Genomic DNA, 57015 nt, shown 5'->3' with positions numbered 1-57015 from the left:
ATACCGGCACCCTACGGCGCGGAGCGGGGACGGCCGCCGCCACCGGCTTGAGGTACATCGACCCGCTAGGGGCGCGCCACCGCACATCCCCGGACACCGCTGAGCTTGAGTTTCAACCTCACGGGATCCAGGCACCTGGCATGTCGCCGTCCGACCACCGGTGGCTGCCGGAACGGGTTCGCGTGTTGTACCTGTCGGGAAGTGGCGAGTGTCGTCGACGGCCGCCGCCGCAGTCGATGAGAGGTGAGGACGCGCGGGTCTGCGTGGCCCGGCACCTATGAATCCTTCCAGTTCGGAGTCGACTCTCGGGTGAGCCTGCGGCTCATCAGGTCGATCACCGCGACGTGGATCGTGGCTTCGGAGCGGTGAGGGTGGGTTTCGTGGTCGCGGGCCGGACGGCGGTGGTGCATGAGCCGTCCGAAGGTCCGCTCAACCACCCGGTGTCGCGGATGAATTCGATCCTTCGACGCCGGGGCGCGCCACTGGTGCCGCGGAAGAAGCAGAGGATTTCAGCCGGGAGGTCGCGCTGATCACTGAACCAGAGCTTCAGGCGAAGGGAAGGACACGCAGCCGCCAGGATTCGGCCTTCCGGATGAACCACCGGGCGGCGACGTCACCGCTCTCCTCGGCCGCGAGCAGCAGCGGCCCCAGGTGCTTGACGGCCGTCTGCCCGGCCGCCTGCCGGGTGTCGCACCACAGACTGACCTGCCACCAGCGGGTACCCGTTGCGCGCCGCGACGTGCAGGGTGCGCAGGGCCAGCAGCAGGAATCCGATGTCGTCGAGGTAGACGGGGTCCGGCAGCAGGTCGACCGGTGACATCGTGTAGATCACGGCGGCCCAGAACAGCGCCTTGTTGCGGAGCGGGATACCCGCGTCGAGGAGCAGCCTCCTCGCCCGGATCACCCGTACCAGGAGAACTGCGGCGATACCCATGGTGAGCACCACGACGGCTGCGGCGAGGATGAGCCAGGATTTGGTGTCCATGCTCCATCGTGTACCCGCTCAGGGGGCGGGCCACAGGGCCGAAAGCACTCTGCCGGACGCGGGGATGCGGGATGGCGGGCATGAGGTCAGAGCGCTGAACGGCGCAGCGCGAGGAGCGCCTGATCGTCCTGGGGCCGGCCGCCCGTGTGGCGCCGTACGTCACGGATCAGCATGTCGAGGACCTGCGCCGGTGTGGGGTGCTCGCCGGACCGGGCACGGTGCCGGAGCAGAACGGGCAGGCGCGCCGCGGCGTCGTAGAAGGTGCCTTCGGCGTCCCGGGACTCGGTGATGCCGTCCGTGTAGCACAGGAGTGTCGCGCCGGGCGGGAACGAAAACGTGTCGACCGGTGCGGACCAGCTGCCCAGCATCCCCATCCCCAGCGGAGGCACTTCCTCGGACGGTTCGAGGACGGTGGTCGAGCCCTGTGTGTCGAGGAGCAGGGGCGGCGGATGCCCGCGGTTGACGATGCGTACGGTGCTGAGGTCCGCGGGAAATTCCGCGATCAGGGCGGTGGTGAATCCCTCCTCCTGTTCGATGCCGCCCCGCCGCCCGCCCTCGCGCAGCAGTGCCTGCTCCAGCGAGCGCACCAGCTGTGCGAGGTCCTCGGCCTCGTCCGCGGCGTACCTGAACGCGCCGAGATCGGCGCAGACCGCGCTCACGGCGCCCAGGCCCTTGCCCCGCACGTCACCGACGAGGACGCGTGTGCCGTACGGGGTGTCCTGTACGACGTACAGATCGCCGCCGATCATGGCCTCGTGCTCGGCGGGCACGTACCGGGCGGCGATGTGCAGGTCGCCCAGACGCGCCGGCGGTCTGGGCAGCACGGCGCGCTGGGCGACGGCCGCGACGTGCTGAGCACGCCGGGTCCGGACGTCCTGGCTCTTCAGCGTGCGGTTGATGAAGATGGCCAGCAGGGTCACGGCCAACAGGGTGAACTGGTTGGCCAGACCGCGGTGCCAGCCGAAGGTGCCGTCCACCCAGGCCAGTCCCGCATGGACGGCCATCGACGCGAGGCCCACCCAGATGATGCCGGGCAGCGTCAGGAGCGGGGCGGCGGCGACGGGCGCCGCCATGATGAGCGGGGCCGACGTCACCTCGGTCGGGGTCACCAGGTCGATCACTACGGCCAGCACGATCACGCCGGCGGGAATCCACTGGGCTTTGTTCTGCTGCACCACGCCCCCACGCTGGCGGCAGCGGGCGCGCGCCGCATCCCGGCGGGCGCGGCGGAGCACTCGTGCGACGAGAACTCAGGAGTGCGGGACGGCCGCGCGGGCGGCGTCGAGCCGATGCGCCCTCACCCCTCCTCGAAGGCGTCGGCGGCCGGTACTTCGTCGAATGCAACGAGCCCGAGGTCGTCGACCGGAGCTCCGGCACACTGCACGGCGTCGCCCGCTGTGCCCTCGACGCGGACAATGGCAGGCGCCTGTGGGACCTGTCGGAGGACCTGCTCGCCGAGGCGGGTGCTTCTGGACCAACTAGACCAACCGCACCTGCTTCTCCAGTGAGGCGGACTGGATACCGACGGACGCGTCGCATGTGCGCCGTTCGCAGTTCGCGCGCCGGGTGAGCTGCCGGTCTCCGGGCGTGAGCTCGACGACGCCCCGGCCCTTCACGGGGCCGGAGCAGTTGGCAGGGAGGGTGACTCAACGGACAGGACGTGCTCGACCAAGCAGATCAGAACCTCCTTGCCGGACTCCCGGTCGCGTACGTCGCACAGCAGCACCGGGGTGTCGGCGGTCAGGTCGAGGGCGCGCGCCACCGCTCCTCGGCTGTGGGTTCGAATGCCGTCGAAGCAGTTCACAGCGACGATGAAGGGGATGTCGCGGCTCTCGAAGTAGTCGATGGCGGGGAAGCAGTCCGCCAGGCGCCGGGTGTCGGCGAGGACGACCGCGCCCAGGCAGCCCGTGGCCAACTCGTCCCAGACGAACCAGAAGCGGTCCTGGCCCGGGGTGCCGAAGAGGTAGAGGGCCAGGGTGTCGCGCAGGGTGATCCGGCCGAAGTCCATCGCGACCGTCGTGGTGGACTTCGTGGCCACGCCCTCCAGACTGTCCACCGGGCGTGAGGCCTCGGTGAGGGGTTCCTCGGTGCGCAGCGGGCGGATCTCACTGACCGACTCCACCAGCGTGGTCTTCCCCACGCCGAAGCCGCCGGCGATCAGGAGCTTGAGAGCGGTGAAGTCGGCGGGCGCCGGGTGCGCGGCGCGGTCAGAGTGCACGAAGGCCATTGATCACTTCTCGCAGGAGGTGGGCGGAGACAGGTTCTTTCCCGGCGGCGGTGGACTCGGGCGGGGTGATGCGGATCAGCCCCTGGGCGGTGAGGTCGCCGAGCAGGACGCGTACGACGCCGAGCGGCAGGCCCGAGTCCGAAGCCAGGTCCGCAACCGGGCACGGCCCTTGGGCGCACTGGGCCAGAATGCTGCGCTGCTCGGGCGGGATCGGACCGCCGGGGGTGGCGGCCGTGGAGCGGACGATGGCCATCAGGTCGACGTGTTCCGCGCCGTTGTCCGTACGCGCGCGGCCCGCGGTCATGGCGTAGAGGCGGACCAGAGGGCCGGCGTCCTCGTCGTAGCGGTCGGTCCAGGGGTCGGGGTCCCGGTCGGCGGCGCCGGGAGGGGGCAGGCGGCCGGGTGGCAGGTCGGTCACGCCGTCCCGCCGTCCGGCGTCGGGGCTCCGTCCGTCCTCGCGGGTACGGCGAGGTGCTCGCGCACGCGCTCGACCAGCAGGGCCATCTCGTAGGCCACCAGGCCGATATCGGCGTGCCCGTCGGTGAACACCGCGATGCAGGACCCGTCGCCCGCGGCGACCACGAACAGGAATCCGCCGTGCAGCTCGACCATCGTCTGGACCACGCCGCCCGCGTCGAAGTGGCGACCCGCGCCCTTGGCGAGGGAATGGAATCCGGAGGCGATGGCGGCGAAGCGCTCGGACTCGTCACGCCCCAGGCCGCGGGAGGCGCCGACGCACAGGCCGTCGGTGGAAAGCATGACCACGTACCGGACCTCCGCGACGCGGTCGACCAGGTCGTCGAGGAGCCAGTCGACCCTGCCCGCGCCATGGTCGTCGGGGTTGTCGCCCAGGTTCGTGACGGTGAAGGTCGGGGTCATCGGTTTCGGAATCCTTCGTCGGTCACGGTGTGTGGGTGGGACGCGGTACGCGGGGTACCGGACGGGCTTTCGGGGCCCGACGGTGTGCCGCGCTCGCCCTGAGCCGCGGACGCACGGCGCCGGCCCGAGCGCAGGGACGCCATCGTGGCGCGCGCGGCCTCCGGGGACCGGACGGCTGGGGCCTGGGCGGGCCGCGAACCGGCGCCCGCGTTCTCGTCATCGCGCAGTTCGGGTGCGAGGCTGGCCTGGCGCACCCGGCGCGGCAGACCGTCCTCGGAGTCATGGCTCGAGGTGGCTTCCGCGGTGGTGGGGTCGAGTGTGGACGGGGCCGGCCTGCGGACTGCGTCGCTGTCATGAGCGGGGGCCCGGTGGAGCGCGGTGTGAGCGAGCGAGGGCTCGGGCTCATGCTCCCGTCGGGGGATCGACTCCTGTTCGGGGCGCTGCTGTGCCGGTAGGGGAACGGCGACCGGATCAGGAACCGGTGCATGTCCGGACTCCGACACCCGCGGCTCCGGCTCCGGCTCCGGCTCCGGCTGGGGCAGTGGCCGCAGGCCCGGATGCGGTGCTTCCAGGAGTTGCTGCGGCACAAAGACGACGGCGGTGACGCCGCCGTAGACCGAGCGGCGCAAGGTGACGGTCACCTGCTGGCGCTCGGCGAGGCGGTTGACCACGAACAGGCCGAGCCGGCGCGAGTCGAGGAGGTCGATGTCCGTGGCCCGGATCTTCTCGTTGGCCGCGGCGAGCGCCTCGTCGCCCATGCCGAGGCCGCGGTCCTCGATCTCCAGGACAGCACCGGCCCCGACCTCCTCGCCACGCACCACCACGGGGGTGTGTGGCGGCGAGAACGCGGCTGCGTTCTCGGCGAGTTCGGCGACCAGGTGGATCAGGTCGGCCACCGCCGTGCCGGCCAGAAGCAGATCGGGGATGGCGTGCAGTTGGACACGGTCGATGTCGGCGGTCTCCGCGATGCCCGCGCGTACGGCGTCGATCAGTGGGACCGGGTTGCGCCAGGCACGGCCGGGCGCGGAGCCGGACAGGATGAGCAGCGACTCGGCGTGGCGGCGCATCCTGGTCGTCAAGTGGTCCAGGCGGAAGAGGTCTTCCAGGTCCGTGGGGTTCTCGGTACGGCGTTCCATCGCGTCGAGGAGCTCCAGCTGACGGTGGAGCAGCACCTGGCTGCGGCGGGCCAGGCTGACATAGACGCCGGAGACTCCGGTGAGGACGGCGGCGCGGCCCGCGACGGCGCGCAGGGCGGCCCGCTGCACCGTGGTCAACGCCGCGCCGACCTGGCCGATCTCGTCCCGGATGGGGGTCCGGGCGAGCGGGGCCTCGGCGTCGAGGTCGAGGTCGTCGCCACTGTGGATGCGGCGGATCGCGGCCGGCAGCCGGGTGGCGGCGAGCTCCAGAGCGGAGTTCCGCAGTCCGGTGAGGTCGTCGACCAGGCCGCGCCCGATGCGTACGGAGAGCAACAGCGAGAGGATCACGCCGAGCAGGCCGAGGACCACAGCAAGGCCCGAGCTTCCCAGAGTCGCGAAGGAGTACGGCTGCGCGTCGGCGCCGGTGTCGACGACGCCCCGCTCCGCTGCGGCGAGCCCGGCCAGGGTGTGTCCCGCGACGGAGTGCCACTCCCCCGCCGGCACTGCGGACACGGCCCCCTTCTCGCCGGCGTCGAGGACGGCGTCCTGAGCGGTGGCGAGTTCGGTGGCGCTGCGGGACGCGAGGACGGCGCGGTAGCGGGGGGCGCCCTCGGCCCCCAGGTCGGGTACCGCGGCTCTGGTGAGTCCGCGCTGCTGGGCGACGTCGCCGACGAACGCGCGGTACTCGGCGGCGGACATCGTGCCGCTCGCCTGCGCGGCGCCGAGCACGGCGTCCTGGCGGCTCAACGCCTCGCGGGAACGGGCCAGTTCGAGGACGGTGCGAGTGTCGGAGGCTCGGTCGGGGCGGTCGGCACCCGCGAGCCCGGCGCGCACCGCGAAGGCCCGGTCGACGGCCGTGCCGTACCCGGAGAAGACCGCGGCGGAGTCGTGGGGTGTCTCGCGCAGCTCGGGGAGGGACCCTGCGCTCTTGAGCAGCGCACTGATCCGGTCGGGCAGTTGGGCGTCGAGGGCCGCGATATCGGTGCTGCTCGAGCGGATGCCCGCGCGCAGGGCCGTGACGGCCTTGTCCGTGCGCGACCGGGCGGCGTCGAGATCGCGGCGGGTGGACGGGCCGGGAGCGGCCCGGTACTTCAGGGCGGCGGCACGTTCGTCCTGGACCGTGGTGGTGAAGTCCGCGACCGGCTTCACCAGGGCCGAGTTGATCTGGCGCAGCTGCTCGGTGGACGAGACCTGCGAGGCGGTGGTGACGGCAGCGTGCCCCCACAGGGCCATCAGCGACAGGACCGGCACCGTCAGCAGGGTGACGACCTTCGCTCGGATCGACTTGGGTCGCCACCCTTCGGGCAGCGGAAAGCGTGCGGGCATGACCAGGGATCTCCTTGGCGGTGCAGGAGTGTTGAGGGCGCGCGAAGTGGGGTCGGCCCGGGGAGTGGCGGCGGCGTGCGCGCGTGGCGGGCAATACGCCGCGAAGATGACGAAGGCTGCTCAGGGAGTCCGGATCAGGCGACCGGAAGCTCGACCTCGTGCAGCGGTCGGGCCGCGGCCTCGCCCTCGGCGCGCTCCCGCGCCGTCGGGGAAAGAGCCACGAAGGCGCAGGTGAGGAAGAGGAAGGAACCGAGGACCACGGCGAGCGGCAGGATGAACGCGGTAGCGCTCGCGCCCTGCAGAGGTGCATTGCTCGCATGCACGTCCACGGTGACCGCGGCCATACCGGTGTAGTGCATGCTGCTCACCGCCAGCCCCATGACGAGGGCCGCGATGGCGGCGACGACCGGGCCCCGCACGGAGAGCGCGGCCCACAGCGCGGCGGATGCCGCAGCGATCGCGATGAAGACGGAGGCCGTGACGACAGCCGGGTCGTAGGAGATCGTGCCGTTGAGCTCTACGGCGGCCATGCTGATGTAGTGCATCGCGGCCACTCCGAGTCCGGTGCCGACGCCGCCGAACAGAATGGAGCGCACCCGGGACTTGCCGTATCCGGCGGTGAAGACTCCGGCGCCGACAACTGCGATGGCGACGAGGAGGCTGAGCAGGGTGAGCGGGATGTCGTAGCGGATCGCGGTGCCGTCGACGGTGTAGCCGAGCATCGCGATGAAGTGCATGGTCCAGATTCCGGCACCGATCGCGATCGACGCGCTGACCAGCCAGTTCCTTCTGGACCGCCCCCCGGCTGCCAAGGCGCGCACTGTGCAGCGCAGTCCCAGCGCGGATCCGACGACGGCCATCGCATACGACAGGACCGGCGTCGCCCAGCCTCCGGCCATGTGGTGCATGTGACCCACGGGTTTCCTCTCACTGTTCTGTGTCGGCCCCCCGGCGACCGGGACGCTAGCACGCAGTGGATCTCCGACCATGGGGCGGCGAAATTGGCCTGCAGGCGGGTTACTGGACGGTAAAGCCCTGGTTCAACGGGCTTTCAGGCCTCGGCTCTTCATCTCTCGCCGACACCGGTGCGACTCTTGTCACGTCGCACATCGAAGCGCATCAGACACCCTGGACGAGACGCCCAGGTCCGGACGTCAGGGACATACCCGTTCAACCGAAGACGGGGCCGGTGGCGCTGGGGTTGAGACCGGACTGCTCGGTGGCGAGCCTGAGGACCCTCGCGCCCAGCCGGCGCGGGTGCCGCACGGCAGCGCTCTGTGCGGACTGTTGTCGCGACGAGTGGCAGCGCAGACTCCATCGGGGTGCTCCGCGCGGCGGCTCCACGGCCCGTTCCGCTCGCCCGCACAGACCCGCCGGCAGAAGGCGGCGGGAGCCGGCCCTTCCACCTTGCTGCGCACGCGGAGTTCGACCACATCAGGGGGTAGCCCACGGCGTGCGGCGGCGGCCCGACCGGGTGAAGGTGGAGCCGCCGCCGCGCCGTTGGGTCCGTCAGGACGGACAGCCGGAGTCGGCGATCACGAAGGTGCCCGGCGAGGTTTCTTCCAGGGTGTGGCTGACGTAGAGGTTGTACAGGCCCATGTTCTGGTTGGAGCCGTTGGCATAGACGTACCCGAGGCTCTGGTGGGCGCGTCCGGCGGCGACCTGGTTGTAGTTGTTGTCGGTGTAGCACCGGTGGGCGGCACCGGTCGTGACCGCCTGTGCCGAGGCGGAGGACGCGCTTACGGCCCCGGAGCCGTCCACGGCGGCCACGGTGTAGCTGTACGTCGTGCCGGGGGCGAGCCCGGTGTCGGTGAACGAGGTCGACGAAGCCGAGCCGACCTGGGTGCCGCCTCGGTAGACCCGGTAGGAGGCCGCACCGTCGACGGCGGCCCAGGAGAGAGACGCCGAGGTGTCGGTGGTGGCGGTGACGGTGAGCCCGCCCGGGGCAGGCAGGGAGCCGCCGCCGTCCGTGGCGTCGAGGCCCCAGGAGTGTCCGATCCAGTACGAGGCGCAGATGTTCATGTCCGGCAGGTACTGGCTGGCCGTGCCGCACTGGGTGGCCCCGGTGCCGGGGTCGACGGCCTGGCCGTGGGACATGCCCGTGATGCTGTACGACTCGACGACGGCTCGGCCTGAAGTGTCCTGGTAGACCTTGTGCGGATAGCCCTGCACGGTGTCGCTGACGTCGGCCGTGGCGTCGGTGGCGTGGACGTTGGTCCACTGCTCCACGAGTTCGGTCATGTTCATCGGCGCGACAGTGGTGTCCTGGGAGCCCTGCCACACCGCCACCGTCGGATAGGGGCCGTTGTACCCGGGATCGGCCGCACGTACCTTGTCGCCCCACTGCTGCGGGGTGAGGTTGCTGCCGGGGTTCATGCAGGACAGACCGTCGGTGACGGTGCGGGCGCAGTCGAAGGGAAGGCCGGCGGCCACCGCCGCGCCGGAGAAGACGTCCGGGTAGGAGGCCGCCATCACCGCGGTCATCGCCCCGCCCGCGGACAGACCGGTGACGTAGACACGTGAAGGGTCGGTCCCGTAGTCGGCCGCCATCTTGTCGACCATCTGCTTGACGGACAGCGCCTCGCCCTGGCCGCGCGAGAAGTCGGACGACTGGAACCAGTTGAAGCACGCGTTGGCGTTGTTGGCGCTCTTCTGCTGCGGCAGCACCAGTGCGAAGCCCCAGGCATCGGCCCACTTGGTCCAGCCGGTCTCGCCGTCGAACGCCGAGGCCGACTGGGTACAGCCGTGCAGGGCGACCACCAGCGGGCGCCCTGACGGCAGCCCGTCGGGGACGTAGCGGAACATCTGCAGGTTGCCGGGGTTGGAGCCGAAGCTCGTCACCTCTTGCAGGGACGCGGCTTGCGCCGGTGCCGGGGACAGCAGCCCGAGGGTCAGGGCGATGACGGACAGCACCAGCGCGACGGCGGACGCGGAGCGCGGCCGCCCTCCGCGTCCCGCAGGCTGCCGCACGCCTGGGAAGCGGCGTCGCGAGGAGTGGGGGGAAGCAGGATGCATCGTGCCACCAGGTGATCGCGATGGATGGGGAGATGGAGAGGAACAACTCCAGGCCCTGGCCGCCCGGCACCGGACAGCGCTACATGTCCCAGGAGCACGGGAACGCTACGTCCGGCCGGTCTGCGACCGTAATGGTGACGCGCCCCACCTCGAAGGGGTGCGGGCTGTGGCCCGTCACCGTTGCGCCACTCGGGAAGGCCACGGCGGCGGACGATGTGCCTGACGCCGTCGCACGGGCGCCACCGGGCGCGTGAGCGTCAACCGCCCGAGCCCGAGCAGGGCCGAGCGCCACGGTCTGAAGGCGCGCCTGCTCGCGCGGCCGGACCGTCACGCAGGAACGTCCAGGTGACCGTCAGCTCGGAGGAGCCCGCGGCCACGGCCACGGCCCCGACCTGCTCCGCCTCGCCGAGGTGTTCGGACTCGACGCCACCACTCTGTTCTTTGATCAGCGGGTACGCGTCGGCGGTGTCGGGCCGGCGTCGGCGCCGGTGTTCCAGCCAGGCACCCACGGTTCGCCGTCGCGCTTCGGGCTACAGCAGGTGTGCGAGAGGCAGCGCCGCGATGTCGGCAGGGGGCCGGGAAACATATAGGTCGGCGTGGTAATAGCCGTCCGCTTCCTTGCCTGCCGCGTGCAGTCCGTTCACGGCCAGAGCGTCGAACGCCGCGTACCGTTCGGCGCTGTCGGCGAAGCGGCGCTGCCGGAAGGTGCGGGTGGACAGTTTCTCCGTCACCAGGCCCGAGCGGTCGAGCAGATCGACGATCGGCTGGTAGGGCACGGTGCGCAGCACGAACGCCGCGACCCACGGCGGGGTCGGCATGCAGTCGAGAAGTCTGGTGAAGGTTCGGGTGAAGACGTAGCCGACGCCGCCTGTGACGGTGATGAGGTCCGTGCCGGCCAGTGTGCGGCGAAGGGCGGGGCTCGGCTCGGTGACTTCGAGGTTCTCCGCGAAGGCGTGGTCGAGCAGGCCGACGGCGCGGGCGTATCCGACGGCGCGGGCTGCCGAGTCGATACCCGTCGCTGTTGCGGTTTCAGGACGGCGGCGTGCCGCGAAGAAGGTCCGGTCCTCGGCCGCGAGGCGCCGGGGCGGCAGGACGGAGAGGTCGTGGGAGGTGTACCGGGTGGACAAGTCCGCCAGAGTGACACGGTAGTTGAGGAGTGCTGTGTTGATCCCGTAGGAGCAGCACAGGTCGACCACGTTCAGTGGCGTCCGGTCGGGGTGCAGTTGGCGCAGGGCATAGGTCAGCGCCTGGAAGACGGCCTGGCCGTGGTGGGGTATCTGGTAGTCGAGGGATCGCAGGGTTGTGAAGTACAGGCGTGGGTCGGGACAGTTGTAGATGTCGTTGAAGTTTGCTTTGCCCCAGTCGGCATTCGCGGTGATGTTGCTCGCCTCTGCTGCCATAGGTGGTCTCCTGACCTGCACGGGCCGGCGGGGAGGACCCGATGGCCGCAGGGATTCGGCCAACGCCGGTCCCTCGGAATGCCGTTCGGACGGCATAGTCGGGTTGGGGCAGGGGTCGGCGGGCGGAAGTCGCCGCGTGCTTCGCCGAGGGTGGGCAAGCAGCTGGGACTTCGCGCGGCCGGACGGGGTGTCTTGCTCCCGCGATGCGCCTGTGTGGTCGGCCGAAGTCGAGCGTGCCCGGGGGGAATCGCCGGGCCCGGGGGTAGGTGGCCTTGCTCGGCGGCCTCCCAGCGTGCGATCAGCTCGTCCTTCCACCCCTTCCCCGAGGGCCAGGGGACGCCCCATTCGGCGAGCCGGGCTCGTGTCCATGTGCCCTTGGGCGTACGGGCGGCGGCGAATTCTTCAGCTGCGTCGCGCGATCGGCACGCGTTGTGCCCCGGCACTGGGGCGCTGGGGCGACCGGGGAATGCATCGCGAGGCAGGTTGGGCACAACGCGCCTCATTGCTCGCTCGGGCCCGTTTCACCGAATGTGCGAGAGGGAGGTGCCACGCCGACATGCCTGCCGGGGCTGCGGGCGATCGAGCGGAGACAGCAGTGACCGGCCGGGGGCCTCTCGCGTGCCAAAAGCCACGGAGGCCGGCCCCCGGCCGGTGTCTGTGCCAGGAACTAGCGGGACGACACCGTCGGGTCGACGTCCGACTTGCCCCTACCGCCTACGTGCTCGCTCTGCTCCTTGAGCCGGCGGGCCTTGTCCTGCAGACGCTGACGCTCCTGCGGGTCAGTGGCGCGTTCCGCGGCCTGTTCCATGTCCTGGGCCTGAGCACGCATCTGCTGGGCACGACCGGACTCGCCTGCAACGCTCATGATCACTCCTTGGGTGATGGGGAAGAGCGGGCCACATCAGAGAAACAGGCCCCGACACCCCCTGCATCTCGTGCGGTCACCCCCTGCTATCTACGCAGCTGGAAGGCCCTCGCGGAGCGAGGGGCCTCGATGAGGATCGCGACCGTCCGCTCCTCGTCCATCCCTTCTCTCGCGTGGGCGTCCCCGGCTTCGGCCGGGCCCGCGCAGCGGCGAGCGGGCCGGTACCGCGACGGGCACAACCAGCAGGAGGGTGCAACCGATCAGGGTGGGCCGTACACCGAGCCATGTCCCGAATCCGCCGACGAGTAGCGCGGCTGGTGGTCGCGCTCCGGAGGTCGGCCAGGTGCTCACCGCTTGCATGCGGGCCTGCATGGCGGACGCGGTGATGATCTGGCGGATCGACCGCTGGGTGGTGCCCGCGGCGCCGGCCGGCTGGACGAAGAGCGCGGAGCCGATCGTGAACTCCCGGCCGAGGCCTGGGGAGGCGCGCAGCAGCGGGATCTGCGTGAGTGGCGTGATCGGGAGCGACGACGCAACGCGGCCGCCGCCCGGCCTTCCCACCTCGAATGGTGCCGTGACGGTGTGCGTGTGAGCATGCCTGGGAGGAGATGTCGGCGTCGCCGGGTCGCGGGACGTCGCGCTCACCGGCCGCGTATCGCCAAGACCAGCAGGAGCGTTGCAGGATGCGCACTCCGAAGCAGTTGACTCCGCTCGGCGCGATCACGTCGGGTCTGGTCGCCGGCCTGGTCGGCACCGTGTGCATGGACACGGTTCGGTTCCTGCGGCAGCGCCGGTCCGGTGGTGAGCGCAATCCCCTGCGGTGGGAGTTCGCTCCCGTCCGCACCTGGAAGGCGGCTCCGGACCCCGGGCAGGTCGGCAAGCGCCTGATCGAGGGCTTCACCCAGCGCGAACTCCCGGATGCCGCGGCCTGGCCGGTCAGCACGTTCATGCACTGGTCGTACGGCGCGTTCTACGGGGCGCTCTACGGCGTGGTCGCCGGCTCGGTGCGCAAGCCGCCCTCTGGGGTCTACGGCGTGCCGTTCGGCGCGGTCGTCTGGATCAGTGGCTACATCGCCTTGCCGATCGCGGGGCTCTACGAGCCCATCTGGAAGTACGACAGCAAGACCCTCGCGGACGACCTCGGACCCCACCTGGTCTACGGCGCCGCGACCGGGACCGTCTTTTGGATCCTGGCCAAGGCACGCACCGTCTCCGTCCAGCCCCGTCCGAACGGGTGAACGCGCCCCGCGGGCCCGCATCCAGGCCCCGCCACCCTGTGCGTACCTCACGCCCAGAGGGCTACCGGCACCGACAACCCCGCGTCAGGCGAACCGGCCCGGCATCGCCCGATCAAGTTCAGTAGCACGATCCCCTCGCGCCGTCGACGCCGACACGTGCGGACACTCGACACAACCGCAGAGCCGACCGCGGACTGGGACACCCGGCTCACCGGAACAGTCACGGACCGCCACGACGCAGGCACCGAGGTGACCCGCGACCTGGACGCGCGCCACCCGGACGCCTTCGACGCCGCCCTACGAGCCGAGGGCATCGACGTCGTCCACAAGCGCCGCTCCCCTACGCCCTCTGCCCGAACCGATCACCGAGCCCTGTCCGCCCACTCGCCTCGAGGCCCACCGAAACGACCGCCTCACCGGCATCCTTCACGAGGACCTACATACGGCGTGACCAGCATGAACGTAGTTCTTGGCACCGACAACGCCGACCCCGCCCGCAGCACAGTGCCAGGACAATGGCCAAGGCCATGCGTCACACTGGACGTATGGCCCGCACAACGTGCTCGCGCCCGGGGTGGCGAGGACCGTGGGCGGGCGCCGAGGTCTCGCGCGGGGTGGTCAGAAGGGCCGCGGGAGAACCCGGAGGTGGCACAGCAGGCCATCAGCAGACCGCTGCGGAGGAAGGAGGCGGTAAGCCGCCCGAACAAGAACGCCGACTTCGGGGATCGGAAGCGGGTCGGCCCACTCCTGGGCCGTTTCGTGGCGGCTCGGTACACGTGGGGAGGGCACGGCACCAGTCACGCGGTGACCACACCTGGAGGAGAGGCATCGTGGCAACCCGAATCGACGACTCCCAGATCGAACAGCGAATGTCCGGCGCAGACATGGCGGACTGGCATCGAACCGGCGACGTCCTGCGCCGCACCATCGAGGTGTACGACTTCTCCAGGGCCGCCAGTGTCGTCGCAGACATCGTTTACGACGTCAAGACCCTTGATCGCCACCCTGAAGTCCATATCCGGGGCAATGAGGTGAGCTTCGTGATCCGCTCCGACGGCGGCCTCACGGATGCGGATGTGGAGCTGGCGCACCGCATCGAGAAGGCGGCGGGCTCACACGTCCGGGGCTACGCGTAGACCTCGCGGACCGGGCACGCAGGACCGCTGGTTCTCCGTGCCCGCCGACGCCGGCCTTCCGAAGCTGCCGCACAACCACTCCTGCTCCCCGACAGACGGCTTTCCCGGCTGCCGCCTCCTGGTCGCCATGCGATCGACGTGGGCCACCACCACGGTGTGGAACTTGTGGATTGCTTCATCGACGCTCCGGATGAATCCGGATTCCATGTCTCCCCGTTGCGCGCCCATGCCCTTGTACAGGGACGGCCACAACCCGGTCTCCGGCCCGACCAGGCGCCAGTTCCCCACCACTCAGGCCCGTTCACATGCTCCCATCTGTCCATGAACGGAGCGGACCGAGTTGAGTCGACTCTCAGCAGAAATGGCCGAGCTGAAGCGGTCGAATGAGATCCGCGAAGCCACCTCGGTGTTCTTCACGAAGGAACTCGACCAGCCCCGCACCGGGCTGACGCGCACGGCCACCAGCTGGACCAGGAACACGGATGCGATGCAAGACCGTGATCGGCTGTGGAGCGCGTCTCGGGCGTCGCCCCACTGTCGGGGGCTACCAGAGCCGCCAGTGGACGACGACTGCGCTGCCGTCGTGACCAGGTGAATCAAAGATCCGGTCATCTCCGAGTGGGGTCACAGGACCTCGTCGCTCCTCGAAGACAAGGGTGCCCAGGTGTACTGGACGCGCACACCGTGGTCGTGGAGCCAGGCGGTCTCGCGGTGCCGGAGTTCGTGCGCGGACTCCGGGGCGATGGCGCTGGGCCAGCGGACGAGTACCGCGGTGACGTGGCCTGTCTGTGCCAGCTGCCTCACACGCCGCCACCCTCGGCGCTGGGCCGGGTCGGGCTCACCGTACGTGTCGGTGACAACCTCGGCGATCGCCAGCCCGCGCTCCTGTGCGAACGCGCGGCCTTCTGTCTGCGCGCACTGCGTGGCTGAGCCGGGCGCGCCCCGGGCTCGGTCGGCGCATACGTACAGCACGACAGGAGGAGCGGCTTCGCTGTGGGGGGTCATGGGCGCCTTCTGTAGGTGGATCGAGGAGAACGGGTTCCTCGCCGCGTGAAGGGGACGTAGCGGGGCCGTCCCGTGCCGACTGCGGTCTCTGCCGTTGGACGGGGGTACTGGTCAGGTGCGCAGCAGCCCGGGTCTGGCCGCGCTGCATCCGGACTGTCGCTGCCGGGACGGGCGCCGCATTCGGTGACGGCCGGTGCCGATGGCGTCAGGGGTGAGCCGTCAACTCCGCCCAGACGACCTTGCCTTCGGACCGCGTCGAGCGTGCGGAGCCCCAGCGGTCCGCGAGTTGCTGGACGAGGAACAGGCCTCGCCCGCACTCCTCGCCCGGGCCGGCGCGGTGCTCGGGCGGGCTGACCGGGGTGCGGCCGTCGTCGTGGAGTTCGATACGCAGGCGCCGCTCGTCGCCGGTCAGCGTGAGGCCGCACAGGACGTGACCGCTGTCGGTGTGGAGTACAGCATTGGTGGTCAGCTCGGAGACCAGCAGCACCGCGTCGCACAAGGCGTCGCCGGGCACCTTCCAGGCACGGAGCCGGTCGCGCACGGTGTCGCGGGCGGATCTCGCGCTGGTACGCAGGGCCGGCAGGCCGAACCAGTACTCCCGACGAGGCGCGATCGTGGCTAAGGCGGGGGTCATAGCCGGGGCTGAGGGGGTGGGCAGGGTCACGGATGTCGCCTTCCAGTGCCCTCCGGGGGGCGGGCGCGGTGTGGGGATGCGGGCTGCAGCTCGAGCGGTGTGAGGCGTGTGCCGAGGCAGGCGCCCTGGGGTGGGGTGCCGACGACGGCATCAGCATCACGCCTCCCGTCCGGGCCGGATGCTGCGTCAGAGCTGTGACTTGACCGCTCACATGTCAACTATGCGCGTGATCACGCTCACGCTGCAACCGACTCGCTGATAATTTCAGCAGGGGGGTATCACCCTGGCGTCGTCATCAAGTCACTGTAAGAATGGTGCTGTTGATGAACCCTCAGGAGGTTTGGGCGTGAGCGAAGCCCGTTCCGGCACCAGCGCGCCGACGGTCCTGCGCATGATCCTCGGCCGTCGGCTGCAGGACATGCGGCTCGGCGCCGGTGCCTCGCTGGAGGACGCGGCGAGGGCTCTGCGCGTGAAGACCCTGACGATCCGCCGGCTGGAAAAGGCCGAGGTCGCGCTGAAGCCTCTCTACGTGGAGAAGCTCCTGGAGACCTACGGCGCGGACCGTCAGGAGATCGACGAGTTCGTCGACCTGGCCGAGCAGGCCAACGAACCCGGATGGTGGCACTCCTACCGCGACGCCGTCCCCAGCTGGTTCACCGCCTACGTCAGCCTGGAGACCGGCGCCAAGACCCTGCGCACCTACGAACCCCAGTACGTCACCGGCCTTCTGCAGACGCCCGACTACGCGCGCGCCGTACTGCGCGGCGGGTTGCCGAACGGCAGCGAGGAGGAGCTCGCACGCCGCGTGGAACTGCGGCTGCACCGCCAGAGCCTGCTGGAACGGGAGGACGCCCCCACGTTGTGGGTGGTCATGGAGGAAGCCGTCCTGCACCGGACGGTGGGCAGTCCTGACGTGATGCGGGAGCAGATCGAGCGACTCCTGGACGTGTCCGAGCTCGCGCACATCAGCCTCGACATCGTGCCCTTCACCGCGGGTGCGCATGTAGGGGCATGCGCGCCGTTCACGTATTTCCGGTTCGAGGAACCCGAGCTGCCCGACATCGTCTACAGCGAACTATTGTCCGCTTCCGTCTACTTGGACCAGCGCGTGGACGTCGTCGCCCATCTCGAGGCTCATTCCCGTATGGCGCTGCTGACGTCGTCCGAGGACAGCAGGGCGCTCTTGAACCGCATGCGCAAGGAGTACTCGTGACGATCACCGACGAGGGCGTATACAACGGGATGCCGGCCCGAGACCTGGGAGAACAGGGCTGGGAGCGTCCCTGGAGCGGGCCGAACGGCGGCCAGTGCGTCGAGACGAAACTACTCGCCGACGGCCGCGTGGCCATGCGGCAGTCGACCGACCCGGCCGGGCCGGCGCTGATCTACACGCCGGAGGAGATCGGCGCGTTCGTCCGCGGGGTCAAAGAGGGCCTGGCCGATCACTTGGCCGCCGGGTGAACCGGCGGGCAGTAGGAAGGACGACGACACCGGTCCCGTCCTTGGCCTGCGGGCCGACAGACACACACCTGAAGGGGAGAGCATGACCACCAGGCAGGCCGGCCGGGATCTCGACACGAGCAAGGCGCACTCGGCCCGGATGTACGACTACTTCCTCGGCGGCAAGGACCACTTCGAGATCGACAAGGAGGCGGCGCTGGTCGCCGCCCAGGCCCACCCCGGCATCTACGTGACCGCCCGCGAGAACCGGGCGTTCATGCACCGGGCCACCCGTGTGCTGGCACAGGAGCACGGCATCCGCCAGTGGCTGGACATCGGCACCGGCATCCCGACCGAGCCCAACCTGCACCAGGTCGCCCAGTCCGTCGCGGTCGACGCCCGCGTCGTGTACGCCGACAACGACCCCCTCGTCCTCAAGTACGCCGAACGCCTCATGCGCAGCACGACGCAGGGACGCACGGCCTACATCGAGGCGAACGTCACCGACCCCGATGCGCTGATGAGCGCCGTGGAGGCCTCGGAGGTCCTGGACTTCGACCAGCCCATCGCCCTCTCCCTCAACGCGCTCATGCACTTCATCACCGACCCGCACGACCCGTACGCCATCATCCGCCGGCTGCTCGACCCGCTCCCGGCGGGCAGCGCCCTCGCCATGAACCACTGCACGCCCGACTTCGACCCCGTCACCTGGAACAAGGTCGCGGAGGTGTACACCAAGTCCGGTTCTCCGGTGCAGTTCCGTTCGCACGACGACGTCCGCCGCTTCTTCGACGGGCTGGACCTGATCGAGCCCGGCATCGTCTGCTGCCACCGCTGGCGTCCCGCGGGTCCCGCCGACGGAACGGAGCCCGAGGACGCCCAGATCAGCCTGTTGGCGGGCGTGGGCATCAAGCGCTGACCGTGGTCAGGCCGACGGTCCGTTCGCCTGGGCACCTGCGTCGCAGCGCAGTTGCCCAGGCGGAGCTGCGAGAGCTGTGAGAGCTGGGGAGCTCAACGCTCCCAGGGCTGTCCTCGAGAACGGCGCACAGTTCCTCGCGCCGCTCGCTGTGCCGACTGCTCCCACACGCCTACCGCGGAAGTGCCACGATTTTTCGAGACCGCGACTCCACGGCGCGGTGCGCCGGGCCCGCGGGTCACACCTCCTGCCGCGCCGGCTCCCCCACCGTCAGGTCGGCGTCCGCGCGCCGCGGTATGAGCAGCAGCGCCACGAAGGAGAGCACACAGCAGCCCACGATGTAGACGCTGATGCCGACGCTCGACCCGGTGTCCTCAAGGATCGCCGCGGCGATCAGCGGTGCCGGTCCGCCCGCGACGACCGAGGCGAGCTGGTAACCGAGGCCGGCGCCGCTGTAGCGGACCTGTGTGCCGAAGCCCTCCGCGATGAGCGCGGCCTGAGGACCGTACTGCACATCGTGGAAGACGAGGGACAGCACGATCGCCAACAGCACCAGCCCCGACGAACCGGTGTTCAGCAGCGCGAAGTACGGGAACGCGAACGCGGCGACGCAGGCGATCCCGATCCCGTACACGAGGCGGCGCCCGATCCGGTCGGAGAGATGGCCGAAGAGCGGGATGGAGACGAGCCCGACGGCGGCCGCGACGAGCGTGTCGTCGAGCAGGTCGCTGCGGGCGAGGCCGAGGTGTTCGGTCCCGTAGGCGAGCACGAAGGTGATGAAGAGGTAGAACGGGGCCTGCTCGGAGAGGCGTACGAACGCCGCAGTGAGAACCTCACGCCACTGGTGACGCAGCACCTCCCAACCCGGCATCCGGACCACGGCCCGCGCGTTCTTGACCGCGCTGAAGTCGGGGCTCTCCACGACCCGCAGCCGTACGTACAGGCCGATCGCGATGAGGACGGCGCTGGCCAGGAAGGGGATCCGCCAGCCCCAGCTCTCGAAGTCGCCGCCGGTCGCCGAGGTCATCCAGCGGACCATGCCGGTCGAGGCGAGCAGGCCGAGCGGCACGCCCATCTGCGGCCAACTGGCCATCAGCCCACGGCGTTTCCTCGGACCCCACTCCATGGCGAGCAGCACCGAGCCGCCCCACTCGCCGCCGACGCCGATGCCCTGCACGACGCGCAGGACGACGAGCAGGATCGGCGCGGCGAGGCCGATCGAGTCGTACGTGGGCAGGCAGCCGATGAGAACGGTGCTCGCGCCCATCAGCAGGAGTGTGATGACGAGCGTGGACTTGCGGCCGACCCGGTCGCCGAAGTGTCCGAAGATCGCGGCGCCGACCGGGCGGGCGGCGAAGCCGACGAACTGCGTGGCGAAGGAGGCGAGGACGCCGGTGTAGTCGGACTGGCCCGGGAAGAACAGGTGCGGGAAGACGAGCGCCGCGGCCGTCCCGTAGAGGAAGAAGTCGTACCACTCGATGGCGGTGCCCACTGTGCTGGCGACGACGGCGCGGTTGCGGTGGCTGCGCGTGGCAGCTGTCTGTCCGGTGCTCGTGCCCACGGCAGATCCCCTGTCTTGTGCGGTCGAGCCGACTTGTGCGGGGCGGGGGGGCTTCCGCGAGAGTGCTCTTAAGTCAGGGACATGTCAAGGAACCCCCCTAGAACGGCACCGAGAGGCTTCCGTCAGACGCACGGCACCGGGGGTCCCTGAGTCACCGTCGTCGGTCGACGTACGCGAACTTCCAGTTGCCGTCGAACGACCTGTCTACGGCCGGGCCCACCGGAGTTGTCCGCGAACCTTCCCGGAGTTGTCCGTGATCGGTAACGGACGCATCCGGGGGTCCTCGCGACTCGTCCTGTCCAGTGATCGCAAGGTGATCGGGACCGGCGAGGCACTGCGTGAAGGGGACGGACATGGCGCGGCGGAGCAACGGGCGAGGCTGGAACAGCAAATTGGTCGGGGCCGCGCTCGGGGTGACGTTGCTCGCCACCGGTGCCTCGGTGTGGAGCGCGCAGGCCGGTACCGCGGACGGCTCGTCACCGGAGGCGACCGCCCCGGCCGCACCGGGCAGTGATGTGAGACCGACCGCGGTGACCATCGCACACGCCTCGGACGCGGGAACCCGCGGCATCAACATCACCATCGACGACGGCCCCGACCCCGAGTGGACCCCTCAAGTGCTCGACGTGCTGCGGGAGTACGGGGTGAAGGCCACGTTCTGCATGGTGGGCCCGCAGGCCCAGGCGCACCCCGACCTCGTGAAGAAGGTCGTCGCGGCCGGGCACCGGCTGTGCGACCACTCGGTGTCGCACGACACCGCCATGGACAAGAAGTCCGAGGCCTACCAGTCGCGGCAGATCCTCGTCGCCGAACGCATGATCACCAAGGCCTCCGGGGGTGTACGGCCGATGTACTACCGGGCACCCGGTGGAGCCTTCACCCCCTACAGCCGCAAGCTCGCCGCTTCCCGGGGCATGCGCCCGCTGGGCTGGAACGTGGACAGCAAGGACTTCGAGCGTCCGGGTACGGACACTGTCGTCGCCACTGTCGAGCGGGAGCTGCCCAACGGACCGACGGTCCTCTTCCACGACGCGGGCGGCGACCGCGCCCAGACCGTCGAAGCCCTGCGCCGCCTTCTCCCCCAACTCGAGGAACAGGGCTACTCCTTCGGCTTCCCGGTGCGCTGAGCCTCGCCCTTGGCTCGGCGCTTCTCTGTGGAAGTACGAGGACAAGCCCGCCGATCCGGCTGTCGGGGTCGTCGCCCGGCTGTTTGACCCAGTACAGGTACTCACCGTTGTCCGTGGTTGCCCAGCAGATGAGGCGAGCGCCGTCGGGTTCCAGCTCGGGATGAGACTTCCCGCTGTCCACACACCGATTCTGCCCCGCACGCGCTTTGATGGATTGGCCGCCAGGAGCGCCGAGGCCCAACTGACCGTTTCAGAGAGGCTTTCAGAGAGGCCCCTCAGCGGATTGCTCCCCCTCGAGCCGCTGCCGACGTATTCGATTCCTTGCCCGAGGGGGGTGCGCCCCGGCCACGCACCCCTGAACGGCCGACGAGGGTCCCCCTCCCGTACACGATCGACGAACTGTGGACGACGCCCGCGGTTGCCGGGCATCGGACAGATCACTGGGATATCGGCGGCGTTCAGGCATGGTCCGGGACTACCCGCCAGCCCCTGGCACGCGTTTCGGCGCTCGAAGCACGCCGCGCCCGATCCGGCGCCTCGTGATGAAACAGGAGCAGCCAGGCCGACATGCCAGTGCGGTCATCACCCCTGAACCAAACGCCCTACCGGACCCGGTAGCCCGCTAAGGCCGAACTCAATACCTGGATGAAGAATCCAAAGTACGGAGTAAGGACCCTCTCGACAGCTGTCCCGAAAGCGTTGAATCGCGTACGGGGATACCACGACCGCCACCGTCGTACAGAGACCGATGCGATCAGCCAGTACCGGCGGGCCCATCGGATGTGCGCGCCCACGGACCTTGCCTCCCCGGGAGGTCCCTGGCGAAACCGAGAGGTCCAGGGCCGGGGCGCCACGCCGGCCGGGCCATTCGCCTCGGCCCCGAGCCCATGGGCCGGCACAGCAGTCTCCGCCGCCTCGCTCGCCCTGTCAGGAATGCACCGGCGGCACGGGCCGGTCACCCTCGCGCATTCGGCGGTCCCCCGTATGCCGCATCCGGCGTAACCACCTCAGTCCATGGACCGTTTTCATGCAATACATCGCTGACGACCCATGGAACTGCATTGCCACGGTTCAGTGTGATTGTCCCCGTTTATAAAGTGCAGGCATATCTTCACGAATGCCTTGAATCCGTCCTGGAGCAGCCGTTCACAGATCTGGAGCTGATCGCGATCGACGACTGTTCACCGGATGCCAGTGGAACAATTGTCGACGAGTTCGCAGCCCGCGATCCCCGCGTGCGCGCCGTACATCTGACGGAGAACGTGGGTCTCGGCCGAGCCCGCAACGCCGGTCTCGAACGCGCCATCGGCGATTATGTGATCTTCCTGGACAGCGACGACTCCCTCACCCCCGACGCGTTGCACGCGATCTCGGACCGGCTCAAGAACACCGACGGCCCTGACGTCCTGGTCTACGACTACGTACGGTCGTACTGGACAGGCAGGACGGCGCCCAATCCCGTCACCGCCCACCTCGCCGAGGAGGGCCCGGCGTCGTTCACCCTCGACGACCGACCGGGCCTGCTGAGGGTCCTGCACGTCGTCTGGAACAAGGCCTACCGCCGCGAGTTCCTGGAGCGTGCGGGCTTCACCTTCGCTCCCGGCTACTACGAGGACGTCTCCTGGACCTATCCGGTACTGGTGGCCGCGGAGTCGATCGCGGTGTTCGACCGTGTCTGCGTGCGTTACCGACAGCGCAGAAAGGGAGCGATCACCTGCTCTCCCGGACACCGGCACTTCGAGATCTTCAGCCAGTACGACCGGGTCTTCGCCTACCTGAACGCACACCCCGACACGGCACGCTGGCGGCCCCTCGTCTTCCGCCGGATGCTCGACCACTTCAGCACGGTGTTCACGGCGCCCGACCGGGTGCCGCGCGGCAGCCGCGCGGCGTTTCTGCGCCAGGCCCGGACCTACTGCCGCCGTTATCGCACCCCGGGCGCGACTCCCCCCGTGCGCACCAGGATCCGGCACGCCCTGGTACGTCTGGGCGCGCACCGCTGCTACCGGGCCCTGCACTCGGCGCGGGGCCTTCAGCGACGTGTCCGCAGCGCCGCCGTCGCCGCACAGCGTGCCGTCAGGGGGGCCGTCCTCCAGATCCATTACCGCATCCAGCGGCTTCTTCCGCTGCGCGAGAATGACGCCGTGTTCTCCGCCTACTGGGGCCGCGGCTACGGCTGCAATCCGGCAGGCGTCGAGGCGAAGGTCCGCGAACTGGCGCCCCATATCCGCACCGCCTGGATCGCCGACCCGGCGCACCACCACACGATCCCGCCGGCCACCCGCCGCCTCACCCCCGGCACGGCCGCGTACTGGACGGCGCTGGCCCGCTCCAAGTACCTGGTCAACAACGTCAACTTCGACCGCAGACTCGTCAAGGGCCAGGGTCAGGTGTTTCTGCAGACCCAGCACGGCACCCCGCTCAAGCACATGGGCCTCGATCTCCTCGACCGACCGGCCGCCGTCGGCGAAACCGACGTCCGGCGCATGCTCGCCAACTGCGACAAGTGGGACTACGTCCTGTCCGCGAACCGCCATTCCACGTTGGTCTGGGAGCGGGTCTACCCCGCCGACTACACCACTCTCGAGTACGGCTATCCGCGCAACGACATCTATCAGAACGCCACCGGCAAGGACGTGGCCCGACTGCGTGAAACCCTGGGCATCCCCCAGGATTCGGTCGCGATCCTGTACGCCCCCACGCACCGGGACTACTGCGGCGCCCAGCGCCACGCCATCGATCTGGAACGCATGCTGCGCTCACTCGGTCCCCGCTTCGTGGTGCTCACCCGCGCCCACCATTTGTCCACGGTTCCGCCGGTGGGCAAGGACTCGTCCCAGCTCGTCGACGTCTCGGACCACCCCTGCGTCGAATCCCTCTGTCTGGCGAGCGACGCCCTGGTCACGGACTACTCCTCGCTGATGTTCGACTACGCCAACCTGGACCGCCCGATCGTCGTGTACACCGACGACTGGGAGGCCTACGAGGCGACCCGTGGCACCTACTTCGACCTCCGGAAGTTCCCGCCCGGCGCGGTCGCCACCGGCGAGGACGAACTCATCGGCATCTTCGCGACCGGCGAGTGGCGCGGCCCGCGCTCCGCCCGGCGGCGGGCCGCGTTCCGCGAGCGATTCTGCCCGCACGACGACGGGGGCGCCGCCGAGCGGGTCGTGCGGCATGTCCTTCTCGGGGAGACAGCCGGTCTGCCGTCCGCGGTGCCGTTGGACGAGCGGCGACCCGCGGCGGCATCCGGTCCACGGTAGGAGCCGGGGACCACCGTGACTCAGCCCACCACCGCCGCTTGAAAGCCCGTCGAAGGAGAGTGTGTTGCCCCGCTTCAGTGTTGTTGTTCCGACCCACGACGCGCCGGGGCGGCTGCCCGACTGTCTCGATTCGATCTCCGGCCAGGCCTTCGCCGACGTCGAGCTGATCGCCGTCGTCAGCTCCCCGGAGGGACTGTGTGCCTCGATCGTGGCCGCACACGCGGACCGCGATCCACGGATCAAGGTGGTGCACTCTCCGGCGGGCGACGGCCTCCCGGGCGCGCGGAATGCCGGGATCGCGGGCGCGCAGGGCGAGTACCTCCTCTTCCTCGACGGCGACGACACGCTGGTACCCGGCGCACTGGGAATCCTCGACGCCCGGCTCGCCGAGTCCGGCGAGCCCGATCTGCTGCTCTTCGACCATGAGCGGGTGCACTGGTTCAACGGCGGCATGGGGGCAACGCTCGGGCGGCTGTGGCAGGACGCTCCGACCGGGGCCTTTCCGGTGGAACAGCACCCCGCGCTGCCCGACGTACGGGTGCCCGCGTGGAGCGGGGTCTATCGCCGCGACTTCCTGGACCGGCACGAACTGGCCTTCGTGCCCGGCATGTTCACCGACACAGTGTGGAGCGTACTGACCACGCTTCAGGCCGAACGGATCGCGCTGCTCGACCGGATCTGCGTACGCCATCTGCTGCGCCGCCAGGGCAGCCGGAACCACCTGCCAGGACTCCACCACATGGACCTGCTCGACCAGTTCGACCTGGTGATGCGCCGGACGGCCGAGCTGAAGCCTGACCCGGCGGTGCTCGACAGGGTCTTCCACCAGCTGGTGAGCGGAGTGCTCAAGACCGCGGCATCCCCCCGGCGGTTGCCGGGCACGGCGGCGCGGCGGCAGTACTTCCGGCGGGCCACCCGCCTCTACCGTCAGCACCGCCCGGCAGGGTACCGACGGCCAGGTGGCAGCGTGGGGCTGCAACATACGCTGCTGGCTTCCGGCTCCTACGCGTCATTCAGCGCGCTGCGCGGCACAAAGCGGCAGCTGGGCAGGGTGGCCCGGTCCGTCGGACGGTGCCTGAGGCGGCTACGGAAGCGCAGCGGCAACCCGTACAGGGCTTTCCTCAGGCGGCCGGTCGACGAGAATCTCGCGGTCTTCTCCTCGTACTGGGGCCGCGGCTACACCTGCAACCCCGCCGCCATCCACGCGGCGGCACGGCGCCTGGCTCCGCACATCAAGACGGTCTTTCTGGTGACCGAGGCCCACGCGGAGCAGATGCCCGACGATGTGGACAGCGTCGTGATCGGAAGCGCCCGCTACTGGGAGGTCATGGCCACCGCCAAATACACCTTCAACAACGTCAACTTCGAGATGTCGGTCAAGAAGCGACCCGACACCGTCCACGTGCAGACCCAGCACGGCACCCCGCTCAAGCGCATGGGCGTGGACCTGATGGAGTACCCGGCGGCGGCGGCCGCGGTCGGCCCTCTCGGCAAGCTGCTCCAGCGCGTGGACCGTTGGGACTTCAACATCTCCTCGAACCATCACTCCACCGAGGTCTGGGAGCGGGCCTACCCGGGTGCGTACGAGAGTCTGGACGTCGGCTATCCGCGCAACGACGCGTTCTACACGTCGACGGCCGAGGACGTCGCGGCGATCCGGCGCCGCCTCGGTGTCCCCGAGGACCGTGTCGCCGTGCTGTACGCGCCGACCCACCGCGACTACCGCACGGACTTCCTCCCCCAGCTGGATCTCGTCGCGTTCTGCCGGGCGCTCGGCGACGAGTTCGTCGTGCTGCTGCGGGCCCACCATTCCTACGAGGGGTCCGCGGGCCTCGAAGGGATGCTGCGCTCCGGCGCGTTGATCGACGTGACGGCGCACCGCTCGCCCGAGGAGGTGTGCCTCGCCGCGGACGCTCTGATCACGGACTACTCGTCGGTCATGTTCGACTACGCCAACCTCGACCGCCCGGTCGTCGTGCACGCCGACGACTGGGACATCTACCGGGAGACACGGGGCGTCTACTTCGATCTGCTCGCCACGCCGCCGGGTCCGGTGGCCCGTACCCAGGACGAGCTGACGAGGATCTTCCGCAGCGGTGAGTGGCAGGGCGAGACCGCGGCCCGGCTGCGCGACGCGTTTCGTCAGCGATTCTGCGAATTCGACGACGGGCTGGCCGCGGAGCGCGTGGTGCGCCGGGTGCTGCTCGGTGAGCCGGCCGAGGCCCTGCCGCCGGTCGTTCCGCTGCGCGAGCGCGTTCCTGCCCCGGCCGCCGCCCGCGTCCTCCACCGCTGACCTGTCCCCTTCGCACGTCCACCCACCTCCCCCACGACAATGGAAGAGCCCGTGCCTCGTTTCAGCGTCATCGTCCCCGTCTACAAGGTCCAGGGCTACCTGCGCGAGTGCCTCGACTCGATCCTGACCCAGTCCTGCACCGACATCGAGGTCATCGCGGTCGACGACTGCTCACCCGACAACTGCGGCTCGATCATCGACGAGTACGCGGCGCTCGACAGCCGGGTCACGGCGGTCCACCTGCCTCAGAACGTCGGCCTCGGCCGGGCACGCAACGCGGGGGTCCGTCACGCGACGGGTGACTACCTGCTCTTCCTCGACAGCGACGACAGCTACACGCCCGGGGCGCTGCTGGCCATCGACGAGCGGCTGACCGCCACCGACGGCCCTGACATCCTCGTGTTCGACCATGTGCGCACGCACTGGTGGGGCCGTGGCGACAGGAGCATGACGGCGGATCTGCTCGCCTCCGCGGGTACGGACACGTTCGACATCGTGAGCAGTCCCCAGTATCTGCATCTGTTCCTGGTGGCCTGGAACAAGGCGTACCGCCGCGACTTCTTCACGGGCCACGGATTCACCTACCAGCAAGGTCTCTACGAGGACGCCCCGGTCACCTATCAGGCGCTGATGTGCGCCCGCCGCATCGCGTGTCTCGACCGGGTGTGCGTCGAGTATCTGCAGCGCAGACGTGGTGCGATCACCCGCACGCCGGGACGCAGGCACTTCGACATCTTCGCCCAGTACTCGGGGTTGTTCGCGTTTCTCGACAGCCACCCGGAACTGCGCGAGTCGAGGCCGCACCTCTTCGAGCGGATGATCAACCACTTCCTGGCGACGCTGCCGCTCAGCGAGCGAGTGCTGCCCGAGGACCGGTCCGCCTTCTACCGAGAGACGGTGGCCTTCCACCGGCGCTACAAGCCGGACGGTTTCACTCCGCCGGACGATGCCTACCGCGCCCAGTGGCGCCTGATCGCCCACAGCCCCTACCCCGTGTTCCAGGCATACGCGCTGGCCGAGCGGCTGGGGCGCGCGTCCCTCCGCAAGAAGCGCAAACTGTGCGCGGCGACCACCCGGCAGGTCCGGCGCACCTACGCCGGGACCCAGCGCCGGTTCCGTCTTGATCCGAACCTCGCCGTGTACTCGGCCTCCTGGCATCGCGGTGTTCTCGGCGATCCGGCGGCCATCCATGAGGCGGCCCGGATGCTGGCCCCGCACATCGACGCGGTGTGGGTGGTGCGGCCGGACGCGGTGGCGCAGTTGCCGAGCGGCATCGACTACGTCACCCCGGACACACCGGGCTACCACCGGGTGACGAGCCGCGCCACATACTTCGTCAACAACGTCGACTGGACACTCGGCCTGGTGAAGCGCCCTGGGCAGATCCACGTCCACACCCATGAGGGGACACCTCTGGGGCACGTGGGCGTCGACCTGCTCGGCCGTCCGGCCGCCAAGTATCGCGTCGATGTCCGCGCCCAGCTACGGCGCGCGGACCGCTGGGACTTCAGCCTGGTCTCCAGTCCGTACGCGCAGCAGATCTCGGACCGCGCCTGTCCCTGTCACTTCACCTCACTGCCGACCGGCGCCCCGCGCAACGACGTGCTGGTGACGGGTGACCGGATGCGGACGGTCGCCCTGCGCAAACGGCTCGGAATCCCGGACGGCAACACCGTCGTGCTCTACGCCCCGACCCGGCGCGACCACCGCAAGTCGTACGTCCCGCGGCTCGACTTCGAACAGCTGCTGCGGGGGCTCGGGCCGACGGTCACCCTGCTCGTCCGGTTGCACCCGAAGGACGCACGGGCCCCGTTCCGCGGTCTGCAGCTGCGCGACCTCCAGCGGCGCGGGCTGCTCCTCGACGTCACCGACGAGCCCTCGGCTGTGGACATGATGCTCGTCTCCGACGCCCTCGTGACCGACTACTCGTCCCTGATGTTCGACTACGCCAACACCGACCGCCCGATCATCGTCCACGGCGACGACTGGGAGGCGTACCGGGCGGCCCGCGGCGCCTACTTCGATGTGCTCGCCGACCCGCCGGGCCATGTCACCACCAGCACCGACGAGTTGGCGGATCTGTTCGCCTCCGGGGCATGGCAGGATGCGCGCTCCGCGGCTCTGCGCGCCGACTTCCGCCGGCGGTTCTGCACCTACGACGACGGGCACGCGGCTGCCCGGGTGGTCTCCCTGGTCATGCTCGGCCGGGACCACCCCTCGTCGGTCATTCCCCAGCAGGACGCGCGACAGCTCCGACAGGCCACGCGCTCCGCTCTTCCGGACGGCACACGCTGACCGTGCGACCTCAAGCGTCACCTCCCGCCGGCCGCTCCGGTCCGAACACCCAGGAGATCCTCGCCATGCCAGACGCTCCGCACGGGTCCGGGCCTCGGGCCGCGACCGCGAAGGCCCGGGCCATGTGGACGCGCGTGCCGCCGGCGGTGCGTTTGCCGCTCGTCGTCTTCCTTTCCTGCCAGGCCTGCTACCTGCTCTGGTGGATGGCCTTCTACCCGGGATTGATCGACTACGACGCGCTCGCGTACACCTGGCAGGTCACCACCGACCACTGGATCTCCAACCACTCGGTCCTCTACAACTCTCTGCTCTGGCTGAGCCTCAACACCACGGGCGGCTTCGGAGCCCTGACGTTGTGTCAGTCAATCGCGATGTCCGCCGTGCTCGCCTACGCGTGCGCGAGCCTGCGCACCATCGGCGTACGCGGGCGATGGAGCGCACCGGCCGCGCTGGCGTGCGCCCTGGCCCCGCCGCTCGCCTCGTTCACCGTCTACGTGGGGAAGGACGTACCGTTCACGATCTGCGCGTTGGCGGTGTTCGCCGTCACGGCACGACTGACGGGCAGGAGGCTGCGGGGAACCTGGAACGGCCGTCTGCGCCGCTCCGAACTCCTGCTGCTGTGCGTCGGCTTCTTCGGCATCAGCCTCTTCCGCAACAACGGCTTCCCTGTCGCCGTGATCGCCGCGCTGTGCCTTCTTGTGGTGCTGCCCGGTGCGCGGCGCGTGATCGCCGCGCTGGTCACCGTCACCACTGCCGTGACCTTGACGCTGATGTTCGTGGTCTACGGAGCGGTCGGCATCCAGAAGCCGCCCAGAACGCTCGTCTACAACCTCCACTACGCCGACCTGTCGGTCACCTACGCGCAGGCACCCGAGCTGTTCACCAAGGACGATCTGCGGCTGATGGCCAAGACGGCGCCGCTCTCGGACTGGCGCACGACGGGAACCACGTGCTTTGCCTCCGACCCCCTGTACCGCAAGCTCAACCGGCACGTCACCGACCAACTCACCGAGCCACTCGTCCAGTTGTGGTGGCGCACTCTGCGTAAGGCCCCCCAGAGGGTGCTGGGCGCACGGATCTGCCGCGGACACATCGCCTGGGCCGTCTTCCCCGGGCCGCAGGCTCAAGGCGGCAGGACGTACAACGCGCTCAACCGGGTGGATCCGGCGTTCTACAAGTGGTACGCGGAGATGAGGACGAGCCCGTACAACAGGGCGGCCCAGCCGCGGCCCCTGTCCGAAGACCTCCACCACGTCGGCTCCTTCGCCTACTCCGCCGCCCACGTCCCCCAGCTGGAGTGGCTCCTCTGGCGTGGCGCGATCTGGTCCTACGCCACCTATGCGCTCGTCACCCGGCTCGCCCGGTCGCGCCGCTGCCGCCCCCTGTTCGCACTGGCGGGCGTCACCTTCGGCACTCAGCTCACCGTATTGGTCGCGACCCCCTCACCGTGCTTCCGCTACATGGCGGCCCCCATGTTCATCGGCGTGCTCTGCCTGTCACTCCTGCCCGCCCTGCGCGGTGCGGTGGGTCCCGTCACCCCGCCCCGGGCGCCCCGAGCTACACCGGCCACCACCACCCCACCGAAGAACGTGGAGTACGCCCCATAAGAAGGCCTCGCACCAGCTCACACCACTCGCCGCTCCAGTCCCGATCGCCCAGGAGAACTCCGCCGTGTCAGACGCCCGGCTCCCTTCCCCAGCCCGAGCCGGTGGATCCGGGGTGCCGGCGGCCTCGAGGCTGCGGGCCCTGCGGTCGCACGTACCGCCGGCGCTGCGTTTGCCCCTGGCCGTCTTCGTCTCGTGCCAGGCCTGTTACCTGTTGTGGTGGGCGGCCTTCTATCCAGGCCTGATGAGCGTGGACTCGGTGGTCTACACATGGCAGGTATCCACCGGCCACTGGCGCTCGGACCATTCGGTGCTCTACAACGCGCTGGTCTGGCTGACCCTCCACATCACGGGGGACTTCTCGGCCCTGACGCTGCTGCAGACCATCGCGATGTCCGCCGTGCTCGCCCATGCCTGCGCGGGCCTGCGGACTCTGGGGGTACGGGGGCGGTGGAGCGCACCGGCCGCGGTGGCCTGCGCGGCGACCCCACCGCTCGGGTCCTTCGTCGTCTTCGTGTGGAAGGACGTGCCGTTCACGATCTGTGCGGTGCTGGTGTTTGCCGTGTCCGTACGGCTGATCGGCAGGCGTACGAACGGCGCGTGGAACGGCCGTCTGCGGCGTTCGGAGCTCATGCTGCTGTGCGCCGGGCTGCTGGGTGTCGACCTCTTCCGCAACAACGGCTTCCCGGTGTCAGTGATCGCCTCGCTGGCCCTTCTCCTGGCGCTGCCCGGGGCCCGGCTCCTGATCGCCGGGCTGGCAGCCGCCACCACCACCCTGACCCTGCTGCTCGCCCTCGTGATCTATCCGGCGGTCGGCATCGAGCAGCCGAGCAAGGCGTTCCTCTACAACCTGCACTACGCCGACCTCGCCGTGACGTACGCGCGTACACCCGCACAGTTCAGCCCGGTCGATCTCCGGCTGATGGCCCGGGTGGCACCGCTCTCGACCTGGCACGACGCCGGCACCAACTGCTACGTGTCCGACGTGCTCTACTACAACCCCTCGCTGAACCGGACCACGGCCGGCCGTCTCACCGAACCGCTGGTGCGGTTGTGGTGGCGCACCCTGCGCGAGTCCCCGCAGCAGATCCTCGGCGCACGCCTGTGCCGGGCCCACATCGCCTGGGCCGTCTTCCCCGGACCGGAAAGCAAGGACGCCAGGACCTGGACGTACGGCACATCGATTCCCGCCGACCTATGGGGTTTCGGCCCGATCGAGGACAGCCCCTACCGGTTGCTGATCAAGGCCCGACCGCTGTCCCACGCCCTCAACCACGCCGCCACTTTCGGCCGCTCCGCCTTCGGTGTCCCCCAGCTGGAGTGGCTCCTGTGGCGCGGTGCCACCTGGTGTTACGCCACCTATGCGCTGGTCGCCCTGCTCACCCGGGCGCGCCGCCGACGTGCCCTGCTCGCCCTCGCGGGCGTCTCTCTCGGCGTGCAGCTCACCGTGCTCGCCGCCAACCCCGCGCCGTGCTTCCGCTACATGGCAGCACCCATGTTCATCGGCGTGCTCTGCCTGTCGCTGATCCCGGCCCTCCGGGCCGAACCCGTCGAACGCTCCAGGAGCGGAGGCCGTGGCGACTTGATTCGCCCGGTTGTGCCATCTAAATGACCCTCGCCCCGATCAGATCGTGTCGATTCTTGCGCATGGACAAATGACACACAATCATCCCTGCTCACGACTGTTCATTCGGAAGGGCACCGAAAGACATGGCTTACGACCCTCAACAACGGTTCTTGAACTTGGTGCCCGGCGGCAACGGAATTATTTACGCGATTCAGGCCGACGGAAATCTTTATTGGTATCGGCATATCAACTGGACAACCGGCACTCCCGCATCCTGGGCAAACGCCGGCTCGGGCCGGCTGATCGGGACCGCCTGGCACAAATTCCGTTTCGTCCTGGCCGCAGCCGACGGACAGATCTTCGCATTCATGCCCAACGGGGACCTTCTCTGGTACCGATACATGCTGTCCGACATCAACACCGGCGCCGGCAGCTGGCACTCGGCAAGCGGCACCCGAATCGGTACCCAATGGAACTTCCCGCGGGTGATCGGCGGATGGAACAACGTCCTCTACGCGGAGGACGGCAACGGAGACCTCCGCTGGTACAAATACACCGGCACCAACGGCTCCTTCAGCTGGGCGGCGAATTCAGGTTCCAAGATCGGTTCGCAATGGCAGACATACACCCAACTGTTCGCCGATCCGAACGGGGTTATTTTCGGAACACGGCACGGCAGCGCGCTCAGCTGGTTCCGCTACCTCGGGACAAACGGAACGTTCAACTGGGCGAACGGTGGCGCGCCTATTGACACCACCATTTTGGGGCCGTTCGAGAGGGCGCTTTTCTCCAACGGCTCCGGTGCCGTGTACAAGATCAAGACGAACACCGCCAACCCTCCGGGCCCCGACAACCAACTCCAGTGGTATCGCCTGCTCAACTCCGAGACCGTGAACACCAGCGGTGTCCAATGGGCCGGCGGGTCCGGCGCCGTGGTCGGTTCGGGGTTCACCCGCGAGGATTCCGCGGCACTGCAGGGATATCCGACCTCGGTGTCCACTCGGCAGGGCACGAGTCTGGGCATCCACGTCTCCACCACCTTCCCTTCGTACACGTCCTCCACCCTTCGCCTCGCTCCCACCGCGGGGTCCCCCGTCGTAGTCACCCAGCCCACCAGTCGCACCGGGCAGTTCCAGCTGCTGCAGGACGGTTACCACAGCGCGGGCTGCGGGTGGAGCCAGTCCTTTTCCGTCTCCGTGGGGACGGGGACAAGCTGGCCTTCGGGTGTCTACGCCTCACAATTGAAATCACCCCAGGGCAAAGAACACAGCGTGATGTTCGTCGTGCGGCCCTCATCACCACAGCGGCAGATCGCCGTCCTGGTGCCCACCAATACGTATAATGCCTACAATTTCTGGGGCGGGCACAACCAATACACGACCGGCCAAGCCGGCGCCCAGCGCACAGTCACCATGCAGCGCCCCAATACGGGAACCTCGTGGGACAACTTCTACACGACCGCGACCGGCATCATCGACCATCTGCTCTACAGCGACCTGCAGCTGTTTCGATGGATGAGCTCAAAGAACATCCCCTACGACTGCTACGCCGACACCGACCTGCACGCGACGGGCGCCAACTGGCTGCGGACACCCGCGCAGGGCGGAAATTACAAGGCGCTGGTGCTGACCACGCATCCCGAGTATTTCTCACAAACCGCGCGTGACAACGTCGTGGCCTTCCAGAACAACGGCGGGCGCATCATTTACCTGGGCGGCAACGGCATCTACGAACGGATGCAGTACACGGCGGACGGTACTGCGATCATTTTCCGGCGGCCCGACGGCAGCCGAGATGTCTACGCGGACTCCGGGCAGCCCGAATCGCAAATCCTGGGCGTATCGCACTACCAGCCGACGTATATGAGCTTCGCCCCGTACCAGGTACGCGACACCACCAGCAATCCCTTTACAGCGGGTACCGGCCTGAGCGTGGGAGACACCTTCGGCAGCGTCTCCTACGACATCGCCGCCAGCGGCTGGGAAGTCGACCGCCGGCAGGTTGCCGTCCCCGGTTCCGTGCTCATCGCGGAGGGTCTCAACAAGACGGGCGGAGCCGAAATGCTGTACGTGCCCCCCATCGCCACCAAAGGCTGGGTGTTCTCGGTCGGCTCCCTGTCCTTCACAGGCAGCGTTCCGATCGACACCGCGATCCAGAAACTCCTGCTGAACGTTTTCACGCAAGCGGTCGCCTAGTTCCTCCTGGTCCGACCTCACTGACGGAGAGAAGAGAACATGAAGGAGATCTCGCGGCGCACCGTACTGGTCGGCGCAACGGTGTCGACGATCGCGCTGGGCGTTCCCGTCCCGACCGCCGACGCGGAGCCCGCGCGAGAGGCACCGCCGGTCGCCAGTGCCTGCGGAGATCTGGGCAGCACACAGGTCTGCGTCACGGCCCGAGAGGTCCAGGACGTGACCGGCCTCCAGTACGTCATCACCAACCGCGGCGCTCGGCCGATGACTTACACCGTGTGGTACGTGGATGTGACCGGGGGTCCCGAATCAGGCAGAGTCACGGAAACGGTGGGAGCAGGAGAGACCGTCGTCGGATACTTCTACGGCGCGATCCAACACTGTTTCACGCTGCACATGTGTCATGAGGCAGAGAGCGAATGCGTCGTCCTCGGGCCCGTCTGCGGCGAGTACCCGTCAAGCTGGTAGGAGAACGGGCCGGTAGGAACACCCGAACACCGTCCTCGTCAGCAGGCCGCGCAGCCACCTGAGCGGGAGCGAGGCGGCGAACGGACCAAGTCGCCGCACCCAGACGCCCGTTGGGTCGTTCCACAGCACATGAAACAGAACAGTGAAGTGTCCCTTGCCCCGGTCCGGATGGCGGCCGGGGCCCAGGTCGACGCGTCGGCCGCACTGGGTCCCGGCACCGCCGTGTGGGAACTCGCCCAGATCCGTGAGCAGGCCGTGCTCGGCGATGACTGCGTCGTGGGGAGGGGCGCCTATGTCGGCCCCGGTGTCCGGATCGGCGACGGGGTCAAGATTCAGAACCTCGCCCTGGTCTACGAGCCGGCGGAGCTCGGCAACGGCGTCTTCGTCGGCCCCGCGGTCGTACTCACGAACGACCACAACCCGCGCTCGGTCGACCCCGCAGGTCGCCCCAAGGGACGCGGCGACTGGGAGCCGGTGGGGGTCACGGTCGCCGAGGGTGCATCGCTCGGCGCGCGCTCGGTCTGCGTGGCCCCGGTCCGCGTCGGCCGCTGGGCGATGGTCGCCGCCGGCGCCGTGGTGACGCGGGACGTGCCGGACTTCGCTCTCGTCGCCGGCGTCCCGGCCCGTCGCATCGGCTGGGTGGGCCGCGCGGGGCAGCGGCTCCGTGCGCTCCCCGGCTCGCCCGGCATGTGGGAGTGCCCGCACACCGGCGTGCTGCACACCGAGAAGGACGGTGTTCTCACGGAGGCCTGATTCAAGAAGTCGCCGTCCGGTATCCGCAGCCGCCGGTCAGGTGCCTCCGATTCCGACAGTGGCGGCCCGGCGGTCCGGACTCTCCTGGATATCGAGCATGAGGGCGCCGATGAGAAAGTGAATCCCGGTGAGGATCGGCAGGGACGCGAGCAGGACACTTCCTGCGCTGGCACTCGCAGGCCCGAGCGTGTGGATCAATACCCAGGTGCTCGCCGCGCCGCCGAAGGCGATAAGACACAGGCCCGCCAGGAGCAGGAGAGCGATCGGCGAGAAGGAGAAGACAACATATTTCAGGACGACACGTCGGCCGGTCCCGCGTGCCAGCTGAGCGATCAGTGCCGGAATGACCTTGTGCATCCGCATGGTGGACACCTCACTCCCGTAGACCGCGGGGACAGGGACGTCGCAGGCGGGGATCCGGAGGATGTTCAGATTGATCAGAAGGTCGTTCTCGAACGAGTAGTCCTTGGCCACGCGGTCGAGATTCAGCCGTTCCAGTGCCGTCCTGTGAATCGCGGTGTACCCGTTCTGCGGGTCGAACAGGTGCCAATACCCGGACGCCAGCTTGGTCATGAAAGAAAGAATGATGTTGCCGAGAATCCGGTATTTCGGCATGCCCCGGTAGGAGTCGCGAGAGTAGAAACGGTTGGCCTTCGTGAAGAGGGCGGTCCCGTCACAGATCGGAGCGAGCAGGGCTGGAAGATAGTCCGGGTCCATCTGTCCGTCGCCGGCCATGACCACCGAGACGTCGCAGCCCAGCCGCAATGCCTCCTGGTGCCCGTCGCACACCGCTCCACCGACTCCGGTGTTGTTCTCGTGCCGGATGAGCACCATCCGCGGGTCGCCGGCGTCGATCGCCTCGGACGCCGTCTCGTCACTGCTGGCGTCGTCGATCACCACGATATGGTCGACGAAATCGGGCATGGTGCTGATCGTCCGGGCGATCAGCTTTTCCTCGTTGTACGCCGGCACCACGACGGCGACTTTCATGTTCTGATACACGAAGAAAAACCCTCTCACGGTTCTTTTCCTGGAACCCGCCGGCGACGACGGCCTTGAGCACGGAGGAAGGTACCAGAAATCATTCAGAGAATGTGGAACTCTGCTTGCCGCTTTGCGTCGGCCGATACGACAAGATTCCTCCTTGTGGGAGGGCTGTGCTACATCATCGACGTAGGGACGCTGGTCCTGCTGCACGGTGTACTTCATATGCCATTGGCCGGGGCCACCTCACTGTCGTTCGTCACCGTACTGGCGGTCAACTTCGGCCTCAACAGATCCTTCGTCTTCCGAAGCGGAGCGATGGCCGGCCCGGCCTTTGCCAAATACCTTGTGCTCGTCGTACTGAATTACTGTGCAACCGTGGCGACGGTCACCGGGTTGACCGCTCTGGGCCTAGCGTACGTAGCGGCCAAGACGACGTCGACCATCATTAATGCGGTGGCGAATTACGGTGCGTTTCGATGGTGGGTCTTCAGATCTCCCGCCGCGGGAAATCCACAAAGTCCGGGCAGGCCCGAACCGATCCGAGAGCCGTGACCGCACACCGCGTTGCGATGGCCATGCCCCTGGCCCTGTGTGTTCGTTCCGCGCGGACAACGAACACTGAGCCCTCGCCAACCTGGCAGTGGGGGCTGGCGGTTGGTAGGGCAGGGCCGTACGCACTGGTGAAGCTCCTGGAGGACGGGTTCACGACCAAGATCATCGGAACCTGGCGGTGCACCGCCGCGCTCTCGTGTCCCGTAAGACCGGCTCCGAATACCGTGAAGTGCCCCGCACGAGGTATCGCGCAACCGTAGGATCGCGTGTCTCCAAGGATCGACGATCCCTGACATGTGCGGAGGGAATGCGGTGTCGAAAGGCGTGCCAGGGCTGCTGTCGCTTCGCCCCTTGCGGGAGGAAGACCTGCCACGGCTGTTCGAGATCCAACTCGACGAAGAAGCCCGCCACCTCGCCGCCTTCGTCACCGAGGAGGCCAAGGACCGTGAGGCGTACCTCGCCAGACACCGGAAGATCCTGGCGGACCCGGAGATCACCAACCGGGGCGTGGAGGTCGACGGGAAACTGGTGGGCAGCGTGGCGGTGTTCCCGATCGAGGGAAACATCGAGCTGACGTACTGGATCCGCCGGGACCTGTGGGGGCGAGGAGTGGCGACCGCTGCCGTCGCGGGGCTCCTCGAGGAGGTCGCGGTGCGACCGATCCACGCCCGAGTCATCGAGGACAACACCGGCTCGGTGCGGGTCCTGGAACGCAACGGGTTCGTGCGGATCGGCAGCGAGGACGCGTTCGCCGACGCGCGTCGAGCCACGGTCACCGAGCTGATCTACAAGCTCGACTGACCAGGACGGCTCACTGGGGTGGCCGACCTCTCGATGAGAGGGCTGCCCAGTGAATTGAGACCGTGTTCTAGGTGGTGAGGCGGTCGTTGGGCTCACCGTGGCTCCTCCCCCTCATAGATGAGGGGGCTCCTCGCGAAGGTGCCCGGTACGAGCGGCAGCCCCGCAACCACCTGGCCGCCTTCGTCGGCTCCGCAGCAGCCGTCTGCGGCTACAAGCGACTCGTCCGCCTCACCACGTAGGACGCGGTCCAAGAGCCACGGGGACTCAAGACCGCTGGGTGACCGCCGCCAGATTCCGGTGATGGTGGTTCTGCAGAGGCAGGGACGCCTTCCGCCGTGCCGAGTCCAGGACCACCTCGGCGACCTCCACCGTCCTCAGCCCTTGGTCGAGGGTGACGATGTCCATCGTCCTGCCTTCGACGGCGTCGCGGAACCGCTCGTGCTCGACGAACAGCGGCTCGCGCTTGGGAATCGCGTACCGGACCATGTCGCCCTCGGTGGCTCCGCGGAAGGTGCTCAACGCTTCCCACTCCGTGGCGAAGGCGCCGTTGGCGTGGAAGGTGAGATCTGCGGTGAGGGTGTCCGCGATGAAGCAGCCGCGCTCGCCGGTCACGGCCGTGAAGCGCTCCTTGAGCGGGCTGAGCCAGTTCACGAGATGGCTGACCATGGTGCCGTCGGTGAGCTCACCGACGACCGCGACCATGTCCTCGTGCAGGCGGCCGCTCTTGGACATGGTGCGGGCCGCCACGGAGGCGTAGCGGCAACCCGTCACCCAGCTGGTGAGATCGATGTCGTGGGTCGCCAGGTCCTTGACGACACCCACGTCCGCGATGCGCTGCGGGAAGGGTCCCTGACGTCGCGTGACCACCTGGAACATCTCTCCGAGCTCGCCCGCCTCCAGACGCGAACGCAGGCTCTGCAAAGCCGGGTTGAATCGCTCGATGTGCCCGACGCCGGCGGTCAGTCCGGCGCCGTCGAAGGCGTCGACCAGTCGCCGGGCCGCGGCCGCGGAGTGGGCGAGCGGCTTCTCGATCAGTGCGCACACGCCGCTGGCGGCCAGGGCGAGGCCGATCTCCTCGTGCAGCACCGTGGGGCAGGCGACCACGGCGTAGTCGAGGCCGAGCGCGAGCAGTTCGGACAGGGCGGCGACGACCGGGGCGCCGTGGGCGGCACCCGTGGGGTCTCCCGCCGGGTCCATGACGCCGACGAGTTCGACGCCGTCGAGTGACGACAGCACCCGGGCGTGGTTGCGTCCCATCGCGCCCAGACCGACAAGCCCCGCACGCAGCGTCTGCTTGCTCACCGGACACCTCCGGCGACGCTGACGGCGCGGGCGATGCGCTCAAGGTCGCCCTGCCCGAGGGTGGGATGGACCGGCAGAGAGAGCACCTCGGCGGCAGCGCGGTCGGTCTCGGGCAGCGGAGGTCCGGCCGGATCACGGAACGGCGCGAGACGGTGGATCGGCGTCGGGTAGTACACCGCGCTGCCGATGCCCTGCCCCGCCAGTTCCTGCTGTACGGCATCCCTGCGGCCGTCAGGGATGGCGACGGTGTACTGGTGGTAGACGTGCCGGGCGCCGTCGGCCACGTGCGGCACCGTCAGCCCCTCGATACGGGAGTCGAGCACCTTGGCGTTGGCCCGCCGCTGCTCGGTCCACGCAGGCAGTTGCTTCAGCTGCACACGCCCCACGGCCGCCGCGACGTCGGTCATGCGCAGGTTGGCGCCGACGATCTCGTGCTCGTACCGCCGCTCCATGCCCTGATTCCTGAGCAGCCTCAGAGTGCGGGCCAGTTCGCGATCGCCGGTGGTGATCATGCCGCCTTCGAGTGCGTGCATGTTCTTCGTCGGATAGAAGCTGAAGCATCCGGCCTGGCCGAACGTTCCCACGGGCCGTCCGTGCAGCGTGGCGCCGTGCGCTTGGCAGGCGTCCTCGACGACGGCGAGGCCGTGGCGGGCTGCGAGCGGCATCAGATGGTCCATGTCGGCCGGATGCCCGTACAGATGTACGGGCATCAGTGCCGCTGTGCGCGGACCGATCACCGCCGACGCGGCGGCCGGATCGAGGCAGTAGGTGCCGGGCGTGATGTCGGCGAAGACCGGTTCGGCGCCCACCAGACGTACCGCGTTGGCGGTGGCGGCGAACGAGAAGGAGGGCACCACCACTTCATCGCCCGCTCCGATGCCGAGCGCCATAAGGCTCAGCTGCAGCGCGGAAGTGCCGGAGTTGACGGCGACACAGGTACGTTCGCCGACCAGCTCCGAGAACTCCTCCTCGAACGCGGCCACCTCCGGTCCCTGGATGACATGGCCACTACGCAGGACGCGAACGGCGGCTTCGATCTCGGCTTCGCCGATCACGGGCCGGGCAGCGGGAATTGGCAGGTTGGACCCAGACACGAGCAGTCTCCGTTAGAGAGCGAGGGAGTCGGCCTGCGTTTAACACCAGTTCACACCGGAAGGTTCCGGTTTGCACCATTTATCAACCCATAAGCACTATGCGTAGGATGAATTGTCTGGACGCACAGATAGGCATTCTCGCGACGGCGTGCTCAATCCCAGCGCGTACATCCCTCGTACGAGCCGCGAACAAGTCGGCCCGCGGCATCATCACTCACAACAAGGGCGAGGCGATATCCCGCCCTCGACGACCCGTACTGGCGCCGCTACTACTACGACGGCCACGGCTGGCTCCAGGACATGTCGGACCACCCGCAAGGGCTTGGCGTTCGACTACGTGCACTCCGCCGTCGACGACCACACCCGTCTCGCCTACAGCGAGATCCACGCCGACGAAAAGGACGCCACCTGCGCCGACTTCCTGCGCCGGGCAGCCGTCTTCTTCACCACCCCTCGGCATCACCAGGACCGAACGCGTGCTGACCGACCATGCCTGGTCCTACCGCAAGAGCCTCGCCCGGCGTCAGACCCTGGACGAACTCGGCACCACGGGCAGACCCACCCGCCCCTACCGACCACAGGCTTTGGGATGTCATTGTGCGAGCAAGTCTGCCTCCGGCTTCCTGGATGGCGTCCCCACGGCCTGATAGCCGCTTCGCCCCAGACCACCGACGCGAGCACGCGCATCCCATGGGCCCACGCTCCCGAGCGGTGCGGGCATCGACGGCCGGAATAAGATCGCGTCGATCGGCCAGAAGGGCCGGATCTTCTGGGGCCTGTGGGGGGCGTCGTGGGTGTCATCGTGGGTGCGGTTGTTGCGGTGTTTGTCGTCGTGGCCGGGTGGTGGGTCGTTCGGACCTACAACCGGCTCGTTCGGCTGCGGAATCAGACGCAGGCTTCGTGGGCGCAGATCGATGTGCAGTTGAAGCGGCGACATGAGCTGATACCGAATCTCGTCGAGGCGGCGCGCGGCTACGCCGCTCACGAGCGCGGCACTTTCGAAGCGGTCACTGCCGCACGCGGGGCGGCCGGAAGCGGAGGGCTCGGTGTTGCGGACCGGGCGGCCGCCGAGGACGCGCTCACCGCGACACTGGGGAGGCTGTTCGCGCTGGGGGAGAGCTATCCGGAACTCAAGGCGGATCAGCACTTCAGTACGGTGCAGGCCGAGTTGAGGTCGGCGGAGGACAGGATCGCGTACGCGCGGCAGTTCTACAACAGCGCTGTGCAGAGCTATCACACCGCCCTTGAGAGCTTCCCGGGGAACGTCGTGGCGGGGCTGGGCGGAGCGCATGGGCGGCGGGAGTACTTCGAGACCGCCGGCGTGGCGCAGGATGCCGTGCAGGTGAGATTCGCGTGACGCTCATCGAACAGCTCTACTGGGGCGGCGCCGGCCTGATCGCGCTCTGGCTCGTCGCCTTCGGGCTTGCGCTGGTCTCCACCCGGAACGGCGTGGTCACGCCGGGGCCCGCGACCCAGGAATTCGGGACCGACCCCGAACCGCCGGGAGTCGTCAGCCTGCTCGGCAACAACTGGCGGAGCGTGGAGCATGCCGCCGCGGCCACCCTGCTGGATCTCGCGGCCCGTGGGCTCGTGGAGCTGCGGCAGCCGGGCGACGACCCGGCCCGTAGCACCGTTCACCTCACCGAGGGAGGCCGGACAGCGGCGGGGCTGAGGCCGTACGAGCAGCGGGTACTGGACCGCGTCGCCGCCCGGGCGGCGCACGGCGGCGCGCCTATCGGTGCGATCGCCTTCCGTGACGACGAGCGCGCCGCCTCCTGGAACACGGCGCTGCGCCGGGAGGTCATCGCCGAGGCCCGGCTGCGCGGCCTGTCCCGGTACCGGTTCGCACCCTTGCTCGTCAGCGCTTTGCTGGTCTGTGCCTTCGTGCCCGGTGCGCTGTTCACCGTGGCCGCGATCATGGGACACCACGGTGTACGCGGCGCGCTCTTCGTCGGTGTGGCCCCGGGCGCCGCGCTGGCCTTCCTGCTCGGCAAGACGCTGGGCGAGCGGGCGACACCGAAGGGCCTTGAACGCGCCGGGCATTGGGCCGGACTGCGAGCGTGGCTGACGGCGCACGAGGACTTCGCCCGACTGCCACCCGCATCCGTGACGGTCTGGGACCGCTATCTCGCGTACGGCACCGCGCTCGGTGTCACCAGCCTGACCGGCCGGCTCCTCGGCTTCGACTCCGGCGACCGGCGACACGTCTGGTCCTCGTACGGAGGAACCTGGCGCCAGGTGCGGATCCGCTACCCGCGGCTGCGCCCCGGCTTCGGCGGGTCGACAGGCCGGCTTTTGCAGTTGGCGGCCGCGGCGGGCGTGGTCGCGGGGGCGCTGTGTGCCTTCGCGATCCTGCGGCAGCCCGACTGGGCGGTCGCGGTCGACGCGCACGACGGCGGCTCGCTGCGCCGGCCGGGACTGGTGCTGAGCGCCGGCTGGGTGGGCAGCGCGCTGCTCGGCCTTGTGGTGGCCGGCAAGTTCAGCCGCTGGACGCTGTTCGTGGCGTTCCTCGCGATGATGCCCGGCAACTTCGCGAGCGGCAGCCACGGCTGGTTCCTCGACGCGATGGGCCACGAGGGGCCTCTGCTGGGCGAGTTGGTGGCGATCGCGGCGTTCGGCGCGCTGGCGGCGTATCTTCTGGCACTCGCCTGCCTGGAGCGACGGGAGCCCGACACGATCACCGGCGAGGTGCTGCGGATGGAGTCGCGCAAGGGCAAAGAGGTGGCCCGTTTCGTGGCCCTGGACGAAGGGGACACGGACCTGACCACCGCTTGGGCGCTGCCCGCGGCCTCGCAGGAGATCGCGACCGGTGCCCAGGTGCGGCTCAGGGTCTCGCGGGGCACCCGCACGATCCGCTCCGTGGAGCTGGTGAGGGTCGCGACACCGGAAGGCGACCGGGCGAAGGCCCCCAAGCAGGCCGCCTCCTAAGGAAGAAGATGGTCCGGAGCGCCTCTGCGGTGGGACGCTCCGGACGCCTGCCTACCGGCCGCCTCGGGAGGGGATCACGCCGTCGGGCCCGAAGGGCTGAGCAACCGTGCAGAGCTACTTGGCGTCCTGAAGGGCGGCCTGCCAGACAGGGCTGTCGACGTAGTGGTTGTCGTACAGCTCCGAAGAGTTCTTGATCTCCTCGAAACCGGCCTCGCCACGCATCACACGGCCCAGCAGGCGCAGGTAGTCGAAGCGCGGCATGCCCGGGCTGAAGACGAACAGCACATCCGCCTCGCGGCCCGGGGCCGCAGCGAAAGCGTGCGGAGTATGCGGCGGGACCAGCAGGAAGTCGCCCTTCTCCAAAACCTTGACCTCGTCGTCGATCAGCACCCGCAAGGCGCCGTCCAAGACGAAGAACAGCTCGGACGCCTTGGTGTGAAAGTGCGCGGGAGCACCGACCGCGCCCTTCGCGAAGGTGGAGCGGTAGCTGGTGAGGGCGCTGCCGTCCGTGCCGTGGTCCGCGAGCAGTGTCATCACGCTGCTGGGGTCCGCAGTGGTCTCGGCGGTGGCGGCACGGGTGAGGACGGCCTTGGGTGCGGTCTGCGCGTTCATGATGGTTGTTCCTACCTATGAGCTGCGGCTTCGGGCTCTCCCGGCGCCTTGTGAACACAACTCTATGGAGCAGATAGACCTGTCAGGGGGTGCATTTTGTGGCTCAATTCATGGGTCAATTAGCGGGCGTTCATGGGCTGGGCAGTGCTCACCGGGCGTCTCTCCCTCGCCGGTCGACACCGGCGTGGCTATGGCCGCACTCTCCTGCCGGGTCACGCGCCTATAGCCCGGTTCGACAGGTACTTGCGGATCGGGAGTGGGCAGGGTCAGCACGATGGACGCGGCGAAGAGGATCCGCGCGTCCACGGCGCGTGCCACGGTGCCGCCCCGCGCCAATCAGGGCATCCCGTACGTCAGCAACCGAGAGACGCCGCTCGCCTGGCCGAAGTCGCCCCGGCTCGACTGATCTGACGCATCATCATCAACTCGACCAACCACTGACGGCGGGTCTTCAGGTTATGAGTGCCACAGGGCACGCCACAGTCACCGACACCCGAGCACGCCGAGCACCGCCCGCCCTCTGGTATCACCATGCCGCTTGACCAGCGGCGATGACTCTTCAGGCGGCAGACGCCTTCGCCCTCTCGCCTGATCAGGACTGAAGGCATGCCTAGGTGCGATCCCCTACAACATCCCGTCATCACAGAGCAGTTGCTCCGGGTCGCACCAGGGGTGGAGCCCTCCTCACCGACGATCCGCAGGTATCCGCGCAGCCGCAGGATGATCACATCGATCGTCCACACCAGGAGCAGCAGATGCAGACGCGCAGCCGTACCCTCACCGCCGTGGCCGCAGCCCTCGTCCTCGGCCTGACGGCCGGACCGCTCGCCGCCCCCGCCTTCGCCTCCCCCGCCGGGTCCGCCACGGCCGCTCACGCCACCACCGGCCCGGACGCCGAGGCCCTGCGCGCCGCGCTCGCCGGGCTGCCGGACTCCGACGCGACGGCCGCGCTCGTACGGGTCGGCGGCAGCGACGGGACATGGCGCGGGAGCTCCGGGGTGCACGATCTCGCGAGCAGCCGGAAGGCGGACCCGAACGCGCTCTTCCGTGCCGGTTCGACCACGAAGGTGGTCACGGCGGCGGTGGTGCTGCAACTCGCGGCGGAGGACAAGGTCGAACTGGACGCCCCGGTGCAGCACTATCTCCCCGGGCTCCTGTCGTCCGCCTTCAAGCTCGTCACCGTACGGGAGTTGCTGAACCACACCAGCGGGATCCAGGCGGGCGACGGCTTCGGCGACTCCTTCGAGGACGCGTACGCACACCGCTTCGACACGCTCACGCCGAAGCAGGTCGTCGCCTCGGCGGTGGCGAAGGGCCCGGAGTTCGACCCGGGCGAGCAGCAGGACTACCTGAACATCAACTACACGGTCCTCGGCATGCTGATCGAGAAGGTCACGGCACACTCGTACGCCGCCGAGGCCACCCGGCGCGTACTCCGCCCCGCCGGAATGCACCACACGTACTTCCCCGGCACCGACCCCCGCATCCACGGACCGCACAACCACGGCTACCAGGCGGTGAAGCGCGCGGACGGCACGACGAAGTTCGTCGACGTCACCGAGTGGAACCAGGCGGACCGCTGGGCGGCGGGCGACATGATCTCCACGACGGCGGACCTGGAGCGGCTGATCACTCACCTCTTCCGGGGCGAGATCGTCCCGAAGCCGCAGCTGGAGGAAATGTTCACCGTCCCCTCGAACATCGAGGGTGCCGACATGAGCGCCGGGCTCCAGCGCTTCGAGTACGGCGGCAAGGTGTACTGGCTCAAGTCCGGCGCCCGCTACGGCTACAGCGCGGTCGTCGCCGCCACCAGCGACCTCTCCCGCACCCTCGTCTACTCGGTCGACTCCACGGACGCGAAGGGCGAGTCGATGAACCCGGTGGCGCAACGGATCGCGCTGGCGGCGCTCAAGTAGCCATGGCAAGCGGCACAGGCGAAGTGAGCGCCTCCAGCCGCTTGATCTTCCTGCGGACGACGTACAGCGGGATCGCCCCGAAGACCCCGAAGGACATGTCGATGACCGACCACCAGAAGGGGATGCCGCGGAGCGGTCCGCAGATCAGGGCGAGCGGAACGATGCCGGCGCAGGCGATCAACGCGAACTCGACGACCCAGATGTTGCGGACCGGGTCGCGGTAGGGCCCGTAGAAGGCGACGGCGATCACGAGGTGCGCGAACGCCAGCCAGTCCGTGCCGTACAGCAGGAAGGGGTAGTCCTCGTCGACGACATCGAGCCCCTGCCGTACGCGCTCGATCCAGTCCATGAGTGCGGGCAGGTGCTCCCGGACGGACAAGGACCTCAACAGATCCTCGGTCCAGTGCAGTTCGTGCACCAGAGGGAAGGCCGTCGCCCCGCTCAGCACCAGGCAGACGACGAAGAGGACCAGCCACACACGGATGCCCTTGAGAAGGGCGACTCTGTCACCACTGTCGCTCATGGCAGGAGCGTACGCCCTTCTTGAACATGTTCAAAACTTGCCCTCGTACGACCAGGATCGATAGCTGGCATCAGGCGACATTCGTGACCTGCGCTGACGCCAACCAGGTTCGCCGACTGGAAGCACGGTCCTTGGAGAGGCTGCTGGAGATCGAAGTCGAGGCCGCATCGGGCCGCCCGGGTCGGCAAGACCGTGCTGTCCGTCGCGCTCGGCCGCCGCGGTCGATGCCGGACACCGTGCCTGCTTCACCACCGCCCCGGAACTCACCGCCAAGTGCCACCGGGCCGCCGCGAAGGCCGCTGGAAGCTCTGTACGCGATTCTTCGCAGACCCGAAGCTTTTGATCATTGACTAGCTCGGCTGTTCCCCGCCGCCCAAGGACGGCGCGTCCGCCGCCCCGTTCCAGGTGATCAACGAGAGGTCGGCTCTCACACTCCGCTACCCGTTCGGCACGTGCGACATGGCGAGCGGCCGGCCTCCACGCAGCGCGCCGAACCACCGCCATCGGCCACGGCCAGACATCAATACGACTCCCCCGTCACAACTTCTGCCTCATGACAACCGCACGCGTATCGACAAGCGCGTGCGGTTGTCACCACTTCCGCAGGCCACACGATCAGTGGGACGGCTTCTTGCCTGCGCGGGCCACCGTTGGCGATGACCACGCAGCGCGGTCATCGTTACGCGCGCCCGCGCGGCATCGCCTCCCGGCCTGTTTCCGCAGGCCGCGGCCTCCATCTCCACCGCCACGGGCAGGAGCGGCCGGGCACGCAGACCAGGCGACGCCACCGCTGGGCGATGACGCTGGAACGGGTTTCCGTCCAACGACCAGTCCAGCTCACAGTCCAGCTCACCTGGCCGGGTACCAGCGGCGCGGATGCTGTTCAGCCGGATGAGTGACAGACTGAATCTCCGGATTCGGCGGTCCGCCGAGTGCACCTGGCGCGTGCCCTGGCCGTCCACTCCGTCTTGCATCCCAGCAGCGATCGATCGGTTCGCTGACCAGATGGGAACCGACCATGACTTCTGAAGCGCGATACGCACCGGACGAAACCGCTCTTCTGATCGTCGACCCGTACAACGACTTCCTTTCCGAGGGCGGCAAGCTGTGGCCCCGAGCAAAGGAAGTGGCGGAAGGCGTCGGGCTGCTCGACCACATGGGCACCATGCTCGCGACGGCCCGCAGCCGGGGCTTTCGCGTCTTCATCGTGCCCCACCACCAGACGACGCCCAGCGACTACCTCACATGGGACCACCTGTCCCCGACCCAGCAGCGCATCGTGACGCAGCAGACCTTTGCCAAGGGCAGCTGGGGAGCCGAGTGGCACCCCGACTTCCAGCCTCGCGAGGACGAGCTCGTCATGCGCCAGCACTGGGCCTCGAGCGGTTTCGCGAACACCGACCTCGACTTCATGCTCAAGCAGCATCACATCCGGAAGATCCTGCTGATCGGTATGCGGGCCAACACCTGTGTGGACACCACCGCACGCTTCGGCCAGGAGCTGGGCTACCACGTGACCCTCATCCGCGACGCCATCGCCTCCTTCAGCTGGGAGGAGATGACAGCGACATTCGAGCTCAACGCTCCCCTGTACGCCCACGCCATCCTCACAACAGCCGAGTTCGTCGACATCGTGAACGGCGGGGCAGGCAAGGGTTCCCCGTAGTGCCGAATCCCCGGCAGCCAGATTTTGGTCGCCCGGGTGCTGAGTTGGACGGACTCAGCGGCTCACCTACCCGCACATCCCCGACGCGCGTCGGAGCGGGACACGAATTCCGCAACCACGAGTCTGAAGGTGGTGACCCCTGGTGAATGGGACCGATGGAGGAGCCGGCGGAGCGCACGGAGGGCTGGCCGGGCAGATGGTCGTGGTGGTGGGAGGGAGCGCGGGCATCGGTCTGGAGACCGCGCGACAGGTGCGTGCGGCCGGCGGCGAGCTGGTGCTCGTGGCGCGCGATGCCGAACGCCTCAAGCGGGCGGCGGACGAATTGAACCCCCTGAGCACGGCCGCGTTCGACGCCCAGGACACCGACCGCCTGGAGCGCTTTCTCGGAGAGGTGCCCGGACCGGTCGACCATGTCATGGTCACGGCCGGCAGCCCGTCGTACACCCCCCTCGCCGAACTCGACCTGGCCGAGGCCGGGTGTGACTTCGGCAGGCGTATCGCGATGATGCTGGCGGTGGCGCGGGCCGGCCGGGGCAAGGTCAAGGCCGGGGGAACGCTGCTGTTCATCGGTGGCACCGGAGGCCGGCGCCCCGCGCCCGGGATGGCCGTGATGGGCGCCCTCACCGCGGCACTGCCGGCGCTGACCGCCAACCTGGCGCTGGAGGTCGCTCCGGTCCGGGTCAACCTGATCGCGGCCGGGTTCGTGGACACGCCGCTGTCAGCCTCCCTCCTCGGTGACCAACTTGAGGCGCGGCGCGAGGAGTTGAGGAAGACGCTGCCCATCGGCCGGGTCGTCGGACCGGCGGATGTCGCCGCCCTCGCGGTGCACATCATGGCCAACGGCGCTCTCACTGGTGCCACGTACGACATCGACGGGGGCCAGCAGCTCATCGCACACTGACCGCCCTGCCCTCGGCCCGGTCGGCCGTCGACCGCGCGGACTCCCGCAGGCGGCACCACCTCGTACGGAGCCTTACGTGATCCGCCGCCGGCGAAGTGGGCGAGCGTCCACATGCGGCCTGATCGAACGCCTGTCTACGCTGGAACACGGCACAGCCCGTAGGGCTTCAGGGCGTCGCCGCGCCGGGCGTGGACCCAGGGGCTCACAACGTGTTTCGAGTGCCGTGGGATGCGCCCTCCAAGCCCGGCGCCATCGCGGATCCCGTCGTCGCCGGTATCCCCTTCGAGACAGGAGGCGCAAGCCATGGACATGAAACTCGAGGTAATCGTAGTGCCGGTGTCCGACGTCGACCGGGCCAAGGACTTCTATACGGCGCTGGGCTGGAGGCTCGACGCGGACATCGCCCCTGACGGGGACTTCCGGGTGGTGCAGGTGACCCCTCCAGGCTCCCCGGCGTCGGTCATCTTCGGCACATCCGTCACCGAGCAGGCCCCGGGTTCGGCTCGAGGCCTGCACCTGGTCGTCGACGACATCGAGGCGGCCCACGATGAGCTGAGACGGCGCGGCGCAGACCCGAGCGATGTGTTTCACGACGCCGGCGGCGTCTTCCACCACGCCGGCGCTGACGCCCGGGTTCCTGGCCCTGATCCACAACGCGGCAGCTATGGCTCCTTCCTGTCGTTCAGCGACCCGGACGGCAACGGCTGGCTCCTGCAAGAGGTCACCGCACGGGCTCCGGGACGGCTGGATCCCGCGGCCACATCGTTCGCCTCGGCCGAGGACCTGGCGGGCGCCCTACGGCGGACCGCAGCGGCTCACGGCGAGCACGAGGCGCGCATCGGTGCGGAGGACCCGGACTGGCCGGACTGGTACGCGCGGTACCTGGTGAGCGAGCAGGCCGGGACGGAGCCGCCGTCGTGAGCGGTGCTCTGTAGGCGGCCGCATTCAGGTTGCCGCCGGTGCGGGCGGACGGTTTGGATCGGCGTGATCCGGTCTGCCAAACGGTGCGCCATCATCGAAGGGCTGATGCTGGACGCCGAGCGCGCGCGCCGTCTCACGTCCGCCTGGGTCCGATCCGCTTGGCCCGCTGATTGAGTCGACTGCGCAGGCGTACGTTCACGACGAACCCGACGAGGAGGACGAGCACGGCGAGGCTGACCGCCTGCCAGACCACGCTCTTGAGTACCGTCACCACGCCGATGAACGCGATACCCAGGAGAAACACCATCTCACGCAGTTCCTTCTTGAGCTGGTAGGAGCGGCTGCACCGTATGCGTACGGTGGCCAGCCACTGACCGTCCAGCCCGAGCCCCGACCACAGGCGACGGTCCAGGAACACCCACGGCAGGTCCGGGAAGGTCCCCAGGGCGTCCAGGGAACTCGGATAGCGGCTCGTCATGTCGCCGCCGTGCAACTCCTTGCGGCGCTCCTGGACTTCCTCACTGGTACGGATCGCCTTGAGCTGGAGCACAGGCACGATGCCGTCCTCGTGGGGGAAGCCTTCCAGCACCACCTCGTCGCCGCTGGAGACGCCGAGAAGTTCGAGCGTCAGCGTGTCCAGCAGGCACACCTCCTGCTCCGCGCTGGCCCGATCGCCGTCCTGCACGCGGCAGGTCAGATAATTGGCGTGGCCGAAGAACCTGTCCTTCCATCCGCGCCGGGCGTGGGGAAGATGCGCGGCACGAACCGTGACGGCCTCCCCCGGTTCGAGGCCCATTCCGACGCGCAGCGAATGATCGACTTCGACCCTGCGCGTCTCCTGGGCCGGTATGTCCGGGGCCACGATCACCGTGGCCAGCGCGCCGAGCCGCTCGTGGCGGGCCGGGGGGATCTGGGCGTTCTGGACGATGGCGAGCTGGGGGTCACCCAGGGCGGCTGAGACCGCGCTCGATAAGCGGACGACGCCGGCGCCGCGCTGGTCGAAGGTGTCCGGGGTGCGCCCGGCGCGATAGGCCCCGGTGGGGACGGAGTTGGCCGGGTGGATGTCGTCGTAGACCGTGGTGGCCGGCTCGGCGGTGACGTACTGGCGCAGTCCCGAGTCGGTCAGCCGCCCCTCGTCGGAGAACAGGCGGGTGCCCTTCTCGCAGAGCTGCCCATTCCCACGGGCCCGTGAGCTGAACTCCTCGGGTGTGTCCCCGAACCACTCTCTGAGCTGACGAGATTCCGAGAGGAGTTCGGTGAGGAGCTGGTGCTCGCCAGGATGTGAACGGGGGTTCCCGGAGCCGTCATGGAGGACTCCGTAGCGGTGCACGTAGAGGTAGGCGCCGCCGAGCAGTTCACCTGAATCCAGAACCATCGGAAAGTCTTCGGGCGGCAGGAGGACCCGGTCGTACTCGCCGTCGGGATCGGAGATTCCCTCGCTGGCGTCGACGATCTCCAACTGGGCGGCGTCGAGCCAGGTGATGAACAGGTCCATGCTGAGACCTGGCGTGTGGAACGGCGACGCGGAGACGTAGCCCAGCGGGCTGACGTACGCCGAGACTCCGACACCGATCCCTGTCACCCGCGCCTTCACGATGGGGATCGTGGACGAGACCCCAAGTCCCTCCATTTTGTGCCGCAGTTGGGCGGGGCAGGCGTTGGAACCCACCGAGATGACGGGGAAGCGGTCGCCGACCAGGGTCTGGTTGGCACTCATCAGGGCGTAGTTGAGGGGCACCGGGCCGTCGCCCGTCTTGCCCGCGCCGAAGCCGCCGGGAGGTTGCTCCACCATCCACTTGGCAAGCCGCCGGTTCTCCACGGCCTTCAGGCGCAGGAACCGGTTCTGATGCAGGAGACCGGATTCCGTCGGCCAGGCACCGGGGTAGGTGAGGGGGTGCTCGCGTGGGGCTTCGGAGAGACCGAGTGCTTCGAGCGTACGATCGTCCACTGTGCCGTCAGGCCTTTCGCCGTCGGTTGGCTGCCCTGGGATAACGAGTGCGCGGTCATCGTGAGTTCTACGCGGTCATCGTAAGGAACCGAAGGCCGTCCTCATAGAGGGCCCGATCCCGGCGTGTTCAGTCCACCGGCGGCAGTTCCCCCAAGCCGCGGTGATCAGGCGCGTCGGGAGTTCGATGCGCTCAAGATGCGCTCAAGGGGAGACGAGGCTGCCGTCGAGCTGGCGGAAGAAGCGCTCGCGGCCGTGCGGCCGAGGGCGACGGCGTCCTTGGCAACGCCGGTGACACCGGTGACGCCGGGCTAGAGGGGGCGGTGAGTTGGATGTCGTCGTGGTCCGTCCCGTGACCCAGCGCATGGCATCAGCAGAGTGGGCTTGATCCACTCAGCCAGACATCCGAGATCAGGGGCTCTGTCTCCGGGGGGATTGGTTCGCTGTCTTCGGCCACGCCCTCGGCGGCCTCCAGGACGGCGTCCCAGGACTGCCCCTCGTCTCGGCTCAGAAAGTAGATGTCGTAGCTCATCGCGGGATCGCAGAGCCGGCGGCTATCGCTGTAAGCGGCAGGGTCCCGGGCTCACGTGCCGGGGGAGCGGAAGGCGACTTGCCGACGGGCGGCCTCGTCGATCTCGTCGAGGGTGAGGAGAGGGGTGGCCCGGGTGTGGAGGGCTCCGCTGGCCTTGACGGTGAGGCTGACGGCGGCCATGGAGACCGGGTCGGGGAAGTCGACGATCAGCACGATGTCGTCCTCCCCGAAGGCGAAGTACATGGCCTCGACGTGCCCGCCGAGGCTGGTGACGACAGAGTCGACGGCGGCGCGACGGCTACTCGCGCCTTCCTTGAGCAGACCCTTGGTGCCCTCGGGCGTGTAGGTGGCCTGGATGAGGAACTTCGGCATAGGGATGCTTCCTGCCCATCATTTGTCCGGTGTGGCATGGCCTTCCCGCTGACACATCGACCACTACGCGCGGAAAGGCTGGGTTCACTCGTTAGAACCTGAACTTTTCCGCTGACGCGGCATCATGAATTGCAGTGGTGGTTCTGTCTGCTGATGGCGGGGTGTCAACCGACGGTCGGTCAAGCAGCGGCGAAGAGACCTTCGCCTTCCAACGGCACATCGTCCACCCACCTCTCTCCCCAGCTTCCATCCCGTCCGCCGTCGACCCACACGCTGTGGAGCGGGCGTGATTCATGGCATCCAGGCGGAGCGCGCCACTGTAAGAACGACCTGGACGCCATGGGCCGCGTCTGCTCAGCTTTGCCTGAGTCGATGGTGGACGGGACGGGAGCCCACCACGCTCACCACGAACCGGCCGGCACTCGCGCACGGCGCCCCCTCCATCCCAGAGTCTGAGCGCCCCCGCCGGAGGCACATCTTTGGCCCACGGGTGACTTCCTACCTCCGCCAGCATGCACGGAGCGCGCCGCCGGGCGCGGCCAGCCGGGGCGCAGACAGGAAGCAGGCTGCGCCGCAGGGGCGGCGCGCGCCCACGCCGTGCGCGGGGCTTGATGGAGTAGGGAAACTCTGTCCGCGTCACCGGGTTTTGATCGGTGTCCTGACTCGGCTGGTACTTAACCCAGTGGCTTCACTTGCTGCATGACCCGACATTGCGGGGTTCGGCGTCGATTGTCGACTAGAGATCGTGTGACGCGTGCGCGGAACAGATCATGACGCGGCTCTGTCTGCACCCCAACACCGGTGCGGTGGTGCTCGTCGCGCTCTGCTGCGAATCCTTCGACCGAGTCGCTCTCGCGAACCACATCCGCGAGAGCGGACGTCCGGTGCGGGCCCTGGTCATCCAGGAGACCGGCGTACCCGCGCCACCATCGAGGCGGGCCGCGCGGCCGTCCGGGGCGCCCCTCGACGTACTCAAGGACATGCTGCGCGCGCGGTCAGCCTGGTCGGACCTGACCGTGGGCACTATCTGCGGCGGTTCGGACGGCACCAGCGACTCACCGCCAACCCTGCCGTCGGTTGCGCCTTCGACCGCCTCACCGCGCGTGGTGCCTGGTGCATGTTCAAGGAGACCGGCGAGCTGATCGGGTGCGAGCACCACATGGAGGCGGGCAGTCACCCCACAACTCGGCGCGGAGATCGTCCGGACCGTACGCGGCGAACCGGCCAAGTCGGAGGCGCTCGGCCACCAGGAGTTCCAACTGGGGTACAAGTCGTTCGAACCGAGCGGTCCGGCGTGCCTGCCGGTCTGAGACGGAGCCGCCGCCGCTGGTTCAGGCCGGGACCGCCAGTGCCGTCATGCCGGTCATGTCTCTGAGCCGGTCGTGCTCTATGGGCGCTCTGCCGTGGCTGTGTCCGGGCGCGGGAGCGCCTCGGTACGAGAGCGCCTCGGTGCGGTTGCCCTGCCAGCAGGCGCCCGGAACGACCGCAGACCCGTGCACTCGGTTCGCGCTGGCGCATGCACCTTGCACGAGAAGATCCCAGCTGGGGCTACAGAGCCCTGTACCGCGAACTGATCGTACTGGGAGTGGAAGTGGCCGCCTCCACGGTTTGGGAGATCCTCAAGGAGGCCGGCATGAACCCGACGCCCAAACGCGCCTCCAGCACCTGGGCGACCTTCCTACGCTCCCAGGCCGACGCCCTGCTCGCCTGCGACCTTGTGGTCCCGGCTGGTGTCGTCTCCAGTCGGTGGAATCTCGGTGCGTGACGCGAGAACCGGTGGCGAGGACGTGTCCCACGTGGGCGTCAGCAGTGCGTATTGCGATGTGCAGGAGCGTGGCGATCTGGCGGTTGGACCATTCCTGGCCGTCAAGGTCCGCGATCTCGCGTTCGCAGACCGCGAGTGGGCAGTGCGCAGCCGCTTCTTGCGTGACCTGCCGCGTGAGCGGTGCAGGTTCGCGGACCCGTAGTCGGGGTGTTCGAGGGCGTCGGCTGAGGGCGCGTGCCCTTCGTCTCCGCTGGTGTGCGGCATGGGCGCTGCCCTCCGTTCGAGGGTTGAGATGTGCCGTGGATCAGTTACCGCGTGCGGTCACGACGGCTCAGTACGCGGAGTTGACGTTGTCGATGGAGCCGTAGCGGTCGGCGGCGTAGTTGGCGGCCGCGGTGATGTTGGCGACCGGGTCCGTCAGACTCTTGGAGGTGCCGGCGACGTGGTAGGCGTCGAAGGTCGGCTGGATGACCTGGAGCAGGCCCTTGGACGGGGTGCCCTTGACCGCGTTGACGTCGTAGCCGTTCACGGCGTTCGGGTTGCCGGAGGACTCACGCATGATGTTGCGGTGCAGACCCTCGTAGGTACCGGGGATGCCCTTGGCCTTCATGATCGCGAGGGCCTCGTTGATCCAGCCGTCGACGTTGTTCCCGTCGGTGGCCTTCTTCGTCGAGACCGAGTGAGCGACCTTCGGCGCCGCGGTGGGCTCGGCGGCCTGCGCGGGGGACGGAGCGAAGGTCAGCGCTGCACCCGCGAGACCGGCGGCGGCCAGGACCGTGACGGTGGCGCGCTTGAAGCGGGTGGGGCAGGCGGCAGCGGTGATCGGGGCGGAGAAGGTCATACGGGGATTACCTCTTCATGTTCGGGGACATCGTGCGGCGCCGGCCTGTGTGGTGGCGCCCGGGGCGGAGTCGAGATCCGCGCCCTGACCCGGGGGTCCGGAGCGAGCGACTTCGCTCGTGCTCCGACCCGCTCTCCGGGACGACAGCCATAGTTAGCGATGCCCGAGAGGGGGCGCAAGGATGTGACGTACTACCCCACTACGGAGGAATGTCTGAAATGACCGGATAGAGGGCCTTATGTACGCCTACGGGCGGCCGCATCCGCTACTACCGCCTCTAGTATGTGATCTGGCCCCTATGGGGTGCTTCACAGGCTCACCCCCCTCCGCGTTACCCAGGTCACGCGGTCGGCCCGGTTCGGAGGCCGACGCCCGCACCCCCCGATCGCTCCGCTCCGCCCTCCCCCAGCCACTCGAACCCGAGCGAATCGCCAGCCTCCCCATACGCCGACACGACCGCCTCGGCGGCGTCCTCCACAAGTACCGACATGCTGCGTGACCTGCATGGACCTACTTTCCGGCATCCACAAGGTCGGCCAAAGCCCAATCCGTCGCAGGCCGGCGGACACCCGTAGGGCAACCACGACCGGCCCAACGGGCGGAGCCCAGGCCCAGTCCCACCTACTCCACAGGGGCGCTCTCCGACGGCTGATCGATGCGTCGCGTCATGGGCGTGGCACAGGTCAGCAGTCAGCTTCGTCGTCTGGTGCACGCAGCCGTGGCGCCGGGTCCGTCCCGGACGGCAACTTCACCCTCGGCGTCGACGGGTCACCTGTCCGAAACGGCGCCCGGTCGGCATGGCCCCGCGACGGAGGACGGCGTCCGGCTCACTGTCCGGCCCAGCGTGACAGCGGCCCGGGCGAACCTCGTAGCGTCGATGACGGCCGCACCGCCCAGGTCGTTGTTGAAGTACACGTACACGTCGTCACGGTCCGGCCAGGCGTCGGCGATGCGTCCGGCCCAGGACTTCAACGCCTGCCGGCCATAGCGGGGCGGCGGCTGGGCGATGCCGCCGTGGAAGCGCACGTACCCCCAGGACGCGGTGCGCCACAGCGGTGTCACCGGCCGTGATCCCCGGTCCGCCCAGCACAGCGCGCTGCCGTGCCGCTCGAGTACCGCCCGAAGCTCCCGCCCCGCGTCCCACCACGAGGTGTGCCGCAGTTCAACGGCTACCCGAACCGTGCAGGGAAAGCAGCCCAGGCACATATCCAGCGCCCCGACGTCCTCCCGGAGGTGCGGCGGCAATTGCAGCAGTACGGGCCCCAGACGGTCACCAAGGCCCTCGGCACGGTCCAGCAGACGGTGCACCGGCCCCTCGGGGTCACGCAGCCGCTTCATGTGGGTCAGATAGCGGCTGGCCTTGACCGCCATGACGAACCCCTCAGGCGTCCGCTCCCGCCAAGACCCGAAGATCTCCTTCGTCGGGAGCCGGTAGAAGGCGTTGTTGTTCTCGACGGTCGCGAATCGACGGGCGTACTCCTCCAGCCACAACCGCTGCGGCAGGCCGGGCGGGTAGAGACCGCCGCGCCAGTCCTCGTACTGCCACCCCGAGGTTCCGACGAGCATGGGCATGCCCGACCTCTACCCGTGAGAAATGGGTATATCCATAACGAAACGGGATGAAATCTCCGAATGAGCCCGCACGGAGGGATTCTGGAAACTACTGGAATCAGAGGGACCGGAGCGAGCCTGAGGAGGCACGTCATGACACACGCCGAAGAGTGGAAGGTCGGCGTCTACCTGACCGAGGAGGACGGCGTCACCAAAGCCCGGGCAGTGCTCGCCAACGGGAAGACGCAAATGGTCGGACGCGGCAAGGCGCGCTGCAGTCCCCAGGACGTGGAAATCCCCGCGATAGGGGACGAGCTCGCGGCGAGCCGGGCGATGCGCGACCTGGCCGGTCAGCTGATGCACGCCGCCGACCGGGACCTGGCGGCGGTGGGCGCCGTACCCGATCCGCCGCGCACCGCCTACGGCTGGCCGGATGACGCGGGCCTGGCGAGGTAGGCAGCCCCACTGCAACGGCTGAGCG

General features: G+C 68.7%; 53 protein-coding genes and 2 pseudogenes (1 of these 55 cut by a window edge). 29 read left to right on the top strand and 26 right to left on the bottom strand.

The window, feature by feature from the left end:
- From LGI35_RS37040 to LGI35_RS36975, 13 genes and pseudogenes are all read right to left on the bottom strand, one after another.
- Positions 1–2, bottom strand: partial view of a DUF6226 family protein gene (locus LGI35_RS37040; RefSeq protein ID WP_227298642.1) — a 2-nt sliver only. Its footprint begins 649 nt before the window's first position; only 2 of the gene's 651 nt are visible here; the start codon is cut by the window's left edge — 2 of its three bases fall inside, at positions 1–2; the stop codon falls past the left edge of the window.
- 273 nt (positions 3–275) lie between these two features.
- A pseudogene (locus LGI35_RS37035) lies at positions 276–449 on the bottom strand (IS5 family transposase); the annotation flags it as partial.
- A 164-nt stretch (positions 450–613) separates the two neighbouring features.
- Positions 614–985 (bottom strand): YkvA family protein, encoded by a 372-nt coding sequence (locus tag LGI35_RS37030; RefSeq protein ID WP_227298641.1) that lies wholly within the window; start codon positions 983–985, stop codon positions 614–616.
- Positions 986–1071: 86 nt separating this feature from the next.
- A complete protein-coding gene (locus LGI35_RS37025; RefSeq protein WP_227298639.1) occupies positions 1072–2163 on the bottom strand; it encodes a PP2C family protein-serine/threonine phosphatase in 1092 nt (363 codons plus the stop codon).
- A gap of 434 nt (positions 2164–2597) precedes the next feature.
- A complete protein-coding gene (locus LGI35_RS37015) occupies positions 2598–3212 on the bottom strand; it encodes a GTP-binding protein (protein ID WP_227298638.1) in 615 nt (204 codons plus the stop codon).
- Positions 3193–3630, bottom strand: a complete 438-nt coding sequence (locus LGI35_RS37010; protein ID WP_227298636.1) for a DUF742 domain-containing protein — start codon at positions 3628–3630, stop codon at positions 3193–3195. The genes LGI35_RS37015 and LGI35_RS37010 overlap by 20 nt, the downstream gene beginning before the upstream one ends.
- Positions 3627–4091: a roadblock/LC7 domain-containing protein gene (locus LGI35_RS37005; RefSeq protein ID WP_227298634.1), complete on the bottom strand. Its 465-nt coding sequence runs from the start codon at positions 4089–4091 to the stop codon at positions 3627–3629. Before LGI35_RS37005 ends, LGI35_RS37010 begins: the two co-directional genes overlap by 4 nt.
- A complete protein-coding gene (locus LGI35_RS37000; RefSeq protein ID WP_227298633.1) occupies positions 4088–6553 on the bottom strand; it encodes a sensor histidine kinase in 2466 nt (821 codons plus the stop codon). Before LGI35_RS37000 ends, LGI35_RS37005 begins: the two co-directional genes overlap by 4 nt.
- 134 nt (positions 6554–6687) lie before the next feature.
- Complete coding sequence (locus tag LGI35_RS36995) at positions 6688–7470, bottom strand: MHYT domain-containing protein (RefSeq protein ID WP_227298632.1); 783 nt, start codon at positions 7468–7470, stop codon at positions 6688–6690.
- A 592-nt stretch (positions 7471–8062) separates the two neighbouring features.
- The gene (locus LGI35_RS36990; protein WP_227300685.1) at positions 8063–9469 is read right to left on the bottom strand and encodes an extracellular catalytic domain type 1 short-chain-length polyhydroxyalkanoate depolymerase; all 1407 of its coding nucleotides are present in this window, start codon (positions 9467–9469) and stop codon (positions 8063–8065) included.
- Between the two features lie 356 nt (positions 9470–9825).
- Complete coding sequence (locus tag LGI35_RS36985; protein WP_227298631.1) at positions 9826–10077, bottom strand: hypothetical protein; 252 nt, start codon at positions 10075–10077, stop codon at positions 9826–9828.
- A gap of 21 nt (positions 10078–10098) precedes the next feature.
- On the bottom strand, positions 10099–10968 hold the full coding sequence (locus tag LGI35_RS36980) for a hypothetical protein (RefSeq protein ID WP_227298629.1): 870 nt from the start codon (positions 10966–10968) through the stop codon (positions 10099–10101).
- A gap of 667 nt (positions 10969–11635) precedes the next feature.
- Entirely contained in the window at positions 11636–11833 is a 198-nt protein-coding gene (locus LGI35_RS36975; protein ID WP_227298627.1) for a DUF6381 family protein, read from the bottom strand.
- Positions 11834–12203: 370 nt separating this feature from the next.
- On the opposite strand from LGI35_RS36975, the gene LGI35_RS36970 reads away from it, so the two are divergent.
- The 3 genes from LGI35_RS36970 to LGI35_RS36960 all read left to right on the top strand — a co-directional run bounded on the left by LGI35_RS36970 (position 12204) and on the right by LGI35_RS36960 (position 14207).
- Positions 12204–12425, top strand: coding sequence for a hypothetical protein (locus LGI35_RS36970; protein WP_227298626.1), 222 nt, complete (start codon positions 12204–12206; stop codon positions 12423–12425).
- A gap of 91 nt (positions 12426–12516) precedes the next feature.
- Positions 12517–13071, top strand: coding sequence for a DUF1440 domain-containing protein (locus tag LGI35_RS36965; protein WP_227298625.1), 555 nt, complete (start codon positions 12517–12519; stop codon positions 13069–13071).
- Between the two features lie 830 nt (positions 13072–13901).
- A complete protein-coding gene (locus tag LGI35_RS36960; RefSeq protein WP_227298624.1) occupies positions 13902–14207 on the top strand; it encodes a 4a-hydroxytetrahydrobiopterin dehydratase in 306 nt (101 codons plus the stop codon).
- Positions 14208–14831: 624 nt separating this feature from the next.
- Here LGI35_RS36960 and LGI35_RS36955 read toward each other — a convergent pair.
- Complete coding sequence (locus tag LGI35_RS36955) at positions 14832–15212, bottom strand: hypothetical protein (protein ID WP_227298622.1); 381 nt, start codon at positions 15210–15212, stop codon at positions 14832–14834.
- Positions 15213–15417: 205 nt separating this feature from the next.
- Positions 15418–15846 carry an ATP-binding protein gene (locus LGI35_RS36950; protein WP_227298620.1) on the bottom strand — a complete coding sequence of 143 codons (429 nt, stop codon included), beginning with the start codon at positions 15844–15846 and terminating at the stop codon, positions 15418–15420.
- A gap of 346 nt (positions 15847–16192) precedes the next feature.
- Between LGI35_RS36950 and LGI35_RS36945 the strand changes: the two genes are divergently transcribed.
- The 3 genes from LGI35_RS36945 (at position 16193) to LGI35_RS36935 (ending at position 18205) form a co-directional block, all read left to right on the top strand.
- A complete protein-coding gene (locus LGI35_RS36945) occupies positions 16193–17059 on the top strand; it encodes a helix-turn-helix domain-containing protein (protein ID WP_227298619.1) in 867 nt (288 codons plus the stop codon).
- Positions 17060–17088: 29 nt separating this feature from the next.
- On the top strand, positions 17089–17307 hold the full coding sequence (locus LGI35_RS36940; RefSeq protein WP_375992171.1) for a DUF397 domain-containing protein: 219 nt from the start codon (positions 17089–17091) through the stop codon (positions 17305–17307).
- An 82-nt stretch (positions 17308–17389) separates the two neighbouring features.
- A complete protein-coding gene (locus LGI35_RS36935; RefSeq protein ID WP_227298615.1) occupies positions 17390–18205 on the top strand; it encodes an SAM-dependent methyltransferase in 816 nt (271 codons plus the stop codon).
- Positions 18206–18440: 235 nt separating this feature from the next.
- Here the strand turns inward: LGI35_RS36935 and LGI35_RS36930 are convergent, their stop codons facing one another.
- A complete protein-coding gene (locus tag LGI35_RS36930; RefSeq protein WP_227298614.1) occupies positions 18441–19763 on the bottom strand; it encodes an MFS transporter in 1323 nt (440 codons plus the stop codon).
- Positions 19764–20116: 353 nt separating this feature from the next.
- Between LGI35_RS36930 and LGI35_RS36925 the strand changes: the two genes are divergently transcribed.
- From LGI35_RS36925 to LGI35_RS36885, 9 genes are all read left to right on the top strand, one after another.
- On the top strand, positions 20117–20890 hold the full coding sequence (locus tag LGI35_RS36925; protein WP_227298613.1) for a polysaccharide deacetylase family protein: 774 nt from the start codon (positions 20117–20119) through the stop codon (positions 20888–20890).
- A gap of 1061 nt (positions 20891–21951) precedes the next feature.
- Complete coding sequence (locus LGI35_RS36920) at positions 21952–24153, top strand: bifunctional glycosyltransferase/CDP-glycerol:glycerophosphate glycerophosphotransferase (RefSeq protein ID WP_227298611.1); 2202 nt, start codon at positions 21952–21954, stop codon at positions 24151–24153.
- Positions 24154–24217: 64 nt separating this feature from the next.
- Positions 24218–26446, top strand: a complete 2229-nt coding sequence (locus tag LGI35_RS36915) for a bifunctional glycosyltransferase/CDP-glycerol:glycerophosphate glycerophosphotransferase (RefSeq protein WP_227298610.1) — start codon at positions 24218–24220, stop codon at positions 26444–26446.
- Between the two features lie 51 nt (positions 26447–26497).
- Positions 26498–28741, top strand: a complete 2244-nt coding sequence (locus LGI35_RS36910; RefSeq protein WP_227298609.1) for a bifunctional glycosyltransferase/CDP-glycerol:glycerophosphate glycerophosphotransferase — start codon at positions 26498–26500, stop codon at positions 28739–28741.
- Between the two features lie 65 nt (positions 28742–28806).
- The gene (locus LGI35_RS36905) at positions 28807–30348 is read left to right on the top strand and encodes a hypothetical protein (RefSeq protein ID WP_227298607.1); all 1542 of its coding nucleotides are present in this window, start codon (positions 28807–28809) and stop codon (positions 30346–30348) included.
- Between the two features lie 241 nt (positions 30349–30589).
- Entirely contained in the window at positions 30590–31957 is a 1368-nt protein-coding gene (locus LGI35_RS36900) for a hypothetical protein (protein WP_227298606.1), read from the top strand.
- 98 nt (positions 31958–32055) lie between these two features.
- Positions 32056–34107 (top strand): N,N-dimethylformamidase beta subunit family domain-containing protein, encoded by a 2052-nt coding sequence (locus LGI35_RS36895; RefSeq protein WP_227298605.1) that lies wholly within the window; start codon positions 32056–32058, stop codon positions 34105–34107.
- Positions 34108–34146: 39 nt separating this feature from the next.
- Entirely contained in the window at positions 34147–34572 is a 426-nt protein-coding gene (locus tag LGI35_RS36890) for a hypothetical protein (RefSeq protein WP_227298603.1), read from the top strand.
- 129 nt (positions 34573–34701) lie between these two features.
- Complete coding sequence (locus LGI35_RS36885; protein ID WP_227298602.1) at positions 34702–35325, top strand: acyltransferase; 624 nt, start codon at positions 34702–34704, stop codon at positions 35323–35325.
- Positions 35326–35361: 36 nt separating this feature from the next.
- Here LGI35_RS36885 and LGI35_RS36880 read toward each other — a convergent pair whose 3' ends face one another.
- Positions 35362–36327, bottom strand: coding sequence for a glycosyltransferase family 2 protein (locus LGI35_RS36880; protein ID WP_227298600.1), 966 nt, complete (start codon positions 36325–36327; stop codon positions 35362–35364).
- Positions 36328–36417: 90 nt separating this feature from the next.
- Here LGI35_RS36880 and LGI35_RS36875 point away from each other — a divergent pair, with 90 nt between their 5' ends.
- Together LGI35_RS36875 and LGI35_RS36870 are read left to right on the top strand one after the other, a co-directional pair.
- Positions 36418–36864, top strand: coding sequence for a GtrA family protein (locus tag LGI35_RS36875; protein WP_227298599.1), 447 nt, complete (start codon positions 36418–36420; stop codon positions 36862–36864).
- Positions 36865–37158: 294 nt separating this feature from the next.
- Positions 37159–37665, top strand: coding sequence for a GNAT family N-acetyltransferase (locus LGI35_RS36870; RefSeq protein WP_227298597.1), 507 nt, complete (start codon positions 37159–37161; stop codon positions 37663–37665).
- A gap of 264 nt (positions 37666–37929) precedes the next feature.
- Here LGI35_RS36870 and LGI35_RS36860 read toward each other — a convergent pair whose 3' ends face one another.
- Both LGI35_RS36860 and LGI35_RS36855 read right to left on the bottom strand, forming a co-directional pair.
- Positions 37930–38922, bottom strand: coding sequence for a Gfo/Idh/MocA family protein (locus tag LGI35_RS36860; protein ID WP_376228282.1), 993 nt, complete (start codon positions 38920–38922; stop codon positions 37930–37932).
- A 41-nt stretch (positions 38923–38963) separates the two neighbouring features.
- Entirely contained in the window at positions 38964–40061 is a 1098-nt protein-coding gene (locus LGI35_RS36855; protein ID WP_227298594.1) for a DegT/DnrJ/EryC1/StrS family aminotransferase, read from the bottom strand.
- A 322-nt stretch (positions 40062–40383) separates the two neighbouring features.
- On the opposite strand from LGI35_RS36855, the pseudogene LGI35_RS36850 reads away from it, so the two are divergent.
- The 3 genes and pseudogenes from LGI35_RS36850 to LGI35_RS36840 form a co-directional block, all read left to right on the top strand.
- A pseudogene (locus tag LGI35_RS36850) lies at positions 40384–40651 on the top strand (DDE-type integrase/transposase/recombinase); the annotation flags it as partial.
- Positions 40652–40851: 200 nt separating this feature from the next.
- A complete protein-coding gene (locus tag LGI35_RS36845; RefSeq protein WP_227298593.1) occupies positions 40852–41418 on the top strand; it encodes a LemA family protein in 567 nt (188 codons plus the stop codon).
- Positions 41415–42989 carry a DUF2207 family protein gene (locus LGI35_RS36840; protein ID WP_227298591.1) on the top strand — a complete coding sequence of 525 codons (1575 nt, stop codon included), beginning with the start codon at positions 41415–41417 and terminating at the stop codon, positions 42987–42989. Before LGI35_RS36845 ends, LGI35_RS36840 begins: the two co-directional genes overlap by 4 nt.
- Before the next feature lie 114 nt (positions 42990–43103).
- Here the strand turns inward: LGI35_RS36840 and LGI35_RS36835 are convergent, their stop codons facing one another.
- Positions 43104–43601, bottom strand: a complete 498-nt coding sequence (locus LGI35_RS36835) for a cupin domain-containing protein (protein ID WP_227298589.1) — start codon at positions 43599–43601, stop codon at positions 43104–43106.
- Between the two features lie 274 nt (positions 43602–43875).
- On the opposite strand from LGI35_RS36835, the gene LGI35_RS46210 reads away from it, so the two are divergent.
- Together LGI35_RS46210 and LGI35_RS36830 are read left to right on the top strand one after the other, a co-directional pair.
- Positions 43876–44007, top strand: coding sequence for a hypothetical protein (locus LGI35_RS46210; protein WP_264484696.1), 132 nt, complete (start codon positions 43876–43878; stop codon positions 44005–44007).
- Between the two features lie 349 nt (positions 44008–44356).
- A complete protein-coding gene (locus LGI35_RS36830; RefSeq protein WP_227298588.1) occupies positions 44357–45517 on the top strand; it encodes a serine hydrolase domain-containing protein in 1161 nt (386 codons plus the stop codon).
- On the opposite strand, the gene LGI35_RS36825 is transcribed toward LGI35_RS36830, so the two are convergent.
- Entirely contained in the window at positions 45510–46040 is a 531-nt protein-coding gene (locus LGI35_RS36825) for a hypothetical protein (protein WP_227298586.1), read from the bottom strand. The genes LGI35_RS36830 and LGI35_RS36825 overlap by 8 nt on opposite strands.
- Before the next feature lie 1018 nt (positions 46041–47058).
- Here LGI35_RS36825 and LGI35_RS36820 point away from each other — a divergent pair.
- From LGI35_RS36820 to LGI35_RS36810, 3 genes are all read left to right on the top strand, one after another.
- Positions 47059–47706 carry a cysteine hydrolase family protein gene (locus LGI35_RS36820; protein ID WP_227298585.1) on the top strand — a complete coding sequence of 216 codons (648 nt, stop codon included), beginning with the start codon at positions 47059–47061 and terminating at the stop codon, positions 47704–47706.
- 196 nt (positions 47707–47902) lie between these two features.
- Positions 47903–48607 carry an SDR family oxidoreductase gene (locus LGI35_RS36815; protein WP_227300684.1) on the top strand — a complete coding sequence of 235 codons (705 nt, stop codon included), beginning with the start codon at positions 47903–47905 and terminating at the stop codon, positions 48605–48607.
- A gap of 303 nt (positions 48608–48910) precedes the next feature.
- On the top strand, positions 48911–49528 hold the full coding sequence (locus tag LGI35_RS36810; RefSeq protein ID WP_323182922.1) for a VOC family protein: 618 nt from the start codon (positions 48911–48913) through the stop codon (positions 49526–49528).
- 133 nt (positions 49529–49661) lie between these two features.
- On the opposite strand, the gene LGI35_RS36805 is transcribed toward LGI35_RS36810, so the two are convergent.
- The 3 genes from LGI35_RS36805 to LGI35_RS36795 all read right to left on the bottom strand — a co-directional run bounded on the left by LGI35_RS36805 (position 49662) and on the right by LGI35_RS36795 (position 52377).
- Positions 49662–51476, bottom strand: a complete 1815-nt coding sequence (locus tag LGI35_RS36805; protein ID WP_227298583.1) for a hypothetical protein — start codon at positions 51474–51476, stop codon at positions 49662–49664.
- A gap of 367 nt (positions 51477–51843) precedes the next feature.
- Positions 51844–52005, bottom strand: coding sequence for a hypothetical protein (locus tag LGI35_RS36800; protein ID WP_227298582.1), 162 nt, complete (start codon positions 52003–52005; stop codon positions 51844–51846).
- 51 nt (positions 52006–52056) lie between these two features.
- On the bottom strand, positions 52057–52377 hold the full coding sequence (locus tag LGI35_RS36795; protein ID WP_227298580.1) for a GYD domain-containing protein: 321 nt from the start codon (positions 52375–52377) through the stop codon (positions 52057–52059).
- A gap of 770 nt (positions 52378–53147) precedes the next feature.
- Here LGI35_RS36795 and LGI35_RS46685 point away from each other — a divergent pair.
- The 3 genes from LGI35_RS46685 to LGI35_RS36785 all read left to right on the top strand — a co-directional run bounded on the left by LGI35_RS46685 (position 53148) and on the right by LGI35_RS36785 (position 54142).
- The gene (locus LGI35_RS46685) at positions 53148–53519 is read left to right on the top strand and encodes a UxaA family hydrolase (RefSeq protein ID WP_423835753.1); all 372 of its coding nucleotides are present in this window, start codon (positions 53148–53150) and stop codon (positions 53517–53519) included.
- A complete protein-coding gene (locus LGI35_RS46680) occupies positions 53405–53752 on the top strand; it encodes a hypothetical protein (protein ID WP_385649334.1) in 348 nt (115 codons plus the stop codon). The genes LGI35_RS46685 and LGI35_RS46680 overlap by 115 nt, the downstream gene beginning before the upstream one ends.
- Before the next feature lie 141 nt (positions 53753–53893).
- Positions 53894–54142: a hypothetical protein gene (locus tag LGI35_RS36785; protein WP_423835752.1), complete on the top strand. Its 249-nt coding sequence runs from the start codon at positions 53894–53896 to the stop codon at positions 54140–54142.
- Positions 54143–54473: 331 nt separating this feature from the next.
- Here LGI35_RS36785 and LGI35_RS36780 read toward each other — a convergent pair whose 3' ends face one another.
- Together LGI35_RS36780 and LGI35_RS36775 are read right to left on the bottom strand one after the other, a co-directional pair.
- Positions 54474–54983, bottom strand: coding sequence for a transglycosylase SLT domain-containing protein (locus LGI35_RS36780; RefSeq protein ID WP_227298579.1), 510 nt, complete (start codon positions 54981–54983; stop codon positions 54474–54476).
- Positions 54984–55751: 768 nt separating this feature from the next.
- On the bottom strand, positions 55752–56555 hold the full coding sequence (locus tag LGI35_RS36775; RefSeq protein WP_227298578.1) for a DUF72 domain-containing protein: 804 nt from the start codon (positions 56553–56555) through the stop codon (positions 55752–55754).
- A gap of 132 nt (positions 56556–56687) precedes the next feature.
- On the opposite strand from LGI35_RS36775, the gene LGI35_RS36770 reads away from it, so the two are divergent.
- Positions 56688–56990 (top strand): DUF1876 domain-containing protein, encoded by a 303-nt coding sequence (locus LGI35_RS36770; RefSeq protein ID WP_227298577.1) that lies wholly within the window; start codon positions 56688–56690, stop codon positions 56988–56990.
- Positions 56991–57015 lie beyond the last annotated feature (25 nt).

Source organism: Streptomyces longhuiensis, assembly GCF_020616555.1.
Classification (GTDB): domain Bacteria; phylum Actinomycetota; class Actinomycetes; order Streptomycetales; family Streptomycetaceae; genus Streptomyces; species Streptomyces longhuiensis.
The sequence above is the reverse complement of the archived record's forward strand: the minus strand, read 5'-3'. Positions and strand labels throughout refer to the sequence as shown.

Excerpts from the sequence above, each read along its gene's own strand:
- LGI35_RS36900 (WP_227298606.1), top strand. The coding sequence starts at position 30,590 with ATGAGCGTGGACTCGGTGGTCTACACATGGCAGGTATCCACCGGCCAC.
- LGI35_RS36980 (WP_227298629.1), bottom strand. The coding sequence starts at position 10,968 with ATGGCAGCAGAGGCGAGCAACATCACCGCGAATGCCGACTGGGGCAAA.
- LGI35_RS36800 (WP_227298582.1), bottom strand. The coding sequence starts at position 52,005 with ATGAGCTACGACATCTACTTTCTGAGCCGAGACGAGGGGCAGTCCTGG.
- LGI35_RS36795 (WP_227298580.1), bottom strand. The coding sequence starts at position 52,377 with ATGCCGAAGTTCCTCATCCAGGCCACCTACACGCCCGAGGGCACCAAG.
- LGI35_RS36935 (WP_227298615.1), top strand. The coding sequence starts at position 17,390 with ATGACCACCAGGCAGGCCGGCCGGGATCTCGACACGAGCAAGGCGCAC.
- LGI35_RS36785 (WP_423835752.1), top strand. The coding sequence starts at position 53,894 with ATGCACCTTGCACGAGAAGATCCCAGCTGGGGCTACAGAGCCCTGTAC.
- LGI35_RS36965 (WP_227298625.1), top strand. The coding sequence starts at position 12,517 with ATGCGCACTCCGAAGCAGTTGACTCCGCTCGGCGCGATCACGTCGGGT.
- LGI35_RS36820 (WP_227298585.1), top strand. The coding sequence starts at position 47,059 with ATGACTTCTGAAGCGCGATACGCACCGGACGAAACCGCTCTTCTGATC.
- LGI35_RS36780 (WP_227298579.1), bottom strand. The coding sequence starts at position 54,983 with ATGACCTTCTCCGCCCCGATCACCGCTGCCGCCTGCCCCACCCGCTTC.
- LGI35_RS36975 (WP_227298627.1), bottom strand. The coding sequence starts at position 11,833 with ATGAGCGTTGCAGGCGAGTCCGGTCGTGCCCAGCAGATGCGTGCTCAG.
- LGI35_RS36870 (WP_227298597.1), top strand. The coding sequence starts at position 37,159 with ATGTGCGGAGGGAATGCGGTGTCGAAAGGCGTGCCAGGGCTGCTGTCG.
- LGI35_RS36825 (WP_227298586.1), bottom strand. The coding sequence starts at position 46,040 with ATGAGCGACAGTGGTGACAGAGTCGCCCTTCTCAAGGGCATCCGTGTG.
- LGI35_RS36860 (WP_376228282.1), bottom strand. The coding sequence starts at position 38,922 with ATGGGACGCAACCACGCCCGGGTGCTGTCGTCACTCGACGGCGTCGAA.
- LGI35_RS36830 (WP_227298588.1), top strand. The coding sequence starts at position 44,357 with ATGCAGACGCGCAGCCGTACCCTCACCGCCGTGGCCGCAGCCCTCGTC.
- LGI35_RS36895 (WP_227298605.1), top strand. The coding sequence starts at position 32,056 with ATGGCTTACGACCCTCAACAACGGTTCTTGAACTTGGTGCCCGGCGGC.
- LGI35_RS36970 (WP_227298626.1), top strand. The coding sequence starts at position 12,204 with ATGGCGGACGCGGTGATGATCTGGCGGATCGACCGCTGGGTGGTGCCC.
- LGI35_RS37030 (WP_227298641.1), bottom strand. The coding sequence starts at position 985 with ATGGACACCAAATCCTGGCTCATCCTCGCCGCAGCCGTCGTGGTGCTC.
- LGI35_RS36835 (WP_227298589.1), bottom strand. The coding sequence starts at position 43,601 with ATGAACGCGCAGACCGCACCCAAGGCCGTCCTCACCCGTGCCGCCACC.
- LGI35_RS36890 (WP_227298603.1), top strand. The coding sequence starts at position 34,147 with ATGAAGGAGATCTCGCGGCGCACCGTACTGGTCGGCGCAACGGTGTCG.
- LGI35_RS36905 (WP_227298607.1), top strand. The coding sequence starts at position 28,807 with ATGCCAGACGCTCCGCACGGGTCCGGGCCTCGGGCCGCGACCGCGAAG.
- LGI35_RS46685 (WP_423835753.1), top strand. The coding sequence starts at position 53,148 with ATGACGCGGCTCTGTCTGCACCCCAACACCGGTGCGGTGGTGCTCGTC.
- LGI35_RS37000 (WP_227298633.1), bottom strand. The coding sequence starts at position 6,553 with ATGCCCGCACGCTTTCCGCTGCCCGAAGGGTGGCGACCCAAGTCGATC.
- LGI35_RS36770 (WP_227298577.1), top strand. The coding sequence starts at position 56,688 with ATGACACACGCCGAAGAGTGGAAGGTCGGCGTCTACCTGACCGAGGAG.
- LGI35_RS36885 (WP_227298602.1), top strand. The coding sequence starts at position 34,702 with ATGAAACAGAACAGTGAAGTGTCCCTTGCCCCGGTCCGGATGGCGGCC.
- LGI35_RS36950 (WP_227298620.1), bottom strand. The coding sequence starts at position 15,846 with ATGACCCCCGCCTTAGCCACGATCGCGCCTCGTCGGGAGTACTGGTTC.
- LGI35_RS37015 (WP_227298638.1), bottom strand. The coding sequence starts at position 3,212 with ATGGCCTTCGTGCACTCTGACCGCGCCGCGCACCCGGCGCCCGCCGAC.
- LGI35_RS36955 (WP_227298622.1), bottom strand. The coding sequence starts at position 15,212 with ATGACCCCCCACAGCGAAGCCGCTCCTCCTGTCGTGCTGTACGTATGC.
- LGI35_RS46210 (WP_264484696.1), top strand. The coding sequence starts at position 43,876 with ATGGACGCGGCGAAGAGGATCCGCGCGTCCACGGCGCGTGCCACGGTG.
- LGI35_RS36815 (WP_227300684.1), top strand. The coding sequence starts at position 47,903 with ATGGTCGTGGTGGTGGGAGGGAGCGCGGGCATCGGTCTGGAGACCGCG.
- LGI35_RS36775 (WP_227298578.1), bottom strand. The coding sequence starts at position 56,555 with ATGCCCATGCTCGTCGGAACCTCGGGGTGGCAGTACGAGGACTGGCGC.
- LGI35_RS37005 (WP_227298634.1), bottom strand. The coding sequence starts at position 4,091 with ATGACCCCGACCTTCACCGTCACGAACCTGGGCGACAACCCCGACGAC.
- LGI35_RS36810 (WP_323182922.1), top strand. The coding sequence starts at position 48,911 with ATGGACATGAAACTCGAGGTAATCGTAGTGCCGGTGTCCGACGTCGAC.
- LGI35_RS36925 (WP_227298613.1), top strand. The coding sequence starts at position 20,117 with ATGGCGCGGCGGAGCAACGGGCGAGGCTGGAACAGCAAATTGGTCGGG.
- LGI35_RS36940 (WP_375992171.1), top strand. The coding sequence starts at position 17,089 with ATGCCGGCCCGAGACCTGGGAGAACAGGGCTGGGAGCGTCCCTGGAGC.
- LGI35_RS36875 (WP_227298599.1), top strand. The coding sequence starts at position 36,418 with ATGTGGAACTCTGCTTGCCGCTTTGCGTCGGCCGATACGACAAGATTC.